This is a genomic window from Streptomyces sp. NPDC101110 (genome assembly GCF_044759525.1).
GTDB lineage: Bacteria > Actinomycetota > Actinomycetes > Streptomycetales > Streptomycetaceae > Streptomyces.
In genome coordinates, this window is sequence record NZ_JBIVZM010000001.1 from 619,316 (window position 1) to 675,593 (window position 56,278).

51 protein-coding genes and 2 pseudogenes (2 of these 53 cut by a window edge) are annotated in these 56,278 nt (G+C 71.9%); 23 read left to right on the plus strand and 30 right to left on the minus strand.

Annotated elements, in window-relative coordinates; genetic code table 11:
• Nucleotides 1–1,689 carry the 3' portion of a transglycosylase domain-containing protein gene (locus tag ACIQU3_RS02915; protein ID WP_403725638.1) on the plus strand. The gene continues 600 nt to the left of window position 1, outside the view, so 1,689 of the gene's 2,289 nt are visible here — the last part of the coding sequence; its start codon lies off the left edge, out of view; the stop codon is at nt 1,687–1,689.
• Nucleotides 1,690–1,755: 66 nt separating this feature from the next.
• Here ACIQU3_RS02915 and ACIQU3_RS02920 read toward each other — a convergent pair whose 3' ends face one another.
• From ACIQU3_RS02920 to ACIQU3_RS02935, 4 genes are all read right to left on the minus strand, one after another.
• Entirely contained in the window at nt 1,756–3,900 is a 2,145-nt protein-coding gene (locus ACIQU3_RS02920) for a SpoIIE family protein phosphatase (protein ID WP_403725189.1), read from the minus strand.
• Nucleotides 3,901–4,222: 322 nt separating this feature from the next.
• Nucleotides 4,223–4,915 carry a DUF402 domain-containing protein gene (locus ACIQU3_RS02925; protein WP_403725192.1) on the minus strand — a complete coding sequence of 231 codons (693 nt, stop codon included), beginning with the start codon at nt 4,913–4,915 and terminating at the stop codon, nt 4,223–4,225.
• Nucleotides 4,916–4,998: 83 nt separating this feature from the next.
• Nucleotides 4,999–6,402 carry a class II fumarate hydratase gene (locus ACIQU3_RS02930; protein ID WP_403725195.1) on the minus strand — a complete coding sequence of 468 codons (1,404 nt, stop codon included), beginning with the start codon at nt 6,400–6,402 and terminating at the stop codon, nt 4,999–5,001.
• A 77-nt stretch (nt 6,403–6,479) separates the two neighbouring features.
• Entirely contained in the window at nt 6,480–8,150 is a 1,671-nt protein-coding gene (locus tag ACIQU3_RS02935; RefSeq protein ID WP_403725198.1) for a fumarate hydratase, read from the minus strand.
• 165 nt (nt 8,151–8,315) lie between these two features.
• Here ACIQU3_RS02935 and ACIQU3_RS02940 point away from each other — a divergent pair, with 165 nt between their 5' ends.
• Both ACIQU3_RS02940 and ACIQU3_RS02945 read left to right on the plus strand, forming a co-directional pair.
• Nucleotides 8,316–9,032 carry a DUF1707 domain-containing protein gene (locus tag ACIQU3_RS02940; protein ID WP_403923148.1) on the plus strand — a complete coding sequence of 239 codons (717 nt, stop codon included), beginning with the start codon at nt 8,316–8,318 and terminating at the stop codon, nt 9,030–9,032.
• A 114-nt stretch (nt 9,033–9,146) separates the two neighbouring features.
• Entirely contained in the window at nt 9,147–9,524 is a 378-nt protein-coding gene (locus ACIQU3_RS02945; RefSeq protein WP_403725205.1) for a WhiB family transcriptional regulator, read from the plus strand.
• Between the two features lie 145 nt (nt 9,525–9,669).
• On the opposite strand, the gene glpX is transcribed toward ACIQU3_RS02945, so the two are convergent.
• Entirely contained in the window at nt 9,670–10,704 is a 1,035-nt protein-coding gene (glpX, locus tag ACIQU3_RS02950) for a class II fructose-bisphosphatase (RefSeq protein ID WP_403725210.1), read from the minus strand.
• Between the two features lie 127 nt (nt 10,705–10,831).
• Here glpX and ACIQU3_RS02955 point away from each other — a divergent pair, with 127 nt between their 5' ends.
• Nucleotides 10,832–11,356 (plus strand): DUF4245 domain-containing protein, encoded by a 525-nt coding sequence (locus ACIQU3_RS02955; protein ID WP_403725213.1) that lies wholly within the window; start codon nt 10,832–10,834, stop codon nt 11,354–11,356.
• A 60-nt stretch (nt 11,357–11,416) separates the two neighbouring features.
• Here ACIQU3_RS02955 and ACIQU3_RS02960 read toward each other — a convergent pair whose 3' ends face one another.
• From ACIQU3_RS02960 to xseA, 3 genes are all read right to left on the minus strand, one after another.
• Nucleotides 11,417–12,007: a malonic semialdehyde reductase gene (locus tag ACIQU3_RS02960; protein ID WP_184559850.1), complete on the minus strand. Its 591-nt coding sequence runs from the start codon at nt 12,005–12,007 to the stop codon at nt 11,417–11,419.
• Nucleotides 12,008–12,128: 121 nt separating this feature from the next.
• On the minus strand, nt 12,129–12,374 hold the full coding sequence (locus tag ACIQU3_RS02965; RefSeq protein ID WP_403725217.1) for an exodeoxyribonuclease VII small subunit: 246 nt from the start codon (nt 12,372–12,374) through the stop codon (nt 12,129–12,131).
• A gap of 9 nt (nt 12,375–12,383) precedes the next feature.
• Nucleotides 12,384–13,592 carry an exodeoxyribonuclease VII large subunit gene (gene xseA, locus ACIQU3_RS02970; protein ID WP_403725220.1) on the minus strand — a complete coding sequence of 403 codons (1,209 nt, stop codon included), beginning with the start codon at nt 13,590–13,592 and terminating at the stop codon, nt 12,384–12,386.
• A 121-nt stretch (nt 13,593–13,713) separates the two neighbouring features.
• On the opposite strand from xseA, the gene ACIQU3_RS02975 reads away from it, so the two are divergent.
• Nucleotides 13,714–14,739: a 4-hydroxy-3-methylbut-2-enyl diphosphate reductase gene (locus ACIQU3_RS02975; protein ID WP_403725223.1), complete on the plus strand. Its 1,026-nt coding sequence runs from the start codon at nt 13,714–13,716 to the stop codon at nt 14,737–14,739.
• Nucleotides 14,740–14,807: 68 nt separating this feature from the next.
• Complete coding sequence (gene ppgK / locus ACIQU3_RS02980) at nt 14,808–15,554, plus strand: polyphosphate--glucose phosphotransferase (protein ID WP_403725226.1); 747 nt, start codon at nt 14,808–14,810, stop codon at nt 15,552–15,554.
• Between the two features lie 214 nt (nt 15,555–15,768).
• Here the strand turns inward: ppgK and ACIQU3_RS02985 are convergent, their stop codons facing one another.
• Nucleotides 15,769–16,365 carry a DUF6542 domain-containing protein gene (locus tag ACIQU3_RS02985; RefSeq protein ID WP_403725229.1) on the minus strand — a complete coding sequence of 199 codons (597 nt, stop codon included), beginning with the start codon at nt 16,363–16,365 and terminating at the stop codon, nt 15,769–15,771.
• Between the two features lie 218 nt (nt 16,366–16,583).
• Between ACIQU3_RS02985 and ychF the strand changes: the two genes are divergently transcribed.
• Both ychF and ACIQU3_RS02995 read left to right on the plus strand, forming a co-directional pair.
• Nucleotides 16,584–17,672 (plus strand): redox-regulated ATPase YchF, encoded by a 1,089-nt coding sequence (gene ychF / locus ACIQU3_RS02990; protein WP_366712060.1) that lies wholly within the window; start codon nt 16,584–16,586, stop codon nt 17,670–17,672.
• 274 nt (nt 17,673–17,946) lie between these two features.
• A complete protein-coding gene (locus ACIQU3_RS02995; protein ID WP_403923150.1) occupies nt 17,947–18,822 on the plus strand; it encodes an Abi family protein in 876 nt (291 codons plus the stop codon).
• 262 nt (nt 18,823–19,084) lie between these two features.
• Here ACIQU3_RS02995 and ACIQU3_RS03000 read toward each other — a convergent pair whose 3' ends face one another.
• From ACIQU3_RS03000 to ACIQU3_RS03025, 6 genes and pseudogenes are all read right to left on the minus strand, one after another.
• Nucleotides 19,085–20,167: a tyrosine-type recombinase/integrase gene (locus tag ACIQU3_RS03000; protein WP_403923152.1), complete on the minus strand. Its 1,083-nt coding sequence runs from the start codon at nt 20,165–20,167 to the stop codon at nt 19,085–19,087.
• 61 nt (nt 20,168–20,228) lie between these two features.
• Nucleotides 20,229–20,560, minus strand: a pseudogene (locus ACIQU3_RS03005) (XRE family transcriptional regulator); the annotation flags it as partial.
• 287 nt (nt 20,561–20,847) lie between these two features.
• A complete protein-coding gene (locus tag ACIQU3_RS03010) occupies nt 20,848–21,393 on the minus strand; it encodes an HAD domain-containing protein (protein ID WP_403923154.1) in 546 nt (181 codons plus the stop codon).
• 34 nt (nt 21,394–21,427) lie between these two features.
• Complete coding sequence (locus tag ACIQU3_RS03015) at nt 21,428–22,120, minus strand: class I SAM-dependent methyltransferase (protein WP_403923156.1); 693 nt, start codon at nt 22,118–22,120, stop codon at nt 21,428–21,430.
• A gap of 1 nt (nt 22,121) precedes the next feature.
• Nucleotides 22,122–23,033 (minus strand): aminoglycoside phosphotransferase family protein, encoded by a 912-nt coding sequence (locus tag ACIQU3_RS03020; RefSeq protein ID WP_403923158.1) that lies wholly within the window; start codon nt 23,031–23,033, stop codon nt 22,122–22,124.
• Between the two features lie 79 nt (nt 23,034–23,112).
• Nucleotides 23,113–23,862, minus strand: a complete 750-nt coding sequence (locus tag ACIQU3_RS03025; protein ID WP_403923160.1) for a hypothetical protein — start codon at nt 23,860–23,862, stop codon at nt 23,113–23,115.
• Between the two features lie 223 nt (nt 23,863–24,085).
• Between ACIQU3_RS03025 and ACIQU3_RS03030 the strand changes: the two genes are divergently transcribed.
• Nucleotides 24,086–25,441: a tetratricopeptide repeat protein gene (locus ACIQU3_RS03030; RefSeq protein WP_403923161.1), complete on the plus strand. Its 1,356-nt coding sequence runs from the start codon at nt 24,086–24,088 to the stop codon at nt 25,439–25,441.
• Nucleotide 25,442: 1 nt separating this feature from the next.
• Nucleotides 25,443–25,973 carry an NUDIX domain-containing protein gene (locus ACIQU3_RS03035; RefSeq protein WP_403923163.1) on the plus strand — a complete coding sequence of 177 codons (531 nt, stop codon included), beginning with the start codon at nt 25,443–25,445 and terminating at the stop codon, nt 25,971–25,973.
• 68 nt (nt 25,974–26,041) lie between these two features.
• Here ACIQU3_RS03035 and ACIQU3_RS03040 read toward each other — a convergent pair whose 3' ends face one another.
• Together ACIQU3_RS03040 and ACIQU3_RS03045 are read right to left on the minus strand one after the other, a co-directional pair.
• Complete coding sequence (locus tag ACIQU3_RS03040) at nt 26,042–26,980, minus strand: restriction endonuclease (RefSeq protein ID WP_403923165.1); 939 nt, start codon at nt 26,978–26,980, stop codon at nt 26,042–26,044.
• Between the two features lie 163 nt (nt 26,981–27,143).
• A complete protein-coding gene (locus ACIQU3_RS03045; protein ID WP_403923167.1) occupies nt 27,144–27,383 on the minus strand; it encodes a hypothetical protein in 240 nt (79 codons plus the stop codon).
• Between the two features lie 395 nt (nt 27,384–27,778).
• On the opposite strand from ACIQU3_RS03045, the gene ACIQU3_RS03050 reads away from it, so the two are divergent.
• Entirely contained in the window at nt 27,779–29,941 is a 2,163-nt protein-coding gene (locus ACIQU3_RS03050; RefSeq protein WP_403923169.1) for a hypothetical protein, read from the plus strand.
• A gap of 323 nt (nt 29,942–30,264) precedes the next feature.
• Here ACIQU3_RS03050 and ACIQU3_RS03055 read toward each other — a convergent pair whose 3' ends face one another.
• The 5 genes from ACIQU3_RS03055 to ACIQU3_RS03075 all read right to left on the minus strand — a co-directional run bounded on the left by ACIQU3_RS03055 (nt 30,265) and on the right by ACIQU3_RS03075 (nt 33,360).
• Nucleotides 30,265–30,477, minus strand: coding sequence for a CPCC family cysteine-rich protein (locus ACIQU3_RS03055; RefSeq protein ID WP_403923171.1), 213 nt, complete (start codon nt 30,475–30,477; stop codon nt 30,265–30,267).
• A gap of 438 nt (nt 30,478–30,915) precedes the next feature.
• The gene (locus ACIQU3_RS03060) at nt 30,916–31,206 is read right to left on the minus strand and encodes a hypothetical protein (protein ID WP_403725242.1); all 291 of its coding nucleotides are present in this window, start codon (nt 31,204–31,206) and stop codon (nt 30,916–30,918) included.
• Nucleotides 31,194–31,838 (minus strand): class F sortase, encoded by a 645-nt coding sequence (locus tag ACIQU3_RS03065; RefSeq protein WP_403923172.1) that lies wholly within the window; start codon nt 31,836–31,838, stop codon nt 31,194–31,196. The genes ACIQU3_RS03060 and ACIQU3_RS03065 overlap by 13 nt, the downstream gene beginning before the upstream one ends.
• Nucleotides 31,831–32,658: a DUF4397 domain-containing protein gene (locus tag ACIQU3_RS03070; RefSeq protein ID WP_403923174.1), complete on the minus strand. Its 828-nt coding sequence runs from the start codon at nt 32,656–32,658 to the stop codon at nt 31,831–31,833. The genes ACIQU3_RS03065 and ACIQU3_RS03070 overlap by 8 nt, the downstream gene beginning before the upstream one ends.
• Before the next feature lie 96 nt (nt 32,659–32,754).
• Nucleotides 32,755–33,360, minus strand: coding sequence for an RNA polymerase sigma factor (locus ACIQU3_RS03075; RefSeq protein ID WP_403725251.1), 606 nt, complete (start codon nt 33,358–33,360; stop codon nt 32,755–32,757).
• 161 nt (nt 33,361–33,521) lie between these two features.
• Between ACIQU3_RS03075 and ACIQU3_RS03080 the strand changes: the two genes are divergently transcribed.
• From ACIQU3_RS03080 to ACIQU3_RS03095, 4 genes are all read left to right on the plus strand, one after another.
• Nucleotides 33,522–34,862: a MerR family transcriptional regulator gene (locus ACIQU3_RS03080; RefSeq protein ID WP_403923175.1), complete on the plus strand. Its 1,341-nt coding sequence runs from the start codon at nt 33,522–33,524 to the stop codon at nt 34,860–34,862.
• A gap of 132 nt (nt 34,863–34,994) precedes the next feature.
• On the plus strand, nt 34,995–36,221 hold the full coding sequence (locus ACIQU3_RS03085) for a lycopene cyclase family protein (RefSeq protein ID WP_403923177.1): 1,227 nt from the start codon (nt 34,995–34,997) through the stop codon (nt 36,219–36,221).
• Nucleotides 36,218–36,934 (plus strand): class I SAM-dependent methyltransferase, encoded by a 717-nt coding sequence (locus ACIQU3_RS03090; RefSeq protein ID WP_403725260.1) that lies wholly within the window; start codon nt 36,218–36,220, stop codon nt 36,932–36,934. The genes ACIQU3_RS03085 and ACIQU3_RS03090 overlap by 4 nt, the downstream gene beginning before the upstream one ends.
• A gap of 8 nt (nt 36,935–36,942) precedes the next feature.
• Nucleotides 36,943–38,514 (plus strand): FAD-dependent oxidoreductase, encoded by a 1,572-nt coding sequence (locus tag ACIQU3_RS03095; protein ID WP_403725263.1) that lies wholly within the window; start codon nt 36,943–36,945, stop codon nt 38,512–38,514.
• 55 nt (nt 38,515–38,569) lie between these two features.
• On the opposite strand, the gene ACIQU3_RS03100 is transcribed toward ACIQU3_RS03095, so the two are convergent.
• The 7 genes from ACIQU3_RS03100 to ACIQU3_RS03130 form a co-directional block, all read right to left on the minus strand.
• Nucleotides 38,570–39,586 carry a DUF5914 domain-containing protein gene (locus ACIQU3_RS03100; protein ID WP_403725265.1) on the minus strand — a complete coding sequence of 339 codons (1,017 nt, stop codon included), beginning with the start codon at nt 39,584–39,586 and terminating at the stop codon, nt 38,570–38,572.
• Complete coding sequence (locus ACIQU3_RS03105) at nt 39,579–40,562, minus strand: phytoene/squalene synthase family protein (RefSeq protein ID WP_403725267.1); 984 nt, start codon at nt 40,560–40,562, stop codon at nt 39,579–39,581. Before ACIQU3_RS03105 ends, ACIQU3_RS03100 begins: the two co-directional genes overlap by 8 nt.
• Nucleotides 40,549–42,111, minus strand: a complete 1,563-nt coding sequence (crtI, locus tag ACIQU3_RS03110) for a phytoene desaturase family protein (RefSeq protein ID WP_403923179.1) — start codon at nt 42,109–42,111, stop codon at nt 40,549–40,551. Before crtI ends, ACIQU3_RS03105 begins: the two co-directional genes overlap by 14 nt.
• Nucleotides 42,108–43,250: a polyprenyl synthetase family protein gene (locus ACIQU3_RS03115; RefSeq protein WP_403725272.1), complete on the minus strand. Its 1,143-nt coding sequence runs from the start codon at nt 43,248–43,250 to the stop codon at nt 42,108–42,110. Before ACIQU3_RS03115 ends, crtI begins: the two co-directional genes overlap by 4 nt.
• 84 nt (nt 43,251–43,334) lie before the next feature.
• On the minus strand, nt 43,335–44,708 hold the full coding sequence (locus ACIQU3_RS03120; protein ID WP_403725275.1) for a cryptochrome/photolyase family protein: 1,374 nt from the start codon (nt 44,706–44,708) through the stop codon (nt 43,335–43,337).
• Nucleotides 44,709–44,711: 3 nt separating this feature from the next.
• The gene (locus ACIQU3_RS03125) at nt 44,712–46,289 is read right to left on the minus strand and encodes an SDR family oxidoreductase (RefSeq protein ID WP_403725278.1); all 1,578 of its coding nucleotides are present in this window, start codon (nt 46,287–46,289) and stop codon (nt 44,712–44,714) included.
• A gap of 216 nt (nt 46,290–46,505) precedes the next feature.
• A complete protein-coding gene (locus ACIQU3_RS03130) occupies nt 46,506–48,626 on the minus strand; it encodes an MMPL family transporter (protein ID WP_403725281.1) in 2,121 nt (706 codons plus the stop codon).
• A gap of 89 nt (nt 48,627–48,715) precedes the next feature.
• Between ACIQU3_RS03130 and ACIQU3_RS03135 the strand changes: the two genes are divergently transcribed.
• The 5 genes and pseudogenes from ACIQU3_RS03135 (at nt 48,716) to tgmB (ending at nt 52,351) form a co-directional block, all read left to right on the plus strand.
• On the plus strand, nt 48,716–49,225 hold the full coding sequence (locus ACIQU3_RS03135) for a MarR family winged helix-turn-helix transcriptional regulator (RefSeq protein ID WP_403725283.1): 510 nt from the start codon (nt 48,716–48,718) through the stop codon (nt 49,223–49,225).
• Between the two features lie 277 nt (nt 49,226–49,502).
• Nucleotides 49,503–50,069, plus strand: a pseudogene (locus ACIQU3_RS03140) (RNA polymerase sigma factor); the annotation flags it as partial.
• 155 nt (nt 50,070–50,224) lie between these two features.
• The gene (locus ACIQU3_RS03145; RefSeq protein WP_403923180.1) at nt 50,225–51,040 is read left to right on the plus strand and encodes a hypothetical protein; all 816 of its coding nucleotides are present in this window, start codon (nt 50,225–50,227) and stop codon (nt 51,038–51,040) included.
• Nucleotides 51,041–51,213: 173 nt separating this feature from the next.
• Nucleotides 51,214–51,405 (plus strand): putative ATP-grasp-modified RiPP, encoded by a 192-nt coding sequence (tgmA, locus tag ACIQU3_RS03150; protein WP_403725289.1) that lies wholly within the window; start codon nt 51,214–51,216, stop codon nt 51,403–51,405.
• A gap of 13 nt (nt 51,406–51,418) precedes the next feature.
• Nucleotides 51,419–52,351, plus strand: a complete 933-nt coding sequence (tgmB, locus tag ACIQU3_RS03155; protein ID WP_403923182.1) for an ATP-grasp ribosomal peptide maturase — start codon at nt 51,419–51,421, stop codon at nt 52,349–52,351.
• Nucleotides 52,352–52,525: 174 nt separating this feature from the next.
• Here the strand turns inward: tgmB and ACIQU3_RS03160 are convergent, their stop codons facing one another.
• Nucleotides 52,526–53,356, minus strand: coding sequence for an SDR family NAD(P)-dependent oxidoreductase (locus tag ACIQU3_RS03160; protein ID WP_403923184.1), 831 nt, complete (start codon nt 53,354–53,356; stop codon nt 52,526–52,528).
• 82 nt (nt 53,357–53,438) lie between these two features.
• Here ACIQU3_RS03160 and ACIQU3_RS03165 point away from each other — a divergent pair, with 82 nt between their 5' ends.
• The 3 genes from ACIQU3_RS03165 to ACIQU3_RS03175 form a co-directional block, all read left to right on the plus strand.
• The gene (locus ACIQU3_RS03165) at nt 53,439–54,356 is read left to right on the plus strand and encodes a LysR family transcriptional regulator (protein WP_403923186.1); all 918 of its coding nucleotides are present in this window, start codon (nt 53,439–53,441) and stop codon (nt 54,354–54,356) included.
• Nucleotides 54,357–54,441: 85 nt separating this feature from the next.
• Nucleotides 54,442–55,650 (plus strand): DUF4190 domain-containing protein, encoded by a 1,209-nt coding sequence (locus ACIQU3_RS03170; protein WP_403923188.1) that lies wholly within the window; start codon nt 54,442–54,444, stop codon nt 55,648–55,650.
• 147 nt (nt 55,651–55,797) lie between these two features.
• Nucleotides 55,798–56,278, plus strand: partial view of a GntR family transcriptional regulator gene (locus tag ACIQU3_RS03175; RefSeq protein ID WP_403725311.1) — the 5' portion only. Its footprint extends 272 nt past the window's final position; 481 of the gene's 753 nt are visible here — the first part of the coding sequence; the start codon lies at nt 55,798–55,800; its stop codon lies off the right edge, out of view.

Below are 56,278 nucleotides of genomic sequence, written 5' to 3' on the forward strand. Positions count from 1 at the left end.
AACGCCTACGGCATCCAGGCCGCCGCGCAGGCCTACTACGGCATCGACGCCGAGAAGCTCGACGTCGCACAGGGCGCCTACCTCGCCGCGCTCCTCCAGGCCCCCAGCCAGTACGACTGGGCCGTCGCCTCGAAGGACGGCAAGAAGCTGGTGAAGGCGCGCTGGAACTACGTCCTCGACAACATGGTCGACGAGGGCTGGCTGAGCGCCTCCGAGCGGGCCGGGATGCAGTTCCCGATACCCGAGGAGCCCAAGCCCGCCCCCGGCATGGAGGGCCAGAAGGGCTACCTGGTCAACGCGGCCAACGCGGCACTCGAGAGGCAACTCGTCGCCGAGGGCACCGCCGACAGCACCAAGGAAGCCGAGGCGCTGGTCAACGCCGGCGGCTGGACCCTCACGCTCAACATCGACAAGAAGAAGCAGGCGGCGCTGGAGAAGTCCGTCCGGCAGCAGCTGACCGGCAAACTCGACCCCGACAAGCGCAAGGTGGACGGAGACGTCCAGGCCGGTGCCGCGTCGGTGAACCCGAAGACCGGCGCCGTGGTCGCGATGTACGGCGGCGAGGACTACTTCAAGCACTACACCAACAACGCCACCCGCGCTGACTACCAGCCCGCCTCCACCTTCAAGCCGGTCATCCTGGCCGCGGCCCTGGAGGAACAGGCGAAGACGCAGGACGGCAAGCCGATCACCGCGAACACGGTCTACGACGGCACGAGCAAGCGCCAGGTCGTGGAGGACGGCACCAAGGTCGGCTTCGCCCCCGAGAACGAGGACGACCGGAACTACGGCCCGATCTCCGTCCAGACGGCCATGAACAAGTCCGTCAACTCGGTGTTCGCGCAGATGGGCGTCGACGTCGGCATGCCGGAGGTGGTGAAGGTCGCCGGGAAGCTCGGCATGGACACCGACGACATGGCGGCCGTGCCCGCGCAGACCCTGGGCAGCATGGGCGCCAGCCCCCTGCAGATGGCCGGTGTGTACGCGACCCTCGACAACCACGGCAGGAAGGTCACCCCGGCCGTCCTGAAGTCGGCGGAGCACCTCAACCACAACGTCACCATGCCCGACGCGGTCGGCGACCAGGTCATCAGCCGGGAGGCCGCCGACTCGGTCACCTCGGTGCTGACCGGCGTGGTCGACGACGGCACCGCCCAGGCGTCCGTGCGCAACAACCCGCTGCGCGAAGGCCAGCAGGTCGCGGGCAAGACCGGTACGTCCGACAACAACAAGTCGGCCTGGTTCACCGGCTACACCCCGAAGCTGGTCACCTCGGTCGGCCTGTTCGGCGAGGACGCCAAGACGCACGCCCAGGTCGCGATGTACAAGGCGGCCGGCAAACCCCGGCTCGACGGCGGTGACTTCCCGGCGCGGATCTGGGCGGCGTACACCTTCGGCGTGATGGGCGACGTCTCCGAGTTCGACCTGGAGACCAGGCAGGGCGCGGCCGTCCAGCCGACCTGGACGCCGACGCCGTCGAAGTCGCCGACCGAGGAGCCGTCGCAGGAGCCGACGACCGAGGAGCCGTCGTCGTCCCCGCCGCCCACGACGGAGAAGCCCTCTTCCTCCCCGCCGCCGTCCCCGTCGACGACACCGCCCACGCTCACCCCGCCGACGTCCCCGCAGACGACGCCGCCGGATGACGGAGGCGACCCGTTCGAGCCGGTCAGGCCGGGCGGCGACGAGTAGCCGAACAGGAGACGCGCAAGGGCGCTCGGTGCACACCGGGCGCCCTTCGCCTGTCCCTGCGGCCCTTCAGCCGCGGTTGAGTTCGAACCAGACCACCTTGCCCGTGCTGAGCCGGGTCGCGCCCCACCGCCGGGCCATCCGGTTCACCAGGTACAGCCCGCGCCCGCCCTCGTCGGTGGCGCGAGCCTGCCGCAGCCGCGGCAGCTGCGGCACGTCGTCGCCGACCTCGCAGCGCAGGACGTCCGTGCGCAGCAACCGCAGCGTCACCGGCCGCGAGGCGTACCGGACGGCGTTGGTGACGACCTCGCTGACGAGCAGCTCCACGGAGTCGCTGAGCTCCTCCAGGCCCCAGCGTGACAGAGCGCGCCGGGCCAGCCGGCGGGCCCGGCCGGGCGCCGCGTCCTCCGGCTCCAGGAACCAGTACGCCACGTCGCTGGGGGCGATCCCGTCGAAGCGGGCGGCGAGCAGCGCGATGTCGTCGTCCCGGTCGCCCGGCCCGAGCATGTCGAGCACCTCGTCGCACAGGGCTTCCAGGGGCGGCGGATGGTCCGGCCCGGTGAGCTGCGCGACCGCGGCGAGCTTCTCCCGCAGCTGCTCGATGCCGGTCCACACGTCGCGCAGCCGGGACTCGACCAGGCCGTCGGTGTAGAGGAGCAGGGTCGCACCGGCGGGCGCGTCCAGCTCCACCGCCTCGAAGTCCACGCCGCCCACCCCGATCGGGGCACCGGCCGGCACGCGCAGCACCTCCGCGCGCCCGCCCAGGTGCAGCAGGACGGGCGGCGGATGACCGGCGTTGGCGATGGTGATGCGGTGCGATACCGGGTCGTACACGGCGTAGAGGCAGGTCGCCATGCGGTCCACGCCGAGGCGCTGGGCCTGTTCGTCGAGGTGGTGCAGGACCTCCTGCGGCGGCAGGTCGAGACCCGCGAGGGTCTGGGCGGTGGTGCGCAGCTGGCCCATGATGGCGGCCGACGTCATGGAGTGGCCCATGACGTCACCGACGACCAGTGCGACCCGGCTGCCGGGCAGCGGGATCGCGTCGTACCAGTCGCCGCCCACCCGGGCGGTCTCCGCGGCCGGCAGGTAGCGCGAGGCCAGCCGCACCCCCGTGGGGCGGGGCAGCGTCTCGGGCAGCATGGTGCGCTGCAGCTCGTCCGCGATGTACGCCTCACGGCCGTACAGCACGGCCTTGTCGATGCCGAGGGCGCTGTGCGTGGCGAGCTGGGCGGCCACCAGCAGGTCGTCCGGGTCGAACGCGATGCGCTCGGGGCGGCGCAGGAACAGGGCGGCACCGATCACCCGGCGGCGGCCGCGCAGCGGGGCGAGGATCGCGCGCTGTCCGTCCGGCACGGCGAACTCGCCGTCCTCGCCGAGCAGCTCCGGCAGCGCGGCGCGGGCCGCGGGAGCGTCGGTGAACACCGGGCGCACCCCGCGCAGCACCTCGGCGAGGGCGCTGCCGGGCCGTACCTCGCACAGCTCGGCGCCTACCGCGTCCAGGTCGCTGGGCTCGGGCTGCGCGGCCGGCAGGAAGCCGTTCTCGGTGTCGCGCTCCGCCGGTATCCGGTCGGTGCGGCGCAGCCGCAGCACCAGCGGACCGGTGGGCCGCTCGTCGCCGACGGGCAGCGGGTCGCGCAGATAGACCAGGATCGCGTCGGAGAAGGTGGGCACGGTGGCCCGGCACAGCCCCATGACGATCTCGTCGAGGTCGATGCCACGGGCGATCCGCCGGGTGGCGGCCCCCACGAACCTGAGCCGGTCGCCGTCCCGCCGCATCGGCGTGGGGCGGCCCGGCGGCAGGCTCTGGCCGCTGCGGCGCTCCTGCCCGTCGGTGTCCACCACGGGCCGGTCCTGTTCGTCGGCCGGCTGGACGGGAATGCCCTCGGGAGCGGGGCGCGGCCGAGGCGTCTCGCGCTCGGCGGTCTGCTCTGCACCCGGCTGGGAGTGCTCGGAGGCGGGGTCGCTCACGGTGTCCTTGCCCTTGCCGAACGGCGTGGAGGTGCCCGGCTCCGACGTGCCCGGCGTGCTGTGTGCCGTCGTGACCGGAACGCTGACGTCGCCGCCTGGGCGGCCCTGTACCGGTAAGGTGCCGGCGCCGGGCGCGCGCGCCGGGGCCGGGGTATGCCCGAAGGCCCCGCGGGGGTCCGCGGGGTCGACGCCCGCCTGGGGGCGTTCGAAGGAGGTCGGCTGCTCCGTCACGCGTGTCGAATCCATCCGTCCGGGGCTGCGCGCCGCGCGCGCAGTTGGTCCCGCCGAAACTCCGATACCCGGATTACGTGCCCCAGGAACGGAATTCCCGCGTGGTCAGAGGTTGTTCCTGTGCCACCCGCGGGCCGTCTGCGGCCCCCGGGGGCCTGCTGACGGCCGCAGGGGCCTGCGGCGCAGGCCCCGCCGGTGTTGCCCTCGTACCCCTCGCTCACGTCCTGCCGCCCCTCGGTGACGATCGGTCAAGCCCAGCGCGTGCTCCGGTAGTTGCCGCCGCGCGCCCTTGCGGAGGACGATCCTACGTTTCTTGCCCGGGGGCGCATCAAGGGTCTCATGAGGACACATGCGCGGGCGTTCGGTCCCAGTCCTCCGGCAGTGACGGTACCGTCCAGGACGGATCCGGGCGCCAGTGCTGCCAGCCTTCGGAGAAGGGCGGGCCCCAGGCGCGGATCACCTCCACGGCGTCCCGTCCCGCCGCCTGTACCTTTTCCGCCTGTTGGTCGTCCATCAGCCCGTCCCGGCGGGCCTGGGCGAACTCGTCCTCGTCGCGCCAGTGCCAGCTGCGGTCGGGATGGACGGAGATGTCCAGGAAATGGTCGACGGAGTCGACGCCACCGGTCCAACGGGCCAGCGGTTCCTCCAGGTTCACGTACCAGTTCTTGAACTGCCAGCCCGGCTCCCAGAACAGCCACACCGACCAGGGCTCGCCGGGGCGGGCCAGCTTCAGCACGCCGGTGCCGAACCACCGGTCCCGCTGGACGGTCCGCGGCTTGGTGTACCGCGACTCCAGCGGTTCCAGGTGCACGGGCGTGCCGTCGGCGAGAACGGGCTTCACGCACTCCGTGCCGGGCGCCAGCCACACGGCGAGCACGTCCGCGTCGTCCCGGACGACGGTGACGGGACGCGCGATGTGCACCTGCGTGCCGCCGTTCTCCCGGTACCGCCACAGAATCCGGCTCCCGGGCGCCCAGAAGCCTGCCGCACCACCCGTTTCCATGCGTCTCATCGCTTCACCGTCTGCCATGAACAGATATTAGGTGCCGTAGGCATACGACGCTGCGGCGCGTGTCACGGTTCACGCGCCGGGCACACGAACGCGCCCTCGCGTCACGGGTGCGTCATCCGCAGGACGTCGAGCGCCTCGTCGAGCTGCTCCGCGGTCAGGTCCCCGCGCTCCACGTAGCCGCCGTCCAGCACGACCTGACGGATCGTCTTCCGCTCGGCCAGCGCCTTCTTGGCGACCTTCGCGGCCTCCTCGTAGCCGATGTACTTGTTGAGCGGGGTGACGACGGAGGGGGAGGACTCGGCGTACTCCCGCGCCCGTTCGCGGTTCGCGGTGATGCCGTCGACGGTCCGGTCGGCCAGCAGCCGCGTCGCGTTCGTGAGGAGCCGGACCGACTCCAGCACGTTCTTGGCGATGACGGGCAGCATCACGTTGAGCTCGAAGTTCCCGGCGGCGCCGGCGGTCGCGACGGTGGCGTCGTTGCCCACGACCTGGGCGGCGACCATCAACACGGCCTCCGGGACGACCGGATTCACCTTGCCCGGCATGATCGACGAGCCGGGCTGGAGGTCGGGCAGGGCGATCTCGGCGAGGCCGGTGCGCGGCCCGGAGGACATCCAGCGCAGATCGTTGGCGATCTTCGTCAGCCCCACCGCGACGGTCCGCAGCTGCCCGCTGGTCTCGACGATGCCGTCCCGGGCGCCCTGGGCCTCGAAGTGGTTGCGTGCCTCGGTGAGGGGCAGCCCCGTCGTACGGGCCACTTCCTCGATCACGGCGGCGGCGAAGCCGGGCGGGGTGTTGATGCCGGTGCCCACGGCCGTACCGCCGAGGGGCAGTTCGGCGAGCCGGGGCAGGGAGGCCTCGAGACGCTCGACGCCGTACCGCACCTGGGCCGCGTACCCGCCGAACTCCTGGCCCAGCGTCACGGGCGTGGCGTCCATCAGGTGGGTCCGCCCCGACTTCACGACGTCGGCGAACTCCTCGGCCTTGCGCTCCAGGGACGCGGCGAGGTGCTCCAGCGCGGGGATCAGATCGCGCGTCACGGCGGCGGTGGCGGCGATGTGGATCGAGGAGGGGAAGACGTCGTTGGACGACTGGGAGGCGTTGACGTGGTCGTTGGGGTGCACGCCGCGGCCGAGCCGCTCGCTCGCCAGCGTGGCGATGACCTCGTTGGTGTTCATGTTGGACGAGGTGCCGGACCCGGTCTGGAACACGTCGACCGGGAAGTGCTCGTCCCACGTCCCCTCGGCGACCTCCCCGGCCGCCTCCTGGATCGCCTGGGCGATGTCCTTGTCCAGGACGCCCAGCTCGGCGTTGACCTTGGCCGCGGCGCCCTTGATCCGGGCCAGCGCCTCGATGTGCGCGCGCTCGATGCGCTGCCCGGAGACGGGGAAGTTCTCCACGGCCCGCTGGGTCTGGGCCCGCCACTTGGCGTGCGCCGGCACCCGCACCTCGCCCATCGAGTCGTGCTCGGTGCGGTACTCGGTCCTGTCCTGCTCGTCGGTCATCGACGATCACCTCCACGTGTCACAGCGTCCGCGCCGCGACCACTGTTCCCCGTGGAGGCGAATCATCACCGCCGTCGTCAGGCGAGTCCGGGGCCCCGTACCGGAATGGACGTGAAGGTCGGCGCGGGCGCCGGGTCCTGGAAGAAGTCGTTGCCCTTGTCGTCGACGACGATGAAGGCCGGGAAGTCCTCCACCTCGATCTTCCAGACGGCCTCCATGCCGAGCTCCTCGTACTCGACGACCTCGACCTTCTTGATGCAGTCCTGGGCCAGGCGCGCGGCCGGGCCGCCGATGGAGCCGAGGTAGAAGCCGCCGTGGGCGTCGCAGGCGTCGGTGACCTGCTTGCTGCGGTTGCCCTTGGCCAGCATCACCTTGGAGCCGCCCGCCGCCTGGAACTGCTCCACGTAGGAGTCCATCCGGCCGGCCGTGGTCGGGCCGAAGGAGCCCGACGCGTAACCTTCGGGGGTCTTCGCGGGACCGGCGTAGTACACCGGGTGGTCCTTCAGGTACTGCGGCATCTCCTCGCCCGCGTCCAGCCGCTCCTTGATCTTGGCGTGCGCGATGTCACGCGCCACGACCAGCGGGCCGGTCAGGGACAGGCGGGTCTTCACCGGGTACTTGGTGAGTTCCGCGAGGATCGTCTCCATCGGCTGGTTCAGGTCGATCTTCACGACGTCGCCGCTCTCGTCGAGCTGCTCGTCGGTCGTCTCCGGCAGGAACCGCGCCGGGTCCGTCTCCAGCTGCTCCAGGAAGACGCCCTCGGCGGTGATCTTCGCGACGGCCTGGCGGTCGGCGGAGCAGGAGACCGCGATGGCCACCGGGCAGGACGCGCCGTGCCGGGGCAGGCGTACCACGCGCACGTCGTGGCAGAAGTACTTGCCGCCGAACTGAGCGCCGATGCCGATCTTCTGCGTCAGCTCGAAGACCTTCTGCTCCAGCTCCTTGTCCCGGAAGCCGTGACCCAGCTCCGAGCCCTCGGCGGGGATCTCGTCCAGGTAGTGCGCGGAGGCGTACTTGGCGGTCTTCAGCGCGTACTCGGCGGACGTGCCGCCGACCACGATCGCCAGGTGGTACGGCGGGCAGGCCGCCGTGCCCAGCGAGCGGATCTTCTCCTCCAGGAACTTCATCATGGAGGACTCGTTCAGGACGGCCTTCGTCTCCTGGTACAGGAAGGACTTGTTGGCCGAGCCGCCGCCCTTGGCCATGAACAGGAACTTGTAGGCGCCGCCGTCGGCCGCGTACAGCTCGATCTGCGCGGGGAGGTTGGAGCCGGTGTTCTTCTCGTCCCACATGGTGAGCGGGGCCATCTGCGAGTAGCGCAGGTTGAGGTTCTGGTAGGCGTCGTAGATGCCGCGGCTCAGGGCCTCCTCGTCACGGCCCTGCGTGAGCACGTTCTGCCCGCGCTTGCCCATCACGATCGCCGTGCCGGTGTCCTGGCACATGGGCAGCACACCCGCCGCCGCGATGTTCGCGTTCTTCAGCAGGTCCAGCGCCACGAACTTGTCGTTGCCGGAGGCCTCGGGGTCGTCGATGATCCGGCGCAGCTGCGCGAGGTGGGCCGGGCGCAGGTAGTGCTGGATGTCGTGGATGGCCTCCTCGGCGAGCTTGCGCAGCGCCTCCGGCTCCACCTTCAGGAAGGTCCGCCCGTCCGGCCCCTCGACCGTGGAGACACCCTCGGAGGTCACCAGGCGGTACGGGGTGGTGTCCTCTCCCTGGGGGAGCAGATCGGTGTACGCGAACTCAGGCATCTCGCCCATTCCTCACTCGACAGACGGCGGCCCGCCTCCGTTGGCGAGCGCCAACCAGCGTAGGACCTGCCGCCGACGGCGAGCTTGTGAGGTAAGGCTCAGTTCGTCACGCTCGGCCGCGATCCAGGGGTGTCGCGATCTATCGTGTTTCGGTACGCTGCTGCCGTGGACCTTCAGAAGCAGGAACTCCAGAAGCCGGATCCCCGGCAGCCGGGCAGCCCAGCCGCCTCCGAGCTGCGCGCCTCCGACGCCGAGCGCGACCGCATCGCCGACCTCCTGCACGACGCCCTGGCCGAGGGCCGCCTCACCGCGGACGAGCACGCCGAGCGCGTCGAGGGGGTGCTGCGCGCCAAGACCGTCGGCGAGCTGGAGGTCTTCGTACGGGACCTGCCCGCGGCCCACCGCCAGGGCGCCGGCCCCGTCCACCCGGCGGCCCCCCGGCGCCCCAGTGCCGGCGCCATCCCGATCGACCCGGACGACAACGTGGTCGCGGTGTTCAGCAGCGCCGTCCGCAAGGGCCGCTGGCGCGCGGGCCGCCGTATCCACGCGTACGCGATCTTCGGCAGTGTCGAGATAGACCTCAGCGAGGCCCTCTTCGATCACCAGCAGGTCGTCGTCAAGTCGTTCGCGATCTTCGGCAGCGTCGACATCCGCGTCCCGGAGAACGTGTCGCTGCGCGGCATGGGCGGCGGCGTCCTCGGCAGCTTCGAGGTGGCCACGCTCGACTCGGGCGAACCGGAGGCCCCCATCGTCTACGTGGACGGCTGGGCCGTGCTGGGCAGCGTCGAAGCCCGGCCGAGGCGCGGCAAGGTCGTCGCGGACATCCTGGACCGGGTGCAGCGCAAGGCCGACCGGAGTTTGCGCAAACACCTGGGGCATTGACAGTCGCGAATCCCCCGAATCCGGCCGTTCGGAACTCAGTGCATAGGCGCGCGCACAGCGGGTAGGCCTTGCTGCATCGTCTCTCGCTCGCGAAGCCGTCGTCAGGAGTAGACCGTGCTGCAACCGCCGCATTCGTCCGTGCAGGTAGCTGCCGTTCCGGCCCCGCGGGTGCCAGCGCGAGACAGGGACCAGGACGCCCCGTGGCACACCGAGGCGGTGTGCCGGCGTGACGAGGCCGGCCTGTTCTTCGCCCCCTCCAAGGAGCCGACCGCCGCGAGGCTGTCCCGGGAGGAAGCGGCGAAGCGGGTCTGCGCCCGCTGTCCCGTGATGGTCGAATGCCGGGAGCACGCCCTGCTCCAGCCGGAGCCCTACGGCGTCTGGGGCGGGCTCACCGCCGCGGAGCGCCGCGTGGTCCTGGCCCGGCGCCGTCGCCGCGAGATGGAGCTGAAGAAGACGGCCCGCCCGGCGGACTCGATAGCCGCGGCCGGCTGACGGCGAGCAGTACGAAAGGGCGTCCCCACCGCACCGGGGACGCCCTTTCGTTCAGCCGGCCTGTCTTCGGGGGCGCGGGGAACTGCGCGACAAGCCACGCATGTGCCGCGGCCGCGCCAGACCCGCACCCCCGGGCCGAGAAGCCCTACTTGCCCTTGTCGAAGTCGATCGCGCTGTACGCCCGCAGCTTGCTCAGGCGGTGCTCCGAATCGATCCTGCGCACCGTGCCCGACCGCGACCGCATCACGATCGAGTCGGTCGTCGCGGTCTCCGCCCGGTAGCGAACCCCCCGCAGCAGCTCGCCGTCCGTGATGCCGGTCGCCACGAAGAACACGTTCTCGCCGGTGACGAGGTCCTCCGTCGTCAGCACGCGGTCGAGGTCGTGCCCCGCGTCGATCGCCCGCTGCCGCTCCTCGTCGTCCTTGGGCCACAGCTTGCCCTGGATCGTGCCGCCCAGGCACTTCACCGCGCACGCCGAGATGATGCCCTCGGGCGTGCCGCCGACGCCGAGCAGCAGATCGACCCCGGTGCCCTCCCGCAGCGCCAGGATCGAGCCGGCCACGTCGCCGTCGGAGATCAGCTTGATGCGCGCACCGGTGTCCCGGATCTCCTTGATGATGCCCTCGTGCCGCGGCCGGTCCAGGATCACCACCGTCACGTCCTCCGGCGCGGACCGCTTCGCCTTGGCGACCCGGCGGATGTTCACCGCCACCGGGGCGTTGATGTCGACGAAGTCGGCAGCCTCCGGTCCGGTGACGAGCTTGTCCATGTAGAAGACGGCGGACGGGTCGAACATGGACCCGCGCTCGGCGGCGGCCAGCACCGCGATCGCGTTCGTCATGCCCTTCGCGGTCAGCGTGGTGCCGTCGATCGGGTCGACGGCGATGTCGCACTCGGGCCCGGTCCCGTCTCCCACGCGCTCCCCGTTGAACAGCATCGGGGCTTCGTCCTTCTCGCCCTCGCCGATGACGACGACGCCGTTCATCGAGACGGTGGAGACGAGGGTCCGCATGGCACGCACCGCGGCACCGTCGGCGCCGTTCTTGTCACCCCGCCCGACCCAACGGCCCGCGGCCATGGCCGCCGCCTCGGTGACCCGGACGAGCTCCAGGGCGAGGTTGCGGTCGGGGGCCTCGGAGGGCACATCGAGTTCGGACGGCAAATGATGATGCTCGGTCATCGGAGCGCACCTTTCTGTACGGCGACGGCCGGATGAGGGTGTTGTCGCCCGACTCTATCCCCGAGTCGCCAAATTGAGCAGGGGCCCCCACGGATGAGCGCCGCAGGGACCTGCGACGATAGGGGGCGTGGCACGCGAGAACGGCAAGCAGAAGACGGCGCGGGACATGATCCTCTCGATGGGGATCATCATCCTGGTGGCGGGCTTCGTGTACCTCTTCATCCCGCACGACGACAGCCCTCCCGACGTCAAGGCCGTCGACTACCGGGTCGAGCTGCTCACAGCGCGCCGCGCCGCCTCCTACCCGGTGGCCGCGCCCCAGGGGCTGCCCGACGCGTGGAAGGCCACCTCCGTCCGTTTCCGGGGCGACGAGTTCGACGCCTGGCACCTCGGCTTCCACGACCCCGAGGGGGAGTACGTGGCGGTCGAGCAGTCCACTCAGCGGCGCCCCGTCTTCCTGGACGAGGCGACCCAGGGCGCTCACGAGACCGGCAGGACCCAGGAGATCGACGGGAAGACCTGGACCCGTTACGAGGGCGGCCGCTACGACGCCCTGGTCCTGGAGGGTGCCAAGGGCTCGACGACGGTCGTGACGGGCACCGCGTCGTTCGCGCAGCTGACGAAGATGGCCGAGGCGCTGGAAACGAAGTGAGCGCATGAGGAGGGCCCCCGGCGCTGTCGCCGGGGGCCCTCCTCATGGGGTCGCGGTGGCTCAGACGGTCGTGACGACCTGGTCGAAGTCCAGGCGCGGGGAGCGCGGGTGCCAGGCGTCCGGGCCCGGGCGGCCGATGTTGACGACCATCAGCGGGGTGTGGTCGTCGTCCAGGAACTCCTTGCGGACACCCTCGAAGTCGAAGCCGGTCATCGGGCCGGCGGCGAGACCGGCGGCACGTACACCGACGATGAAGTAGGCGGCCTGGAGGGCGGCGTTCAGCGCGGCGGCGTTCTCGCGGACCGGGCGCTCGGTGAAGAAGACGTCCTTGATCTGCGGCGCGGCCGGGAACAGGTGCGGCAGCTCCTCGTGGAACTCGTTGTCCGCGGAGAGGATCGCCACCAGCGGGGCGCTCGCGGTCTTGGGCCGGTTGCCCTCGGCCATGTGCGCCACCAGGCGCTCGCGGGCCTCGGGGGAGCGGACCAGAGTGATGCGCAGCGGGGTCTGGTTGAAGGCGGTCGGACCGTACTTGACCAGGTCGTAGATCGCCTGCACCTGCTCGTCGGTCACCGGCTCGTCGGTGAAGGTGTTGGCGCTGCGGGCCTCACGGAACAGAAGGTCCTGGGCTGCGGGGTCAAGAACGAGGGACATGGATGCACTTTCTCGCGACTGTCGATCCGGATGACCGGCTGACGTCCTCGACCGTACGCCCATGAAGTTCAACGTTCAACCAACGTGAGGGTGTCCTGCATCACGAACCGAACGCCCCAGCTCACTCCGTGTCCGCGTCCTCCCCGGCCTCCTCCGCCAGCGCCGCGTCCAGCCGCGCCCGGGCCCCGTCCAGCCAGCGCCGGCACACCTTGGCCAGCTCCTCGCCCCGCTCCCACAGCGCGAGGGACTCCTCCAGCGTCGTACCGCCCGCCTCCAGGCGCCGGACGACCTCGATCAGTTCGTCCCGCGCCTGCTCGTACCCGAGCGCCTCGCTCGTGCCCGGTGTCTCGTCAACCTCGCTGGTCATCCACTCACCCTATGTGTCCACTCGTACGGAGAACTCACCCTCGGAGACCCGTGCCCGCAGGGTCTCGCCGGACGTCACCTCGCCCGGGTCGCGGACCGCGTGCCCGTCCGCCCTCTGCAGCACGGCGTACCCGCGCTTCAGGGTCGCGGCGGGGGAGAGGGCCACCACGCGCGCGTGCGTGTGGGCCAGCTCCGAGTCCGCCCGGTCGAGCTGGTGCCGCAGGCACCGCCGGCCCCGGTCGAGCAGGTCCGCCACCTGGTCGGCCCGCACGTCGATCATCCGGTGCGGGTCCTCTATCGACGGCCGCGCCAGCGCGTGCGCCAGCCCGCGCTCCTCGCGCTCGACCAGCGCCGCGACGCACCGCCGCGCCCGGTCCCGCAGCAGCCGCACCCGCTCCAGCTCCTCGCCGACGTCCGGCACGACCTTCTTGGCCGCGTCGGTCGGCGTGGACGCGCGCAGGTCGGCGACCTGGTCCAGCAGCGGGTTGTCCGGCTCGTGCCCGATGGCGGACACCACCGGCGTACGGCACTGCGCGACCGTACGGATCAGCTGCTCGTCGGAGAACGGCAGCAGGTCCTCCACGCTGCCGCCGCCCCGCGCGACGATGATCACGTCCACGTCGTCGATCGCGTCGAGCTCCTTGACCGCCTGCACGACCTGCGGCACGGCGTGCACGCCCTGCACGGCCACGTTGCGCACCTCGAAGCGCACGGCGGGCCAGCGGTGCCGGGCGTTCTCCAGCACGTCCCGCTCGGCGGCCGAGGCCCGCCCGCAGACCAGTCCGATCAGCTGCGGCAGGAACGGCAGCGGCTTCTTGCGCTCCGGCGCGAACAGGCCCTCGCGCGCCAGGGCCTTCTTCAGCTGCTCCAGCCGCGCGAGCAGCTCACCGACCCCGACGGGCCGTATCTCGGCGGCCCGCAGCGACAGCTGGCCCCGCGGGGCGTACCACTCGGGCTTCGCGAGGACGACGACCCGGGCACCCTCGCTCACCACGTCCGCGACGGCGTCGAACACCTGCCGGTAGCAGGTGACGCTGACGGAGATGTCGTACGAGGGGTCCCGCAGCGTCAGGAACACCACACCGGCGCCCGGGCGCCGCGACAACTGCGTGATCTGCCCCTCGACCCACACCGCGCCGAGCCGGTCGATCCAGCCCCCGATGAGCCGCGACACCTCACCGACGGGCAGCGGTGCTTCCGGAGTCGTGTTCACAGCCATGCCCGCGAGGGTAGTGGGCACCGCCGACAACACCGCTCACGTCCCTCGTGCGGGGGCCGTGCGGGTCTTCGCCGGAGCGTCACACGGACGGGATCTTCGACCCGCCGAACGCGGCCTTACGATGGGACGCATGTCTGCTTCGCCTGGCCGCCGTGTCCTGCTCGCCGCCCCCCGTGGCTACTGCGCGGGTGTGGACCGCGCCGTGATCGCCGTCGAGAAAGCCCTGGAGCAGTACGGCGCTCCGGTGTACGTCCGGCACGAGATCGTCCACAACAAGTACGTCGTGCAGACCCTGGAGAAGAAGGGCGCCATCTTCGTCGAGCAGACGGAGGAAGTGCCTCCGGGGAACATCGTCATGTTCTCCGCGCACGGCGTGGCCCCCGTCGTCCACGAGGAGGCCGAGCGCGGCAGGCTCGCCACCATCGACGCCACCTGCCCCCTGGTCACCAAGGTCCACAAGGAAGCCGTCCGTTTCGCGAACGAGGACTACGACATCCTCCTGATCGGCCACGAGGGCCACGAGGAGGTCATCGGCACCTCCGGCGAGGCCCCCGACCACATCCAGCTCGTCGACGGGCCGGGCGATGTGGCGAAGGTCGAGGTCCGTGACCCCTCCAAGGTCGTCTGGCTCTCCCAGACCACGCTGTCCGTCGACGAGACCATGGAGACCGTCGACGCCCTGAAGGACAAGTTCCCGCAGCTCATCTCCCCGCCCAGCGACGACATCTGCTACGCCACGCAGAACCGCCAGCTGGCCGTGAAGCAGATGGGCGCCGAGTCGGACCTCGTCATCGTGGTCGGCTCGCGCAACTCCTCCAACTCCAAGCGGCTCGTCGAGGTCGCCAAGATCGCGGGCGCCCGTGAGGCGTACCTGGTGGACTTCGCCGACGAGATCGACGAGGCCTGGCTGGAGGGCGTGAGCACGGTCGGTGTCACCTCCGGAGCCTCCGTCCCGGAGATCCTGGTCGAGCAGGTCCTGGAGTACCTCTCCCAGCGTGGATTCGAGGACGTCGAGATCGTCAAGGCGGCCGAGGAGTCCATCACGTTCTCCCTGCCCAAGGAGCTGCGGCGCGACCTGCGCGAGGAGGCCGCCGCCCTGGCCGCCGGGCGCGGCGGCGCCGGGACCGGTGAAAGTTCCGGGGAGTGATCGGGGACGGGCCGGGCAGCATCGCCGTCGGGCCTGTGACTGTCAGTCGTTCGTCGTAACGTAGGGCCATGCAGATCTTCGGAGTGGACATCGGCGGATCCGGGATCAAGGGTGCGCCGGTGGACCTGGACAAGGGCGACCTGGCGCAGGAGCGCCACAAGGTCCTCACCCCCCACCCGGCCACGCCCGACGCGGTGGCCGACGGCGTCAAGCAGGTCGTCGACCACTTCGGCTGGACGGGCCCGGTCGGAGTGACCTTCCCGGGTGTGGTCACCGACGGAGCCACGATCCGCACGGCGGCCAACGTCGACGACAGCTGGATCGACACCGACGCCCGCGCCCTGCTCGGCGAGCGGCTGGGCGGGCTGCCGGTGACGGTGGTCAACGACGCGGACGCGGCGGGCGTCGCCGAGATGCACTTCGGCGCCGGCCGCGACCGCCGGGGCACGGTGATCCTGCTGACCCTCGGCACCGGCATCGGCAGCGCGGTCTTCGTCGACGGCGTCCTCGTGGCCAACACCGAGCTGGGCCACCTGGAGCTCGACGGGCACGACGCGGAGAAGCGGGCCTCCAGCAAGGCGCGCGAGGACCACGACATGACGTGGGAGCACTGGGCCGTGCACCGCGTGACCAAGTACCTCGCCCATGTCGAGATGCTGTTCTCGCCGGAGCTGTTCATCCTCGGCGGCGGGGTCAGCCGCAAGTCCCACAAGTTCCTGCCCTACATCGAGGGCATCAGAGCCGAGATCGTCCCGGCGCAGCTGCAGAACAACGCGGGGATCGTCGGAGCGGCGATGCGGGCGGCGGAGCACTAGGTCGTGTCCGCACAGTCCCGTCGTCCGCCCGGAGGGCGTGCCAGGCGTCGCGCGGCAGGCGGGACTTTGCGGACACGACCTCAGGGCCTGTCGTTTGGATCATGCCGGCGTCGCGGGGCGTGGCACGCGCATCGGCAGGCCCTGGGCCCGGCCGCCTCGAACCGAGCGGGGTGAGACCGGCGGCCGGGCGCGGTCGTCCGTCGCCTGGGCAGGGTCAGAGGGGCGGCCGGGCACCGGCCGTACGGCGCCGCCGGCGCACCAAGCTGATCCGGCGGACAATCACGATCAGCCCGGTGATCAGCGTCCCTCCGTACAGCCAGCCCGCCTGCGTGGCGAGCGCCGTCACCAGGCCCATCAGGGTGCCGCCGGTCCCTCCCTCCTCGTCGGCCACCGGGAGCAGCCCCGCGGCGAACGCGATGGGCACCACCACGGGAGCCGTCATCAGGTCCCCCCGGCGCACCCAGAGGGCGGTCAGCGCGCACACCGGCAGGAACAGCACGCCGTAGGCCGTCAGGGACGCCCCGAACAGCGCGGCGCACAGCGCGCCCAGCAGGAACATCACCGCCGTGCAGAACAGCCCGCTGCCCAGCCCGGTCAGCCGGGGGTTCGGCAGCCCCGCGACGGCGGGTGACGGTACGGCCGCGGGCCGCCGTACCGGTGCCGGGCGGCGCCGCGGCCCGGGCGGCCGTGCGGCACGCACGGGCTCACCCCCCGCTCCCCGCCCCGCCTGGGACGGCACGGGTTGGCGGGGCGGCCTGGGCCGGTCCCGTCGCGGTCCGTACTCGGGAGATCGCGTCCTGTATTTCTCCACCGCACCAACTTAGGTCGTTCAATATGCCGAATAGGCCGACTGACACGCCGTCGGCCGATGCTTGGCCAAGCGTTCGATACATCGCCGGGACGGTTCCGGACACGCCGTAGACTGGTGGATCGGCCGGTCCCCCGGCCCTCCACTCACGGGAACCCGGCCCCTGGCCCTCCACTCACGGGAACCCGGCCCCTGGCCCTCCACTCACGGGAAGTCGCAACGTGTCGCTCACGATCGGAATCGTCGGTCTGCCGAATGTCGGCAAGTCGACCCTGTTCAACGCCCTGACCAAGAACGACGTGCTGGCGGCCAACTACCCGTTCGCCACCATCGAGCCGAACGTCGGCGTGGTCGGCGTCCCCGACCCGCGCCTCACCAAGCTGGCCGAGATCTTCTCCTCGCAGCGGGTGCTTCCGGCCACGGTCGACTTCGTCGACATCGCCGGCATCGTGCGCGGCGCGTCCGAGGGCGAGGGCCTCGGCAACAAGTTCCTCGCCAACATCCGCGAGTCCGACGCGATCTGCCAGGTCATCCGGGCCTTCAAGGACGAGAACGTCGTGCACGTGGACGGCAAGGTCTCGCCCAAGGACGACATCGAGACGATCAACACCGAGCTGATCCTCGCGGACCTGCAGACCATCGAGAAGGTCCTGCCGCGCCTCCAGAAGGAGTCGCGCATCAAGAAGGACATCGCGCCGAAGGTGAAGGCCGTCGAGGAGGCGAAGGAGATCCTGGAGAAGGGCGACACGCTGTTCTCCGCGGGCATCGTCCAGGGCTCCGGCAACGAGGAGCTCCTGCACGACCTGCACCTGCTCACCACCAAGCCGTTCCTCTACGTCTTCAACGTCGACGAGGACGAGCTGACCGACGACGACTTCAAGAACGAGCAGCGGGCCCTGGTCGCCCCGGCCGAAGCGATCTTCCTCAACGCCAAGCTGGAGGCGGACCTCGCCGAGCTGGACGAGGAGGAGGCGCTGGAGCTCCTCCAGTCCGTCGGCCAGGAGGAACCGGGCCTCGCGACCCTGGCCCACGTGGGCTTCCGCACGCTGGGGCTCCAGACGTACCTGACCGCAGGCCCCAAGGAATCCCGCGCCTGGACGATCAAGAAGGGCGCCACGGCCCCCGAGGCGGCCGGCGTCATCCACACCGACTTCCAGAAGGGCTTCATCAAGGCGGAGGTCATCTCCTTCGACGACCTGGTGGAGACGGGCTCGGTGGCCGAGGCCCGCGCGAAGGGCAAGGCGCGCATGGAGGGCAAGGAGTACGTCATGCAGGACGGGGACGTGGTGGAGTTCCGCTTCAACGTCTAATACGTTCGGCGAAAGGCCGTCTGACCTGCGACGGAGCGGGTTGGGCGGCCTTTGCGGTCCGCACAGAGTCCGCAACGTGCTGTATGAGTCCGCCCCGCGGGAACCGGCGGGACGGTCGGGAAGAAGTAGCCGGTCGACCCGAAGGCGGCGGCTGGTGCGAGGCTCGGCGCATCGCCTATAATGGTGGCAATCGACCCCCTCCCAAGCCTCTCCACGATGCTCAAATGGGAGGGGCCTCTTTCTTTCCGGGGTGCGAGTGAAGCCGAGCCTGTCCGTGGAGAAGCAAGTCGCGCTCCTGGCCAGCCGTGGCCTCGTTATCCCCGACGAGGACGTCTGTGCGGCGTTCTTTGGCTCGAACAACTACTACCGATTCTCCGGCTACGCTCGCTACTTCCAGCGAGCCCCCCACATGGGCGACGATGCGTTTACGCCCGGCACGACGTTCGCTGAGATCCGCCGCATCTACGAAGCCGATGAGGCGCTACGCACCGCGCTCAGCCAACCCCTTGCACGGGTCGAACTCCTGCTGCGCACGCATGTCGCCCGAGTGATCGCCGACGTGCACGGTCCGTACGGCAGCTTCCTCGAGGAAAGCTTCTACACCGACGTCGGCAACGTTGAGCCGACCGTCGAGGCGTGCCTGCGCGACATCGACCGGAGCAAGGACCGCCACATCCTTCGGTACAGGGGCACCGAAGGTGACCGCGTCGACTACAGCAAGCTGCCCGTGTGGTCCGCCGTTGAAGCGTGGTCGTTCGGGACGCTGTCCAAGGCCATCGAGCGCGGAGCTGGCGGCGCTCTTTCCGATGCCGTGGCGACCAGCGTCGGGGTCGCGAAGGCAGGGTTCGCCTACCGCGTGCGGTCGTTGGTCTACCTGCGCAACCGGTGCGCCCACCACGGCCGGCTGTGGCATCACTCGGTTCTCGACGCCGGTCCTACGCCAAACAATGTGCGTAGCAAGGCGAAGCGGATGGCGGGACAGTTCGAGCCGCGTTCGGTTCTCGATGTCATCGCCTCGCTCGACGACGTGGCCACACGCGGCAAGGTCGCTGATCCGGTGCTCCCGCAGGTTGCCAAGCAGCACCCCCGTGACTGCTTGTTCTGGGAGGGACTGGCACGGCCTCAGAGCCCGCGCGATCACAGGGCGTGAATCGGTCCTGAGTAGGGACGATCCCCAAGTAGGGCGGTGCGGTGCGAAAGACACGCGCCTACGCGAGCACGTGGAAGGCGTAGTCGGCCTGGTGCGAGCAGCACGGCCGCTACCTGCTGTCAGCGGACCCGTTGCAGGTCGCTTCAGTGCCCAATACGTCCGGTGAAAGGCCGCCTGACCTGCGGCGGAGTGGGTCGGACGGCCTTTGCGGTCCGCGTAGAGTCCGCAGCTTACTGGATGAGCCCGGCACGCGGGGGAGCGGCTACGCCGCTTCGCCGGCCTGTTGCTGGGCATTGGGGGACTGGTCCGCGTACGCGTTGTCGACCGCCGCCCGGGTCCGCTCCTCGGAGTCGGGCCACAGGTGGGTGTAGATGTTCAGCGTCATGGCCGCGTTGGTGTGGCCGAGGCGCTCGGAGACCGTCTTCACGGACTCGCCGTGTTTGATCAGCAGGCTGGCGTAGTGGTGCCGGAGGGCGTGGGGTCCGGTGCCCTTCGGTATGCCGGCCTTCGCGCAGCCGGGCCGCCAGGACCCGTCCATGAAGTGCGTGTAGACCACGGGTCCGCCTTGCGGCGCCGTGAAGATCCAGCTCTCGGGCCCATCGGCGGGAAAGTCCCGCAGGTGGGCCTTCATCGCATCCACCGCTATGCGGGGGAGGGGGACCGTGCGGTGCGAGCGAGCGGTCTTGGGCGGGCAGACATACACGCCGTGCTTGGCGGTCTGCTGGATCTGCTGCTCGACCGAGACGGTCGCGTGCAGCAGGTCCACGTGCCGGAGCTGGAGGCCGAAGAGCTCGCCGGGGCGGAGCCCGGTGGCCGCGCCGAGCAGCACGAGGCCCTTGTATCGGGCGGGCATCTCCTCGGACAGCGTCCGTATCTGCTCGACGGCCAGCGGCACAATCTTCTTCCGGGGTACCGAAGGCAGTTTCGCCTCGGCGCACGGGTTGTGAGGGATCATCCGGTCACGGACGGCCGCCCGGAAGATGGCGTTGACCGTGTTGAAGACCGTCCGTGAGGTGCTGGCGGCCAGCCCGTGCGTGGTGGTCAGGCTGGTGACCCAGCTCTGTACGTCGCCGGGCTTGATGGCGCCGAGTGCCCGCTTTTCCCAGGCAGGGTAGACGTAGCAGCGCAGGTGCTGGGCCACGGCCTTGGCCGTGGAAGGTCGGTGGGGCTGGATGGCCCGCCATTCCTCCGCGTACTCCTTGAAGGGGCGTCTTCGCCGACCGCGGATCGACGTACTGACCGGTGACCAGGCTGGCCGTGACCTCGTCGATCCACCGTTGGGCGTCGATCTTGCGGTCGAAGTGGCGGGCGTGCTCCTTGCCGTCGAGGTCGCGGTAGCGAGCACGCCATTTGCCGTTGGGGCGCTTCTGGATGTTGGCCAAGTGGCCTCTCCTTCGTGTCGGTTGTCAGTAGTGGCCGCCGTCCTCGATGTCGCCGCTGAGGGTGCGAGCGTCCCGCTCGTCGCCCATGAGGCGGAGGCACCGCTCGTGGATCGCCCGCGAGCTGTCGGGATGGGCCTTGATGTGGTCGGCGATGGCGACCACGGCGTGATGGAGACGGTCGCGTGCGTCGCGGGTCTCGTAGAACGCCTCGACGGCCTCTTGGATGAGCCGCCGGCTGGCGATGTCGAGCCCTTCCAGAGGCGGTGACATGAGCTCTTCGAGAGGGAGCTCGAAGACGCGGGAGAAGGCGAGAGCCTCGTCGAGGTTGATGGTCGGCGGGGGGTGCCGGTTTCGATGTGAAGCCGGGCAGCAGTAGGGGCCGGGTGCCCTTCGGGGAGTAGCTCTGTGAGATATACGGCAATCCCGGTCAAGATCGGGTGACAGAAAGCCGCAGCTCGTCAAGATCACTTGGCGAACGGCCAGACTCAACTGGCAGAGGACATCGTGCGACGTGTTCCCCGAAGGAACAGCGGAGTGCTCCCTCGGGCACTCGACTCGTTCCCTGAGGAAACGATGCCTTCCGATCAGTTTCTGACGGCGATCCTGATGCTCTCGCTGCCTGTGGCAGCGAGAGCATCAGTCGTCAGGCGGCACGGGCTGCGGGCAACCGCGCGACCCACTCCGTCACCTCGGTCAGGTGCTCGGGTTGCAGCCCGAAATGTGGGTCGGGCTGCACGAGGAGGGTCGCCGTTCCGCAGGCGGTGCGTTCCTCCGCCCAGGCGTGGTCGAGGTCGGTGAAGTCGTCGTCGATCCAGATGCCGGGGGCGTCGCCGAGCCAGGCGTTAACGTGGTCGCGCTTCCAGAGATAGCCGTTGGGGTGGCTGGTGGTGATCTGCGGATGCGGGAGATCGATGTACGGCAGGGTCGGAAGGCCGAGGAGGGGCCCGATGAGGGTGGTGGCGTCCTGTCGCCAGCTGGTGCACCAGACGGGGGTGACCAGGTCGGTTCGGATGACGTTCATGAGTAGGCGGCCGTGGTCGGGGTTGAGCCAGACGGTGACCGGGTTGTCGGCGCTGCGGCCGGCGGGGACGACGTCGTGGCGGGCGTGCGTGGCCAGGGTCGAGCCGTGCTCGTCGGGGAAGGGTATGAGGACGCCGTCGATGTCGAGGAGCAGGTAGGGCGGGCGCATCGGTTCCTCCGGGGAATCCGGGGCGAGTGGCTGGTCAGAGCTTGCGGACGTGGATCAGCAGGGTGGTAGGCCAGTGGCCCATGCGGGGGTCGTTGAACTCCCGGGCCGAAGTGAGCCAGAAGCCCGCCCGGTTGAGGTGCCCCTCCCAACGGTCGGTATCGAACTCCCATCGGGCGATGGGGAGCCGCGAGCGGTCGGGGAGGGTGACGAAGTCGCGGCGGGGCCGGTCGTCGCCCGAAGGGCTTCGGCCGCCACGCTGTGGGTGGGGGACGGAGAAGGCGAGCACTCGTCCGGGCGTGAGGCGCTGCGCGATGGCCGGCAACAGGAGTTCGGGGGCGACGAGGCCGACGGCGCCGAAGACGGAGTAGATCGCGTCGAACTGCTCGTCGGAGGCGTGCAGGTAGTGCAGGGCGTGGCCGGCGACGAAGGTGAGGTTGTTCAGCCGTCCGTAGTGGGAGCGGGCGCGGCGGACCTGGAGGCCGACCAGGTCGACGCCGGTGATGCGGGCGCCGTGGCGGGTGGCGAGGTGGGCGGCGTTGTGGCCGGGGCCGCAGCCGAGTTCCAGGAGTCGCTTGCCGCGCAGGTCGCGGCCGAGGACCTCGGCCCCGGGACCTTGGCCGGGTCTCGTGGTCCATTCCATCCGGGCGGGTACGGAGAGGGGTTCGGCGAGTCCGGCGGCGGTGCGCTGGAAGGCGTGGGCGTGCCAGGGGGATGCTTGGACGAGCACGTCAGATCTCCAGGAGGTGGAGGACGTCGGTGAGGTGGCGGCGGACGGCCTTGATGTAGGCGGGGTCGGTGGCCGGGTCGTTGATCCAGCGGATGGACTGTTCCATGAACCACTCGACGGCCCACATGCGGTGCCAGCCCAGGGCCCAGTGTTCGGCGGTGAGCCCGCCGCGCGGGGCGAGGGCGTCGGGGGTGCCGCCGGCGGTGACGTACTGCTCCAGGAAGACGCGCAGGCGCACGGGGTGCGGGGGATCGATGGTTCCGTGCCAGCTGGCGAGGTCGAGCAGGCCGGGGCCGGTGAAGGCGCGGGCGAAGTCGAGCAGCCACCAGCCGCGCTCCCCGATGTGGAGGCTGGTGGGGTGGAACTCGGAGTGCACCCAGCCGAACGGTTCCAGCGTTGCTCCGGCCGAGCGGGCCTCGGCGGCCTGGGCGATACGGTCGAGCGCGTCCTCGACGTCGTCGGCGTCCTGCCACCGATCGGCCTTGCGCAGCCGTTCAAGATGCTCAAGCGCCCTGGCCGGCAGCGTCCGCAGCCGGTTCTGGTCGAGTACGGGCAAGGGCGGAGCCGTACGGGTGCCGTGCAGGATCACGGCCGCGGCGACGCCGTCGAGGTCGTCGGCCTCGCGGACGGACGGTCCGAGGTCCACCATGAGCATGCCGAGCCAGCCGTCCAGGACGGCGGAGGCGTGGACCTGGGGGACGGGAACGCCGAGGGTGCGGGCCAGGCGGAGGGCCTGGTCCTCGCCGTCGAACGGCTTCTTGGCGTACTTGAAGATGGCCGTGGAGCTGTCGGGGAAGGTCACGCGCTCGACGCCGGACATGGACCACACGCGCACCTCCTCCCGTACGGCGGTGGTCTGGCCGGTCGCGGTGAGCAGGTTGTCGAGGAGTTCGGCGCTGGGGTTCGTGGTCACGTGGGGGCTCCGGGGCGGACTGGTGGCGTCCGGGGCGGGCGAGGGATGCCGGCCCGCCCCGGAGCCTGATCGGGTGGGGTTACGCGGCGGGGTTCACGCGGTGGGCGTAGACCTGCTCGATCCAACCCGCCTTGAACGCGGCGAGGTCGTCACGGAAGTTCGCCATCGAGGCACCGTAGGGCGCGACCACGCCGCCGGACTGGTCCGGCACGGACTGGCAGCCGTGCACGAGCCGGCCGCCGAGCGCGGCGTGGGCCTTGATGGACTCGATCCGGCGGTGCTCGTTGAACCAGCCGCCGTGGTAGACCTCGTCGAGCATCCCGCCCGTCTCGTCGTCCAGGTCGAAGACGACGGAGGTGGCGGCGGGGAAGAACCAGCAGGGGCCGACGTTGGAGATGTGCCCGTCCAGCTCGACCTTGTTGAGCGCCATGAGCGTGGCGGCCTCGCGCAGCATCCGCAGGTGGTCGGCGGTGATCTGTGGCAGGCCGAGGCCGGCCAGGTGCTCGTCGCGGAAGAGGTACGCGTACACCTCGTCCGCGGTGGCCACGACGCGGGCCGCGTCGGACGTGGACTCACTGTGCTGCTTGATGAAGTCGAGCGCGAGCTGCTCGACCGTGCTCTCGGTCGTCTCGTCCGCCTCCAGGAGCTGGGACTTGACCAGCTCCCAGTCGGCGACGAGCCACGTGCTCGACTCGAAGCGGAAGAAGTACTCGGCCGGGTCGATCGTGATGCGCCGGCCGTCGACCTGGATGCCGGGCAGGCGGCTCCAGCGCGGGTCGAACGCCTCGGGCAGCTCGACCGTGATGGCCGTGGTGTCGATGGTGGTCACCGTGTCTCCGTCTCTGATCGGCCGGGTTCGGGCATAGGAATGCCCGAACCCGGTGTGGGTGTAAGGAACTTCGGGGTGCCGCCCGGACCAAGGGGGAGCCTGGATCACGATTGCGCCGTTCCGGGCGGCTGCTGATAAGTGAACCGGTGGTCACGCTCAGTGGGTACGGTGGACGGCAGTTGAAGCGGTATACGCGGTTTACAGCTCCGGAGTGGAGGCGATCGTGGCGGCGCCGAGAGAACCCAACTCCCGTCTGTGCGACGTCATCGCGGCGGTCGACTGCACCTACGAGGCACTCGCCCGAGACGTGCGGCGCATCGCCGCCGAGAACGGCGAGATCCTCCAGACCAACAAGTCGGCTATCTCGCACTGGGTGAACGGCACCCGAGCCCCGTCGGGCCGGGTAGGTCAGTACCTGGCCGAGGCGCTGTCCCGCCGAGCGGGGCGCACGATCACCCAGACTGAGATTGGCCTGCAGGCCGGTGATGACGATGCGCCGGCGGAATCCGACCCCGTCCTCGCGGTCACCGACCTGGGCCGTGCCGACGTCGAGCGCCGCCGCTTCCTCGCCATCGCGGCCTTCACCACCGCCGGCGTCGCCATGCCGCTCGGATACGACCACGAAGCCACCGCCCGCATGCTCCGCGCCCGCACCGGCACGTCCCTCGTCGGCGCGGAGGACGTGGACGTCGTACGGCAGATCACCGCGGCCTTCAGCGCCGCCGACGAGCGCCTCGGCGGCGGGCACGGCCTGACCACCGTCACCGCGTACCTCGCCGACACAGCCGCCCCCATGCTGCACGGACGCTTCCCCAGCGAAGGCTTACGCCGGGCCGCCTTCGGCGCCGTCGCCGAACTCGCCTACCTCGCAGGCTGGAAACACCACGACCTCGGCCAGGAAGGCGCTGCCCAGCGTTACTACCAGGTCGGCTACAAGCTCGCCTGCGAAGCCGACCCCCACGGCCACGCCGCCTGGATGATGCGCGCGCTTGCCCACCAGGCCCTCAGCCTCAAACAGCCCCACCACTGCGTCGACCTCGTCGAAGGCGCCCTGCGACGCGGCCTCGGCCACGTCGACGGCCAGACCGAGGCCCTCCTCCACATCACCCACGCCCGCGCCTACGCCGCCACCGACGAGAACTCCCTGGCCGCGCGCGCCCTGCTCTCTGCCGAAGACGCCCTCCTCCGTGACGACGGCCCCCAGCCCAGCTACTCCCGCGTCAGCGGCCCCGCCGCCGGCACCGTGGCCAGCCACACTGCCCGCACCCTGACCGACCTCGCCGACCACATCGGCACCGAACAGCAGCACCGCGACGCCCTCACCCGCTGGAACCTCGCAAAGTACAAGCGCGTCCACGCCCTCACCCACGCCGACCTCGGCGACAGCCTCGCCGCCCAGGCCCGCGCCGACGAAGCCGTCGCCGCCTGGACCCAGGCCCTGGTCCTCATGGAAGGCATGACCTCCGACCGCACCCGCAAGGCGATCACCTCGATCCGCTCCACGCTCACGGTCTACCAGCACCGCCGCGTTCCCGGCGCCGCCGATCTCGCCCGCCGCGCACGCGAGGGCCTCGCCTAACATGCCCAACAACCCGCCCGACGAAGGGAACACCGTGGCCCAGCAGACCGACGACCGCTCCCAAGCCCTCAAGCCGGCGCTCGAATCAATGACCCTGCTGGTCGCGGCCGTCATCGTCCACGACAAGGCCACCAACCGCGTCGTCCTCCTCCAGCGCAGCGAGAACGCCAAGTTCGCCCAGGGAATGTGGGACCTCCCCGTCGGCAAGAGCGAGCCCGGCGAGCCCATCACCGAGACCGCGGTCCGCGAGCTCTACGAGGAGACCGGCCTCACCGTGAAGCCCGAGTCCCTCAAGGTCGCCCACGTCATCCACGGCGCCTGGGGCGTCGAAGCCCCTAACGGCTTCCTCACCGTCGTCTTCGCCGCCCACGAATGGACCGGCGAACCCGAAAACCGCGAACCTCGCAAGCACTCCCAGGTCCGCTGGGTCGATGCCAACGCCATCCCCGACGCCTTTGTCGACACAACTGCCAGTGCTCTCCATCAGTACCTGCACGGCAGTTCTCAGGTGTCACTTGACGGGTGGCGTTAGTTGCGCACCCTGAGTTTGGGCGCAGGGCCTTCCGTCGACTCCGGCTTGACGGTTACGGGCTGTTTCGGCTATTCGCCCGGGAACATCGTGGCTGGAAAGTAGCAGCTTCCGGTCTCATTTGCGTGACGCTTCTTGCGTCGCAAAAGTTCGTCGAGGGTGAGGCGCCCGTCGAGAACGTAGAAGAAATCGAGCCCCTCCATCGTCAGGAACGGCGTACTCTCCCTGTACGCTTCTCGGGCTCCGCTAGTGAATCCATTTACGCTGATAAAGATTCCAAGCGAATTTTTTCCCTTCCGCCTCACTTTTTCATTGAAGCTATAGAGGTGGTGGGGCTGGATCGCCTCCTGCCACCACTTGGCTTCAACGATGTAGTCGTCCGTGCCGAAGGTTAGCGAGCCGTCGATTTGTTCGTACTCCAAGCTGTACGACAGACGCGGTTCCATGTCGAACAGTCTGAAAACGTCATTCAGGAATGGCTCGAAGAGCCTGCCTGCCTTCTGGCGATTATCCATGCGCTCCAGTTCGAGGAAGCGTTCTTTAAGAGCGGAAAGCTTGGCTTCAAAGCCATGCTGGGCCTCCACTACAGCGCGGTACGTGAGAAGCTCATTATCGAACTGCGCCTGTTGCTCGTGGGCAACACGCTGGCGGTCCACCAGCCCCTTGAGATGGTCGACTGCTTCCCTTGCTTCGGCGATCAGTGATTCGGCGCTCTCGTGCCGTTTCAGTGCGGGGAAGCTTGTCAGTTGAGAAACCTCCGCCATCATCCGAAGCGAAAGGTCGCGATATTCGCGCTCATTTGCCATCAACCGGTCCACAAACTCATCTGCGGTGGCCCATTTGTAGCCGCTGAAGTCCATGTGGGCCAGCAGTGAAGGGTGGTCCGTGGCCCACAAGCGGATGAATCGTTCGAGATCACGCTTGTACCAGAAGATCGACTTAAGCGCGCCGGCCAGGGCTCCGTAGGCGGCTGGGCTGATCGGCTGCGCTGGTTTCGGCGTGCTCGTCATCCCTTGTCCGACCTCCCAGTCTCTGTGCGGAGCTGCTAACGCCTGGTCAGGTGATGCTACAGAGGGGAGTCGGGTGCTTACCTGTCTTCGCGTTGTATTGCCTGTCGTGCGCGGCGCTGCAGGTCAGGGTTGGTGCAGGCCGGTCGGCTGTGAACGCCTCGTTCTACTGGCGGCGCCGCAGCTGCTGGATGGTCGGCACGATGGCTAGACAGAGCAGAGCGGTCCCGCCGAAGGCGGCGCCGCCTGCGAGCAGGGCGTCCACCGGCGTGCTCCCACCGAGGCGCTTGAGGAAGCCGGTGCAGGCCGCGACCAGTAGCGAGAACAGCAGCATGACCAGCAGCCAGGGGAACCACGTGCCGCCTGTGATGTCGGTGGATCGGGGCGGGCTCGGAGGGGGAGTCACGGCGGATTTCCTTGTCGGATCGAGTACTTGACGCGTTGAAATCGCGTTGGGATTTCTAAGTTCTAGCGCAAGAGTTCAGGGTTACGCATCCAAGTCCACATATGTCATTGAAGGTGGACGGATTCTCGCGCTAGATGCTCAACATCCGACGGCAATCGGTCACTTTCGTTCATTTCATGGCAGCGGCTTCGTATTTCCAATGTAACGCGTAAGCATGGATTCGGCGGACTGACCTGGTGAGATGGATCGGCTTGGAAAATAGAAGCCTCAAGGGTGTGGTCAATCTGGTCCGGCAGTGGTCCTCAGTGAACTCGATGATGTGATGGGGAGAAACGGTGGTTGAGAACGCTCAGGCGGGGCCATTTCCTCGCCCTGCGTCTTTGAAAATGCAGCGCATGTGGGTGGAAGCGGGTCTGAACACACCAGGGGTGAACGTTCCGCGCGAGGCGCTGCTCAATTTCGCACCGTTCGTGGTCGATCCGGAGTCCATGCTGACCGAACAAGATCAGGTCGGGACACGAATGTGGCGACCGGATGCCCTGCGGCAGCTCCACACCGATGCAGGGGACATGCTGATCGCGACGGTGCGGATGCATGGCGCTGGGGGAAGTGTCTGGGAACACAACGAGCGGATCAGCTCGTTGTGGCACTCGCCCGCCAACCCGGCACCGGTGCGGGAGGACGAGAGTTCGCTGTCCGCAGTGCGCCCCTACGTCCAGCAGGTGGCTGGCGGCTCGACTCAGGAGTTTGCGGCCGTGGAGAGCGTGGCCGAGAACCGCGAGTCACTGGTCGCGAATCTGGAGAAGGCCGCGTCGGGGCTGCGCGAACGGGAAGGCCACCGTTCCTACGATCTCAGGCAGGACCTGATCCTTAACGGGCAACTGGAGCCGGGTCTCTACGTTGCGCAGCACATCCTCATCAAGGAAGCACCGCTACAGGCTCGGGACGGACGTCCGCTGCATCCGGCCGAACACTGGCAGTGGATGGCGGTCCGGGGCAACAACCGGACGCAGCGGCGCCACGACATTTTCCGGATCTCGTCCGCCGATGTGGTCACGGGTGTCCCGGTCAAGAAGATCGGAGGGAGCGGGGAAGGCGTCGTCTTTGATCCGAACGACTGGCTCACGCGCCTCTCCGACCTGCTGAACGAGGAGTACGCATCGCTCTCCGCCGCCACGAGCCCTGCCGATCCTGACGACGACTCCCGTGCCGTGCAGGCTGCCAGGCTCGCGGTGGTGGAGTCTCACCTGGTCGTGGGCACCTCGACACCACGCAGGCTCTACCGCATCGCACAGATGAGCAATCGGCGTGACCACGTTCATATGCCGCTGGAGTTCACCCCGAACGACCGAGGGCGGGCGCTCGGTCGCAGCGTGCTCGGAATGTACGCAGCGGAGGGAGTGCTCGACGAACGAGTCGCGGAGGTTTTGTCAGGAGGCGTGCCTATTACGGGTTTGCCAGGACTGCCGGCGGACGCGGCGGTATCGGAGCTGCGGGACATCCGTTCGATGATGCTTATCCGGGAGCTGTTTCCGGTGGAGCGGCGCAAGCGGTTGCTGATCCGACGGGCACTCAGCGAGGCGCCGCCTTCCCAACTGAGCGCTCCGGAGGCCAACCGGCGGGCGCGGGTCTGGTCGGCTATGACCTCGGAGAGCTTTCCAAGCCCGTGGAACCCGCGGATCGCAGAGGTCTTCCAGCTCGGCGATGTCCGGAACGGCCTCAATCCCTCGGACCGGCGGTTGCCGGAGCTGCTTGCCAAGGCGGACACTGATGATGAGGCATTCGAGGAACTCATTTCCTTCCGGGCGGCACATTGGCTCGCGGCCTTCGACCTCATCGACGCGGACCGGGGATCGCTGACAGGGCAGAAGACCGACGACGACGGAGCCAAGGCGGACCGCGTCCGACGGACAGTCAAGAACAACCTGATGGCCATGCGGAACAACCGCCGTAAGGCGGTGGGCGTCCTGCGGGAACTGGCGGCCGCGATGGACGAGGGGGACCGTCGCCCGCGGAAGGTCTCGGCGACTGGCGAACCCTTGCTGGAACCAATGAACCGGGCTTGGTTCAACCGGGAGTTCCCCAAAGAGGCGGGAATTCGTGGGCGTGGGGTGCCGAAACCACGGGGCAACTCCGCTGCGCCGCGGTCAACCGCACAGTCCGTTCGGCTGGCGGTCGGCAACGGTGCTACGGCGGTGCCCGGCGAGGAGCGGGCGGCACCTGCAGCGAAGAGCGGGCCTCTTCAGTCTCCGAAAGTCGTACCGACCCGTCCGGCGCCGGATGAGGTTCAGCCGCCGAGCCTAGAAAGTGCCCCTGCGACCGACCCGGCGCCCGATTTGGCGGTGAACCTGGAGCAGCAGGTGGGGGCGCTTGTCCAAGACGTCGGGAGATGTCAAGAGCTTGCCGCGTCTCTGGCCGTGCTTGCGAAGCCTGGAGGCCGCCCACTGACTCGGGACCAGGCGGACAGCATGACACTGGGCTTGATGACGGCTGAGGTGGAGATCCGCCGGTTGCGGGCGAAGCTGGAAGGACTTGCCGAGCCGCTCGCAGGTCCGTGAGACGCTACTGGGTTCGTTCGGGCCGTGCGTGCAGCTGCGGCCGAGAGGCGAGAGGCGGCTTATTCCTCGGAGGCGGGGGCTAGTCCGAGGGCTGCAGGAGGTGGTCGCGCTCGGTGTTGAAGGGCCATCGCCGCCCATCCCCGGCGGCATGCAAGGCGTCGTTATCGCCGTCGAGCTGTTGGACGAGGGCCTCGATGGGGGACGTCATGATGCAGCCGAGTGGCCGCGACGCCAGAAGGTGGGCAGCCACCAGCAGAGCACCGAGCGGTCGTCGGGCCACGGGGCCCGGTCCTTGGAGTCCCAGTGCTCGAAGGAGTCGTGCGTCAGGTCGATGGGGCGCCAGGCGGGGTCGAGCGGCTCGTGTAGTTCCTCTGGGCCTCGATCAGGGAGACCTTGTTCGCCCCGCCGGCCATGGTCGGCCAGCGGAACTGGACCCCGTCGTCCTCCCAGAAGCAGACGGGGCAGATCTCGTACGAGCCGGGCATCGCGTCCAGCACGCGGTGCCCGCGGCAGGGACAGGGGTAGGAGTCGCTCACCCGCGCAGTCTCGTTGCAGGTCCCGCCGGTGTGCCATGGATTTCTCTGCCTCGACGTACCCAGCCAGTCCGCGGCCAGTCCGCAGGACACCCGTAACCGGCCGTCGGGAGCCAACGCATGCCAACGAGGAAATCCTAGGTCAGGGCCCTGGGTGGGGCTCCGTCGCAGGTCAGGATCGGCTGGCAGACATTCCGCTTCAACGTGTGACGGCCGAAGGCTTCAGGCGGTGCGGGCCGGAAGGGGCCGGGCTGAAGAGCCGGCCCCTTCCGCGTATCCGGGATCGAGTTCACGCCCGACAGCCGCAGGGATTCGTCACCGGCGGTGTGGAGTATCTCGAACGTCGTTGTCCGGCGCCGGGCCGGAATTCGGCGATGACCTCACTGCGGGAACCGGCGGACATCTGACCGCGAGGTGGCGAGGTGCGGGTGTGTGCCGGTGTCACCCTTCCGGAGTGGCGGGGGAGCCGGGCCCCTCGTCGTCCCCCGGGCGTGGGGCGGGTTCCCGGGAGACCTCGCGGATGATGTGGTGCCAGACGTGGTCCGGGGGCGGGGTGGGCAGGTCCAGGGCCTTCGCGGTGCGGGCCGCGGTCACCAGGCGGTTCAGCACGCGGAGCTCGTCCCGGCAGCGCTCGCACCGCTCGACGTGACGCAGGGCCTCGGCGTCGGCCTCGGTCGGGGTGGCGTTGCGCAGCGCCAGTTCCACCAGGTGCGCGGGCTCTACGTGGGCCACTGCGCCCTCCCGGACTCGAGGGGCTCCGCCGTGACGACGAGGTTGGACAGGTAGCCGCCGCGCTCGGGGACGAACGGGGGCGCGCACGTGATGAGCGTGAGGACCGGGGAGCCCGTGCGGCGGAATGCCGAGGGCGGCAGCTCGTCCTTGGGCACCGTGACGCGTGCGAGGACGCGGTACCGCACCGGTTCCGCCCCGGCCCTCCGCACCTCCACGCGGTCCCCGCGCCGTACGTCGTACAGCCCGGCGAGTTCGCCGATGGCCCCGGTGTCGCTGTCCACGTGGCCGACGAGCACCGCCGAACCCGAAGCGCTGCCGGGCGCCGGGCCGTAGCGGTACCAGCCGGCCACGGACGGGTCGCCGGGGACGGTCATGTCCCCCCGGTCCGTCACGCCGACCGGCGTCACCCGGGCGTCGACGCCCACGTCGGGCAGCAGGACGCGCCGGGGCGGCGGGGCCTGCCTCGGGGGCGGATCCTCCGCCGCCGCGTTGGCCGTCCGCCCGGAGGGCGCCGTCGTGAAGTCGGGCCGAGGCACGGCCGGCTGCGACGGCCGGTCCGGAAAACCGAGGACGGCTGCCAGAGCGGCAGCCGCCAGCATCGGTCCCGTCAGCCGTCGCGTGCCCTCAGCCACGTCGGCGGACGACCCGGCGGGCCACCAGCACGCCCGCCACCGCGACCGCTCCGGCCCCGGCGGCCCAGGCCGGGCCCAGGTCGGAGGAGTTCGTCGCGACCGCGGCTCCACTGCCGCCCGCGGGAACGCCGCGCGGCGACGACGCCATGCCGCTGAAGGTCTGCGTCGCCAGGGCCAGGTTCTTGTCGTCGGCGCTGCCCCAGGCGTAGACGACGTTGCTCGTGCCTTCGCCGAGCTTCAGGTCGGCCGGGCCGATGGCCACGGTGTCCGTCCCGGCGAGCACCACGTCGGTGTTCAGGGTGCCCGCGTCGAGCTCGGCGGTGTCCTCCTTCGGGTTGGTCAGATCGGTGAAGACGGGCTGTCCGCCGGCCCGGACGTCGACGGCCGGTGCTGCCGCGACATGGCGGACCGTCAGACGGGACTTGCCCGCCTCCACCTGGGAGACGTCGTTGGTGAAGGCCGTCAGCTCCGGTTTGCCGTCGGCGGAGAGATGGGCGGCGACCGTGGCGTTCGCGCCCTCGGGCACCTCGATCTTCTTCTCCAGGGCCGGAGTTCCGTCCGGGCCCTGGCCCGCTTCGAAGATCTGGATGTCGTAGGTGCCGGCGTCGAGGGACTTCGGGTCGGTCACCGTGCCGGGCTTGAAGTCGCCGACCAGTTCGTCGCCGTTGGCGTACACGTCCACGGTCATGCCGGGGATGCCGTGGAAGACGGACACCATGGCCTGGTCCTGCTTTTCGGCCAGGGCGGGAGCGGAAACGCCGAGGGCCAGGGCGCAGGCTCCGGCCGAGGCGGCGATGACGAGGCGGGTGCGGTGGGTCATGGGAATCATCCCTTCGAACGGAGCCTCCGTACGGTGCGGAGTCTCGGTCCTGTTTCGGGTACCGGGGCCGCCGCGGATGCGCGTACGGCGGCCTCGCTACAGGTCCGTGTCGGGAACCGGGGGCTGTTCGATCACCGTGCGCAGCCGGTGCAGGCCGCGGCGGGCGTGGCTCTTGACGGTCCCCAGGGGCATGCCGGTCCGCTCCGCGATCTGCGCCTGGGTCAGGTCCTCGTAGAACGCCATGCACAGCACCTCCCGCTGGTGGCGCGGCAGCCGTGCCAGGGCGTCGACCAGCAGGACCCGGTCCAGGACACGGTCCGGTGCCGCCTCGTCGGGCCCGGTGGTGTCCGCGGCGCGGGCGGCCGAGTCGATGAGGGTGAGGCGCCGGGTGCGGGCCGCCAGCGCGTCGACGATCTTGCGGCGCGTGATGCCGACCAGCCAGGCGCCGAGCGGGCCCCTCTCGGGGCGGAAGCCGGCCCTGCCGTTCCAGGCGCCGAGGAAGACCTGCTGCGTCACGTCCTCCGCCTCGTAGGTGTCGCCGAGCAGTCGGGTGGCCATGGTGTGGACGAGTGCGCCCCAGCGCCGGTAGATCGCGGCGAACGCCTCCTCGTCGGCGGCGACGAGGCCCCGGGCCAGTTCCTCCTCGTACCGCGTCTCCTCCGTGGGTGCGGCGGGGGCGGTGAGTCGCGTGTTCGTGATCATGGCCTGGTTCCTCCTGCAGTGCGTCGCGCGGGGACGGAAGGCCGTCTGCCGAACCGCACCGGTCGCGCTGCACGAGCCGCGACCATGCGCTCCCGGCCAGTGTTCGGTGCACAAACGACGCGCCTCAACATGCGTCGTTTGTGCGTCGTACAGTCGGAGGTATGGGTGCACACGAACGGGACAGCGAACGCCGCGGACGCGAAGGCCGGCCGCTCGGTGACGGGCCGCCCGGCGACGGGCCGCCCGGGGGTGGCCTGACCACCGGCGAGGTCGCCAGGAGGCTGGGGGTGGCGCCCACCACGGTCCGTACCTGGGACCGCCGCTACGGCCTGGGACCGGACGCCCACACCGGTGGCCGGCACCGGCGGTGGACCCCGTCGGACGTGGCGCGGCTGGAGCGGATGTGCGCCCTGACGGCGACCGGGATACCGCCCGCCGAGGCGGCCCGCGCGGTGCTCGCCGAAACGACGCAGCAGGCGGGCCCGGCAGGTGGGGCCGCGCGGGCGGCGCCGCAGGCGGACACGGTTGGGGGAGCGACCCGGGCGGCGCGGCCGTCGGGCCCGGCCGGCCGGGCCGCCCAAGCCTCACCCGAGGCGCTTCCGGGCACGGCCCCGGGGGCGGTCTCGGCCGCGGCCCCCGATGCGGCGCGGGGCCGGCCGGAGGCCGACCCGGAGCCGCCGAGACCGGCGCTCCCCGGCCGGCCGCCCGCCGACGTGGCAGCGCGACCGCGACCGCGGCCGTCCGCCCCCACCCGCAGCCGGGCCGGCAGCGGGCTGCGCCTCGGTGACGTCCGCCAGGAATGCAAAGGCATCGCCCGTGCCGCTCTGCGCCTGGACGCCGCCGCGCTGGACGGCCTGCTGGAGACCGCGATAGCCGAGCACGGCCTGGTCACCGCCTGGACCGAGGTGATCATGCCGACCCTCCAGGCGGTCGGCCGCAAGTGGGAGAGCTCCGGGGAGAAGTACGTCGAGGTCGAGCACTTCCTGTCCTGGCACGTCTCCGGTGCGCTGCGGCGAGGTGCCCCTCCCGCGGCCGCCGACCGCCCGGGCGCGACCGTCGTGCTCGCCTGTGTGCCGGGGGAGAGCCACACACTGCCCCTGGAGGTGCTGTCGGCGGCGCTGGCCGAACGCGGCCTGCCGGTGCGCATGTTCGGCGGCGCTCTGCCCGTGGAGTCCCTCGTCACGGCCGTTCGCAGAACGGGGCCCGCGGCGGTGGGGCTGTGGGCGCAGTCCCGGACGACCGCCAGCCGGCCGCTGGCCCAGCACGTGGCCGCGATGGAGTGGGGGGTGCGGGGCGCCCGCCGCAAGCCGGTCGTGCTGACGATAGGGCCCGGCTGGAGCGGCCGGACCGTCCCCGGGCTGCCCCGTCCGACGGGGCTGGCCGAGGCCGTCGCGGTTCTGGAGTCGGTCGTGTCGCGACAGCCCCGGCCGACTGCATCCGCACACCGCCTCCGGCGAGAAGCGGTGAGCGGACGGACCGAGTCGGACGAGACGACAGACTGAGCGGACTCACCGAACGAAAACACCGAACGAGAACACCGAACGAGAACACCGAACGAAAACACCGAACGAACAGTCCCGGTGGACCAGGCGGACGGAGCGGGGTGCGGAGATGAGCGGCGCGTGGTGGGCCCGGTGAGCGAAGGGCCCGTCGACACGTCCGACGTGGTGATCCTCGGGGGCGGTGCCGCCGGCCTCAGCCTCGCGTTCCGGCTGCTCGAGACCGATGTCGCGACCGTCACCGTGGTGGAGCCGCCCGACGGCCCCGCACGCCCGGCGGAACGCACCTGGTGCTGGTGGGACGACGCCGACGGCGAGGGCGATGCCGGGTTCGGCGAAGCGGTCACCGCCACCTGGCCCCTGCTGCGGGTGCACGGCCCCGACGGGAGCCCGCTCACCGTCGATCCGGCGCCCTTCCGCTACCGCATGGTCCGGTCCACCGCGTTCGAACGGCTGGTGCACGCGCGACTGGAGCAGTCGCCCGGCGGGCGGCTGCTGCGCGCGACCGCGGGCACGGTGCGCGACGTGCCCGCAGGCGCCGAGGTCCGCTGCACGGCACCCGGCGGACGGACCCTGACCCTGCGCTCCCGCCGCGTGTTCGACTCGCGGCCGCTGCGCACCCTGCCACCGGCCCGTACGCAACTGCTGCAGCACTTCCGCGGCTGGTTCGTGCGCACCGGCACCGGCCGGTTCGACCCGGCGGTCGCCGACCTCATGGACTTCCGGGTGCCCCAGCCGCGCCACGGCCTCGCCTTCGGCTACGTCCTGCCACTGGCACCGGACCGGGCGCTCGTCGAGTACACCGAGTTCTCCCGTCGCCCCCTGACGACGGCGGCGTACGAGGCGGCGCTCGGCCACTACGCCCGCGAGGTGCTGCGCCTGGGCGAGTTCGCGGTGGAGTCGGCCGAGCAGGGCGTCATCCCCATGACCGACGCCCGCTTCCCCCGGCGCACCGGCACGGCCGTCTTCCGTATCGGCACGGCGGGCGGCGCCACCCGCCCCGCCACCGGCTACACCTTCGCGGCCGTGCAGCGGCACAGCCGGGCCGTCGCCGCGGCCCTGCGGGACGGCCGCGCCACCGTGCCCGCGCCGCACGGCCGGCGGGCGCTCGCCATGGACGCGGTGCTGCTGCGGGCCCTCGACACCGGGCGGATCGACGGCCCCGCCTTCTTCACCGGCCTCTTCCGCCGCACCCCCGCGCACCGCCTGCTGCGCTTCCTCGACGGCGCCACCTCCCTCCGGGAGGAGTGGGGCATCGGACTGCGCACGCCCGTGGCCCCGATGCTGCGCACCGCGCTCGAAGTGCCCTTCCTGCCCCGCCGTACCCACCCCGCCCCAGGAACCGGAGAGAGCCCCCGATGACCCTGCTGCGCGACCGCGACCTGGCACGCGCCTTCGACCACGCGTCCCGCACCTACGACCGCCTCACCGGCCTCAACCCGGGCTACCGCGCCGACCTGCTGCGCTCGGCCCGCCGGCTCCGGCTGCCGCAGGACGGGGCGGGTCTGCACCTGCTCGACCTGGGCTGCGGCACCGGCGCCTCCACCCGGGCCCTGCTGCGGGCCGCGCCCCGGGCCCGCGTCACCGCGGTGGACGCCTCCGCGGGCATGCTGCGGCAGGCGCTGGCCAAGCCGTGGCCCGGCACCGTGCGCTTCCTGCACCTGAGCGCCGAGGAACTCGCGGCGGCCGGCGAGGGGCCCTTCGACGCGGTCTTCGCCGCCTACCTGTTCCGCAACGTCTCCGACCCCGACGGCGTCCTCGGCACGGTGCGCGCACTGCTGCGGCCGGGCGGGAGGCTGGCCGTCCACGAGTACAGCCTCGGTGGCTCGCCCATGCACCGGGCGCTGTGGACGGCCGTGTGCCAGGGCGTGGTCATCCCCGCGGGCACCCTCACCGGCGACCGCGCCCTGTACCGGCACCTGTGGCACAGCGTCCTCGACTTCGACACCGCCTCCGCCTTCACCGGACGGCTGACCCGGGCCGGGTTCACCGGTGCGCGCGCCCTCCCCCTGGCCGGATGGCAGACCGGCATCACGCACACGTTCGTCGCCGCGGCGGGGGAGGCCGGCCGATGAGCCGCCCGATGAGCCGCCCGACGAGCCCCCGCCCCGCCCGCCGCGGCCGGGACCGCAAGGCCGAGGTCCTCATGCCCGCGCCGGGCCGGAACCGGTTCGCGCCCGGGGACGCGCCGTCCGTCGCCGTGGTCGGCGGCGGCATCGCCGGACTGGCCGCGGCCACCGGTCTGGCCGAACGCGGCGCCCGGGTCACCCTCTACGAACGCGAGGACGCCCTCGGCGGCCGCCTCGCCGGGCACCCCACCCGGCTGGCCGACGGCTCCGAAGTGACCATGAGCCGCGGCTTCCACGCCTTCTTCCGCCAGTACTACAACCTGCGCGGCCTGCTGCGGCGTACCGACCCCGCCCTCGCCCGCCTCACCCCGCTGCCCGACTACCCCCTGCGGCACAGCGGCGGACTCACCGACAGCTTCGCCCGCGTCCCGCGCACCCCGCCCCTGAGCGCCCTCGGCTTCGTCGCCCTCAGCCCCACCTTCGGCTGGCGCGACCTCACCGCCCTGGACGCGCGGGCGGCGCTGCCGCTGACCGACGTACGCGTGCCCGACGTGTACACACGCTTCGACGGGATGAGCGCGACCGCCTTCCTCGAACGCGTCCGCTTCCCCGAGGCCGCGCACCACCTGGCCTTCGAGGTGTTCTCGCGCAGCTTCTTCGCCGACCCGCGTGAACTCTCCGCCGCCGAACTGATGCTGATGTTCCACATCTACTTCCTCGGCTCCTCGGAGGGGCTGCTCTTCGACGTGCCCGACGAGCCCTTCCCACAGGCCCTGTGGGAGCCGCTCGCCGACTACCTCCGGCGCCTCGGCGCGACCCTGCGCACCGGTACCCCCGTACACCGCGTGCAGCCCACCGGCGCCGGCGGAGCCGAGGTGCGCACCGGCACCGGCACCGACCGGCACGACGCCGTGGTGCTCGCGCTCGACACCGCCGGGCTGCGGCAGGTCGTCGCCGCCTCACCCGGCCTCGGCACCGCCCCCTGGCGCGACGGCATCGCCGCCCTGCGCACCGCCCCGCCGTTCCTCGTCTCACGGCTCTGGCTCGACCGGCCGGTGCGCGCCGACCGCCCCGGCTTCCTCGGCACCAGCGGCTACGACGGCCTGGACAACATCAGCGTCCTGGAACGCTACGAGGGCGAAGCCGCCCGCTGGGCCGCGAAGCACGACGGTTCCGTGGTGGAACTGCACGCCTACGCCGTCACCCCCGGGGCGGACCGGGAGAGCGTGCAGGACGCGCTCCTCGGGCAGTTGCGGCGGGTGTACCCGGAGACCGGCCGGGCGCGTGTCGTCGACGCCCGGCACGAGTGGCGCTCGGACTGCCCGCTCTTCCCGGCCGGCACCCACCACCGGCGCCCCACCGTGCGCACCCCGCACCCGTGGCTGACGCTGGCCGGCGACGGGCTGCGCTGCGACCTGCCCGTGGCCCTGATGGAACGCGCCGCCACCACCGGCTTCCTGGCGTCCAACGCGCTGCTCGCCGGGTGGGGCGTCCGCGGCCAGGTGCTGTGGACCGTGCCACGGTCGGGCCGCTCCCGGCTGCTGCGGGCACTCGGGACGCTCGCGGAACGTCCGGTGCGCCGGTGAGGGGCCGCCGGACGGGCCCGGGCCGCTCCGCGCAGGCCCGTCCGGCGGGGTCGTGTCAGCCGGGGAAGCGTCCGGTGCTGCGCAACTCCCAGCGCCTCTCGGCGTAGGCCAGGTCGTCGCGCCACAACCGTCCGGCCGTGTGCCGCATCAGGGGGCGCAGCACGGGGGCCGCGGCCCGGGCCAGGGCGAAACCGCGCCGGTCCGAGGCGGCGACGACCGCTTCGACGACGGCGGTCCGCGGCTGCTGCGCGTCCGCGGCGGTCAGCGGCGTGGCATGGGTCTCCACCACGGACGTCGCCCCCTCGCCGTCGGTGATGCGCATCAGCACGGTGCGCGGCTCCGGCGCGGTGAACTCGGCCCGCACGGGCACCACCAGACGGCCCGCCACCCGGAAGGAGACGTCGACGACGAAGGCGTCGTCCTCGTCGCCCCCCTGGTCGCCCCGCGGTTCCCTCACGACCGTCAGATCGACGAAGGAGTACGGGTGGAACCAGGACCCGTGCCACGGGTCGAGCCGGTTGGCCACCACGTCCTGCGGTTCGCACCGCCCGATCGCCGTGAACACCGCGTCCACCCCGCTGCCCGGTGCGGGCCGGGCCGGGACCGCGGGCCGCTCCGACGGCTCCTCGCCGCCGACCGCGTCCAGCCGTACCCACACCAGCACCCCGTCGTCGTGGGCGGGGTACGGCGGCCAGCCGGCGAACGCGGAGCCGTCCAGGGCCAGTCCGTGCCAGTGGCACACGAGCGTGCCGCACACCACCCTGCTGTCGCGCAGCGGAGCACCGAGGTGCGGGCAGGCGCCGGGACCCGCCCGGAGCTCACCCGCCGGCGAGCGCCACAGCACCACCTCGACGCCGCCGACGGTCCTGCCGCAGGGGCGGCCGGGGCGCACGTCCCGGGAGGCACCCACCACGAACCAGTTGCCCGACGGCCGCGCGCAGGCCCGTTTGAGGGCGTCGGCGATCAGCGCCGGGCGGGCGTCGCGCCAGGTCGGCGTCTGCTCCGCCCAGCCGGGGCCGCGGCGCCGCCGCAGCGGTGAGGTCCAGCGTGCCTTGCCGGCTCGGTCAGCCACGACCCGGTCCCTTCCGTTCCAGGGCGCCGCGGTCCGCCGCGGGCGCCGCATGCCGCCGTGCGAGGGCCACCTTGAGGACACCGGCCGCGGCGGTGGCGGCCCGCTGCCGGCGGGGTACCACGGCACGGCGGTGCAGCACGGTGTAGTCCTGCCGCGCGATCGCGTCGAGGATGCCGCCGTACAGCGTGAACGCGGTTCTGATGCAGGGCCGCACCCGCGGGTCGAGCATCGCGATGCCCGGTTCCGCCTCCCGGTACACGTCCCTGGTCAGGGCCTCGGCCGCGACCAGTGCGGCCCGGATGCGAGGGTCGCGCCGGCCGCTGCGCCTGCTCCACTCCAGCAGCGGCCGGTCCACCCCGTGGGCGGCGAGCAGGTCCGCGGGCAGGTAGACGCGCCCCCGGTCCAGGTCCTCGCCCACGTCCCGCAGGAAGTTGGTCAGCTGGAACGCCACCCCGAGGGCCGCCGCGCGCGGTGCCGCCTCCTCGCGCGGGACGACCGTGCCGAGCACGGGCAGCATCTGCAGGCCGATCACCGCGGCCGAGCCGTGCATGTAGGCCCGCAGATCGGCGTAGGTCGGGTAGTCCGTGACGGTCAGGTCGGCGCGCATCGAGGCGAGGAAGTCGGCGAACAGGTCCACGTCGATGCCGTAGCGGTCGGCGGTGTCGGCCACGGCGCGGACCACCGGTTCGTCCCCGCCGCCGGTGCGCAGCGCCTGGGTGAGGTCCTCCTCCAGCCGCTTCAGCAGGAGGTCCCGCTCGTCGGGCGTCAGCCGCCGGTCCAGCTCGTCGACGATGTCGTCGGCCCAGCGGGCGAAGCCGTACAGCGCGTGCACGGCCGTACGGCGTTCCGGCGGCAGCAGGCGCGTGGCCAGGAAGTAGGTGCGGCCATGGCGGGCGTTGAGCCGTCGGCACCGGCTGTAGGCGGCGCGCAGGGCGGGGTCGGTGATCCCGGCGGCGTCCAGTTCACGACGGGTCATGGGCACCTGCTCCGGTCGGGGCGGACGGGCGGCGGTACGCGGACCGGCCCGCCCGGGGCACGGGGGCGGGGCCTCCGGTGACGCGGGCGGCGGCGAGTTTCCCGCTGATGAGCACGGTCGGTACGCCGACACCGGGTGTGGTCCCGCAGCCGGCCAGCACCACGTTGTCCAGCCCTCGGACGAGGTTGCGCGGCCGGAAGGGCCCGGTCTGGGCGAAGGTGTGGGAGACGGAGAAGGGACTGCCCGCCGCGTGGCCCTGGGCCGTCCAGTCCAGCGGGGTCACCAGCAGTTCCTCCTCCACGCTGTCCGCGAAGCCGTCCAGGCCGCGGCGCTCCAGCTCGGCGACCAGCCGGTCGCGGTAGCGGGGGCCCAGGTCCCGCCAGGCGGCGGCGGAGGGGCCCACGTCGGTGTTGGGGCAGGGCGCCAGGACGTAGTGGAGGTGACGGCCCGGCGGCGCCAGCGAGGCGTCGTGCGTGGTCGGGCGGGTGATCAGCAGGGACGGGTCGCTCATCAGCGTCCCCGTCCGGGTCAGTTCGTCGAAGGTGCGCTCCCACGCGGCGCCGAAGGACAGCGTGTGGTGGGCGAGGTGCGGCCAGGTGCGGTCGGTGCCCGCGTGCAGGATCACCGCGGACGGCGAGTGCCGCAGCGGCACCGGACGCCGGGGCGCCCTGCCCAGCAGCCGGTGCGCGGCGGGCAGTTCACAGGTCAGCACCACCGCGTCGCACGGGATGCGCTCGCCCGAGGCGAGGCGGACGGCCCGCACCCGGCCCGCGGCGCGTTCCAGCGTGCTCACCTCGGCCGACCAGCGCAGCTCGGCACCGGCGGCGGCCGCCACGTCGGCCATCGCGCGGGGCAGCGCGTGCATGCCGCCCTTGGGGAACCAGACCCCCGCCACGGTGTCCATGTAGGCGATCACCGCGTACGCCGCGAGCGCCCGGGCCGGGGCCACACCGGCGTACAGGGCCTGGAAGGAGAAGACGCGGCGCAGCCGGGCGTCGGAGAGGAAACGGCCGATCCGGGCGTCCAGCCGGCCGAACCCGCCGAGCGCCGCGAGACGGGCCAGGTCCGGGTGCGCCAGCTGGAACGGCGAGTCGAAGTTGGTGTCGATGAACCGGCGCATCTGCGCCCGGTACAGCCGCTCCAGCCACCCGCGCAGTCTGCGGTAGCCCGCCGCCTCCACCGGCCCGGCGAAGCGCCGCACCTCCGCCTCCATGGCGTCGCCGTCGGTGTGCACGTCGAGCGAGGACCCGTCCGCGAAACCGGCACGGTAGGCGGGGTGCAGGGCCACCAGCTCGACGTGCCCGCGCAGGCTCTCGCCGACGGCCGCGAACGCCTCGTCGGCCAGGTGCGGCATGGTCAGCACGGTCGGCCCGGTGTCCACCAGGTAGCCGCCGAGCCCGGCCCGGCCCGCCCTCCCGCCCGGGCCGGCGTCCCGTTCGACGAGCGTGACCCGGCGGCCGGCGCCCAGCAGGTGCAGGGCGCACGCCAGCCCGGACAGGCCGGCGCCCACCACGACGACATGGTCCGTCGGACCCGTCACGGTCCTCATACGAGCTCCTGCGCGTGCTGCGGGACGACGCCCGAAGCCCGCCGGACGAGATCGGCGAACTCCCGCCGTACGGCGGGCGCGGCACCGGCCGCCTCGAAGTGCCGCAGGCCGGCGGCGGCCAGGTCCGCGATCCTGGACTCCACCTCGGCCCGTGCGCCCGTCCGCTCCAGCGCCGCCCGCATCCGCTCGACGGTGTGCCCCGGCCGGGCGTCAGCGTCCGGGGCGAGCACGGCGGCGGCGTCCTCGTCGCCACCGGCTTCCGCGAGCCGGACGGCGACGGCGAGGAGCGGGGTGAGCTTGCGGAAGCGCAGGTCCTCGTCGGCCGGTTTGCCCGTCAGCGCCGGGTCCCCGAACGCGCCGAGCAGATCGTCGCGCAGCTGGAAGGCGAGCCCCGCGCACCGGCCCGCCGCCCGCAGCGCGCCGAGGGTCCGCGCGTCGGCGCCGGCCAGCGACGCACCCAGCGTCAGCGGCCGTACGACCGTGTACCGGGCGCTCTTCAGAACGGCGATGGTCAGTGCCTCCTCCGCGCCGGACGAGCCGCTCGCCTGCGCCCGCAGGTCGCGGTACTGCCCGGCGACCATCTCGGTGCGCATGGCCCGCCACTCCTCGTTCAGCCGCGCCCCGTACGGGGAGGCGAGCGCCGTCTCCGTCAGCAGGTCGTCCGCCCACGCCAGCGCCAGATCGCCCGCGAGCACGGCCGCCGACGTCCCGAACGCCTCGGCGGAGCCGCCGGCCCGTCCGGGCCGGTGCCCACGGGCGAAGTCCACGTGCATCGCGGGCCCGCCCCGGCGCAGCGGTGATCCGTCCATCACGTCGTCGTGGATGAGCGCGCAGGCCTGGAGCAGTTCGAGGGCGGCCCCGGTGCGCAGGACCGCACCCGTGTCGCCCGAGCCGCCCGCGGCCCGCCAGCCGCACCACACGAACGCGGTCCGCAGCCGCTTGCCGCCCCGCCGGACGAACGCGGCGACGCGCTCGGCCATGTCGTGGGTGAACACCGCATCCGTGTCGTGTGCTTGCCGCAGCCGCGCGTCGAGCACCCGCTCGAGGACGGCCTCCATGGCGCGCGTGGCTCCGGGAGCCGTGAGCGGGGCGTCGTTCGGCTCCGCCGGTCCGGCCACCGTCGGCCGCGGTCCAAGCATGCGCAACCCCTTCTCGCTTCCGGTCATCCGCACATCAGTGCTTCCGCTGGGAGCGGTGATTCGGATGCGCCGGGTTCCGGGCTCTCAGTCACGGCCCCGGGCCTGCCGGAACCGGGCCAGGCCCTCGCCGAGGTCGAGGAGCGGTTCCGGATAGCGCAGCCCGGCCCGCCGGTCCTCGGGCAGCCGCCACGGCTCGTGCACCGCGGCGCCGCCGACGTCCGCCAGCTCGGGCACCCAGCGGCGGACGTAACCGCCGTCCGGGTCGTAGCGCTTGCCCTGGAGGACGGGGTTGAGGACGCGGTGCGGGCGGGTGTCGGTGCCGGTGCCGGCGACCCACTGCCAGTTCAGCTGGTTGTTGACGAGGTCGCCGTCCACCAGGAACCGCAGGAAGTGCCGGGCGCCGATCCGCCAGTCCACGTACAGCGTCTTGGTCAGGAAGCTCGCCACGACCAGCCGTGCCCGGTTGTGCATCCAGCCCTCGTGGCGCAGCTGGCGCATGCCCGCGTCGACCACCGGGTAGCCGGTACGGCCCTCCCGCCACGCGGCGATGTCCTCGGCGGCGTCCTCCTCGCCGCGCCACCGGTCGTCCCGGGAGCGGTAGTCCCGGGCGGACACCTCGGGCCGGGCCGCGAGGACCTGGTGGTGGAAGTCGCGCCAGCACAACTGGCGGACGAACGCCTCCGCCCCGGCCCCGCCCTTCTCGCGGGCCCGCCGGACGACCTCCACCGGTGAGAGCGCCCCGAAGTGCAGGTAGGGCGACAGGCGTGAGGTCGCGTCGCCCGCCAGGTCGTCGTGCCGCTCCTCGTAACGGGACAGGTCCGCGTCCGCCCAGCGCGCGAACCGGTCGCGTCCGGCCGACTCCCCGCCGGGCGGGAGGGCCGGGGACAGGTCCGTCCCCGCCGGGCGCGACGGCGGGTCCTCGCCGCGGGCCGCTTCGGGGACCCGCACCGCTCGCGGCGCGGGCAGGGGGTCGCGCAGCCGCTCCTTGGACCAGCGGCGCATGTACGGGGTGAACACGGCGAAGTGGTCCGAGCCGGTCGGTGTCACGGCCCCGGGTGCGAGAGCGGTGACCACGCCGTCGTGCACCCGCAGCCGGACACCGTCGGCGTCGAGTTCCTTGCGCAGCCGCTCCTCACGGCGGTGGGCGAAGCCGGTGACCCCCGCCGCCATATGCACCTCCGTGGCGCCGCACGCGGCGGCCACCGCGCGGACCTCGCGGGCGACCGGCCCGCTGCGTACGACCAGCCGTCCCCCGAGGCGGCGCAGCGACGAGTCGAGGTCGGCCAGGCAGTCGGCGAGGAACGCGGCGCGGTTCGGCACGTCGAAACCGGCGGCGTGCACGGCGGGGTCGCGCACGAACAGGGGCACCACCTCGTCCGCCGTGTGCAGCGCGGCGTGCAGGGGCGGATGGTCGTGCAGACGCAGGTCCGAGGTGAACAGGACGACCGCGACGGTCATGTGTCACTCCTGGTGCGGTGGTGCGGATGCCGTTCGTTCCGGGACACTTCGACGCCGTCGGGCCCGCCGGATGCGCGAGCCGCCACGCCGTCCGCCGGTGCCCTCGGACGCGGCCCGGGCGATGTTGCGCGCCATGCCGCCGAACACGGCGGAGTGGAAGGGGGCGACGCTCCACCAGTAGGCGTGGCCCAGCAGGCCGCGCGGATGGAACAGGGCGCGCTGCCGGTAACGGGTACGGCCCGCCTCGTCGGTCTCGGCGTACATCTCCAGCCAGGCGAGGCCGGGTAGCCGCATCTCGGCGCGCAGCCGCAGCAGATGACCCGGTTCCAGTTCCTCGACCCGCCAGAAGTCCAGGGAGTCACCGACCCTCAGGCGCTCGGTGTCCCGCCGTCCGCGGCGCAGCCCGACCCCGCCCGAGAACCGGTCCAGCCACCCCCGGACCGCCCAGGCCAGCGGGGAGGAGTACCAGCCGTTGTCGCCGCCGATGCCCTCGACGACCTTCCACAGCTCCGCCCGGGAGGCGTCGACGGGCCGCTGCCGTTCGTCCTGGTAGAGGCTGCCGCCCGCCCAGTCCGGGTCGGTGGGCAGCGGGTCGCTGGGCGCTCCGGGCACCGATGCCGAGGACCAGCGCGTGGCGACCTGCGCCTCGCGCACCTTGCGCAACGCCAGGGTCAGCGCCTCCTCGAACGGCAGCGGCCGGCCGGGGAGGTCCGGAACGTACCGGGCGATGTCGTGTTCGCGGCAGACGACCTCGTGCCGCAGCGACTCGGTCAGCGGCCGGGCGAGGCCGGCGGGCACCGGGGTGACCAGGCCGACCCAGTGACTGGACAGCCGCGGGGTGAGCACCGGGACCGGCACGATGAACCGCCTCGGCAGCCCGGCCACGGCGGCGTAGCGCAGCATCATGTCGCGGTAGGTGAGGACGTCCGGCCCGCCGATGTCGAAGGCCCGGTCGACGTCGTCCGGCATGGTGGCCGATCCGACGAGGTAGCGCAGCACGTCACGCACCCCGATGGGCTGGGTGCGGGTGTGCACCCAGCTCGGGGTGACCATGACCGGCAGGCGTTCGGTGAGGTAGCGCAGCATCTCGAACGACGCCGAACCGGAGCCGATGACGACGGCGGCCCGCAGCACCGTCGCGGGCACGGGGCAGTCGAGGAAGATCTCCCCGACCTCGGCACGGGACCGCAGGTGCGGGGAGAGCGACTCCTCCGGAACACCGTGCGGTGTGAGCCCGCCGAGGTAGACGATCCGCCGTACGCCCGCGGCCCGGGCCTGCTCGGCGAAGACCCGGGCGGCGGCGCGGTCGGTGTCCTCGAAGCGGGAGCCGGAGCCGAGGGCGTGCACCAGGTAGTAGGCGACGTCGACACCGCGCATCGCGGCGGCGACCGACTCCGGGTCCGTGACGTCGCCCCGGACCGTCTCGGCGTGCGCCGCCCAGGGGTGGTCACGGAGTTTGCCGGGGGAGCGGGCCAGGCACCGGACGCGGTGGCCCTCCTGGAGCAGTTCAGGCACCAGGCGGCCGCCGATGTACCCGGACGCCCCGGTGACCAGACAGTGCAACCGCCCGTCCGTCGCCATTCCCGTGCCTCCCGGCGCCGTACCGCTGCCGTGCCGCCGGATCGCGACCGGCCCTGACGGGACCACTTCCGGCCCGGCGCCCTCGGCGGATGCACCCGACGAGGCCCCAAGTGCATTGAGCCCGTCCCGCCGGGGCCCGCCAGGCCGTTTGAGCCGTCCGGGTGGGTCGGCGCGGGGGGCGTCAGGCTGTCCCCGCTGGTCGGCGCGGCGGGCGTTTCAGCCGTCCAGGCGGGCCGGCACGGCGGGTTTCCCGGCCGCCTCGTCCCGGCGGGCCGGCGTGCTCGGCCACCACGCCCGCGGCCCGATGTCGATCACCAGTGCCGGCACCAGCAGGGAGCGCACGACGAGCGTGTCGAGCAGCACCCCGAAGGCGACGATGAACGCGATCTGCACCAGGAACGCCAGGGGGATCACCATCAGCGCCGCGAACGTGGCGGCCAGCACCACACCCGCCGAGGTGATCACGCCGCCGGTGGTGGTCAGCCCGCGCAGCACCCCCTGCCGGTTGCCGTGTGCCAGCGACTCCTCCCGGACCCGGGACATCAGGAAGATGTTGTAGTCGACGCCGAGGGCCACCAGGAACACGAAGCCGTACAGCGGTACCGAGGCGTCCGTGCCGCCGAAGCCCAGGAGGTGCTGGAAGACCAGGGCCGACACCCCCAGCGTCGCCAGGAAGTTGAGCCCCACGGTCGCCACCAGCAGCACCGGCACGAGCAGGGAGCGCAGCAGCAGCATCAGGATCAGCAGGATGACGGCCAGCACGATCGGCACGATGACCGTCCGGTCCCGGGCGGCGGTCCGCTGGGTGTCAAACTGCTGCGCCGTGTACCCGCCGACCAGGGCGTCGGCCCCGGGCACCGCGTGCACCCTCGCGCGCAGTCGCTCGACCGTCTCCTTTGCCGCGTCGCTGTCCGCCGCAGCCTTCAGGGTGACGTCGACGCGCACCCGCCCGTCGACGACGAGCGGTTCGCCCGCCCCGGGCCGTCCGGAGGCGGAGACGGCGCCGGCGGAGGCCACGCCCTCGGTGCCGCGCGCGGCGGCCGTCACCGCGGCGGTGCGGTCCGCGTCGGCGATGACGACGGCGGGGTTGCCGGACCCCCCGGGGAAGTGCTCGCCGAGCGTCGCCTGGGCGGTCACCGACGGAGCGTCGTTCACGAAGATCTCGTCGAGCGGCACGCCCTTGGAGGACAGGGACGGCGCGAAGGCCGCGCAGACGGCCAGGACGAGAGCCGTGACCACCCAGGTCCGCCGGGGCCGGCCGTCCACCGTCCGGGCGACCCGCCGCCACACGCCGCTGCCCTCGGCTGACTCCTCGGGGGCCTTGGGCCGCGACGGCCAGTAGGCGGTGCGGCCCAGCAGGGCCAGCACGGCCGGCAGGAAGGTGAGGGTGACCAGTACGGCGCAGCCGATGCCGATGGCGCCGACCGGCCCGAGCGCGCGGTTGTTGGTGAGGTCGCTCGCGAGCAGCGCCAGCAGCCCGAGCGCCACAGTGGCGGCACTGGCGGTGATCGCCCCGAACGACCGGCGCACGGCGGCCACCGCGGCTGCGAAACGGTCCTCGCGCAGGGCGAGTTCCTCCCGGAAGCGCGCGGCCAGCAGCAGGGCGTAGTCGGTGGCGGCGCCGATCACCAGGATCGACAGGATGCCCTGCACCTGGCCGTCGACCCGGACCACGTCCCGGTCGGCCAGCGCGTAGACCACGGCGCAGGCGAGACCCAGCGCGAAGACCGACCCCAGGATGATCAGGAGCGGCAGCAGGACGCTCCGGTACACCAGCAGCAGGATCAGCAGCACGGCCCCGAGGGCCACGCCCAGCAGCAGCCCGTCGATGCCCGCGAACGCGTCCGACAGATCGGCCTGACTGGCGGCCGGCCCGGCGATGTGCACGGTGGTGCCGGGCACGCCCCGGGCCGCCTCGCGCACCGTGTCGAGGGCGGTGGGCAGTTCGTCGCCGAGGTCGGGCTTCAGCGGGACGACGGCCTGTATCGCCTCGCGGTCCTCGGAGAGCAGGGCGGGGGAGGGGCGGCCCGCGACGCCGGGCTTCCCGGCGAGCGCGGCGACGGCTCGGCCGGCCTCGGCCTGCCGCTCCGCGGTGAACTGCTCCCCGTCCGCCGTCCAGACCACGATGGCCGGCACGGTCTCGGCCCGGTCGAAGGCGGCGCGGGCCTGGAGGACCCGGGTGGACTCGGCGCTCCGGGGCAGGAAGGCGGCCTGGTCGTTGGTGGCCACCTCGCCGAGCTTGCCGGCGTAGGGACCGAGCGTCCCGCCCACCCCCAGCCAGACGAGCAGCAGAACGAGCGGTACGAGCCGCCGGGCCCATCGCGGTGCGGTACTCATGCGCATCCCAAGCCGTAGAGGAAGTGACCGTGGAGGAAGTAACTCACTCATAAAGTATCTCAACCATTGAGAGATACTAGGGTGGGGGGATGAGCGGCTCCGGTGCACCCACGGCATCTCTTCCGGCGGAGGACCCCACCGGGTTGCAGTCCTTCGCCGTTCTTCTGCGCCGGATGAACAGCGAGTTCAACCGCATCGCCCAGGAGTTCGCCCAGGAGCAGGGCCTGCACCTCACCGACATGCAGGCGCTGATCGCGATCCTCGACGCCGACTCCGACCCGGACGCGGCGGGCGAGCCCATGACGCCGGGCCGTCTGCGGGGACAGCTCAACCTCACGTCCGGCGCCGTGACCGCGTGCCTCGACCGGCTGGAGCGGGCCGGGCACATCCGCCGGGTCCGCGACGCCGGCGACCGCCGCGTGGTGCACCTGCACTACGCCGACGCGGCCCGCGGCCTGGCCCGCGACTACTTCCGGCCCCTGGCCCGCGGCACCGACGCGGCCCGAAGCCGTTTCAGCCCCGAGGAACTGCACGTGGTCGTCCGCTTCCTGGCCGAGCTGAACGCCGAACTCGCCCTGCTGCGCAAGGGTTCCGGCTGAGCGGCGGGCGCGGCGGCTCTTCACCGGGCTGCGAGACGACCGGCCGGTGCCCGGCGGCTCTTCACCGGGCTGCGTGACTACCCGCCGGTGCCCGTCGGCTCCTCGCCGGGCTGCGTGACGACCGGCCGGTGCCCGGCGGCGTGTGATGTGAGGGACGTCCGGGGCGCTGTGACACTTCCGTGCGCACGCGCGCTTGACTCCATGAGGGTGCCGCAGCGAGCGGGGCGCGACGGCCGGCACGGACTCATCACGAACCCCGGTGCGAACGAGGACGGTCTTGGGTCAGGAACGGCAGTCGCGCTACCCGCAGGCCCACGACGACGAACTGGGCGAGGCCGTGGCGCGGGCCCAGCAGGGCGACGAGGCGGCCTTCACGGTCGCCTACCGGCTCGTGCAGCCGGGCCTGCTCGGCTATCTGCGCGGGCTCGTGGGCGACGACGCGGAGGACGTGGCGTCCGACGCCTGGCTGCAGATCGCCCGGGACCTCGGACGCTTCACGGGAGACGGGGGCGGCTTCCGCGGCTGGACGGCCACCATCGCCCGGCACCGGGCGCTGGACCATGTGCGCCGCCAGCGCTCCCGCCCCCGGCCGGGCGTGATCGAACAGGACGTCCTCGACCTGCCCGGCCCGCACAGCACCCAGGAGCAGGCCCTGGAGACCATCTCGACCGAGCGTGCCCTGGAACTGGTCCGCGGGCTGCCGCGCGACCAGGCCGAGGCCGTGCTCCTGCGTGTCGTCGTCGGCCTGGACGGCCCCGCCGCCGCACGCGTCCTCGGCAAGCGCCCCGGCGCGGTGCGCACCGCGACGCACCGGGGCCTCAAGCGCCTCGCCCGTCAGTTGGGTCTCGGCCCGGAGGGCGGCGAGGGCGTGAAGGACGGCACATCCCCGGCGCCGGAAGGCCGGCCTCCGTCGCAGCGACGCCGACGGCCGGACAGGCCGGTGTCGCGGGCCGCCATCGCGGACCCGTCGAACAGCACAGGCAGGAACGGACAACGGGCATGGGTGACCGGCTGAGCCGCGACCGGGCGGCGGACCGTCGGCGCGTGCACCCCCGCGGTGCCGCGCCCGGGCCGTGGGACCCGTGTGACGCCACCGCGCTGCGGCACCCCGGCGGTGCCGCGCCCGGGCCGTGGGACCCGCGTGACGCCACCGCGCTGCACGCGGTCCTGGCCGCCGCCCTGCGCGCGGACGACCCCGGGCCCGAGGCCGAGCGCCGGGCCGTGGCCGCGTTCCGGACCGCACGCGACACGGGAGCGCACGAGGCGCGTACCCGGCACCGGGACGACTGGCGACTGCCCGCGCGGGGGTGTGCGGGCCGCCGCCGGGCGAAGACCACGATCGCCGCCGTGTTCACCGGCATCGCCCTGGGGGGAGTCGCAGTCGCGGCCATGGGTTCCGTCGGCTCACCCGCGAACGGCACCGGCGGGACGACGCGCTCCTCGCCTCCCGCACCCGCCCGCTCGGGCGGTCACGTGTCACCGGCCCCCTCGGACGGCCCGGGGCGGGACCGCGGCCGGTCCTCCGCGCAGGACGCCGAGGCCCAGTGCCACGCCCACGAACGGGTCGACGGCCGGGGAGCGGCGCTCGACGCGGCAGCCTGGCAGCGGCTCGTGGAGGCGGCGGGCGGCGAGGACGAGGTCGACGCGTACTGCGCAGGGAGGCCGGTCCGGTCCACGCCCGCACCCGCACGGCCCGGCGACCCCGGCAGGCCGGGAGACGCCGCCGCGAACCCCGGCACGGGGGACGGCAGCAGGGGCGTGACGGGGAAGGGAAACCCAAAGGGCCGCCGCCCGGGTGGCGGCGGGGGCGAGTGACCCCGTCGTGCGGCCTCCGGCGTGCCACTGTGACGATTCCGGCGCCACTTCCGGTGTGTAAGCAGTGAAGGAATTGGATGCTGTGATGCCGGTGATGTGGATGATGCGTGATGAGCGACTCCTCGTGGACGCGCGCGGCACCGCACGCAGGCAGTGCGACCCGGAGGCTTCGAGTGCGACCGTTCACCCTCAACTACGCGCGGCCCACGTCACCTCCGACGGCGGTGCCGCCCTACCGCTTCGACGACTCGCTCCAGCTCAACGTGCTCCCCGACGGGCGCCCGGCGGTCAGCGACCCGGACCTCCTCCTGACGGTGGGGACGACGGCGTCCACCGCCGGCTCCAAGACCCACTTCGACGACTGACCCCAGTGAGCGCATGACCGTACTGATCCTCACGTCCAGGGACGACGTCACCGCCGACCTGGTAGTGACGAAACTGCACGACGCGGCAGTGCCGGTCATGCGCCTGGACCCCGCAGACCTGCCGGTCAACACCCTGCTGTCCGCCCGCTTCGCGCACGGTGACTTCGAAGGGCTGCTGTCGGCGAACGGGCACGTGGTCAGCATGGGGGGCCTGCGCTCCGTGTGGGTGCGCAGGCCCGGCGAGCCCGCCGCGCACGCGGACGAACCCTCCGCGTGGCTGACCGCCGAGACCCGCCAGGCCCTCTTCGGCATGCTCTACTCGGCCTCCGCGCGCTGGATGAACCACCCGCGCGAAGCCGAGCGGGCCCGGCTGAAACCGTGGCAGCTGAGAACGGCCCACCTCAGCGGGTTCGCCGTGCCGCCGACGGTCGTCACCACCGTCCCGCGCCTGGCACGGCAGTTCGCCGAGGAGTACGGGGACGTGGTGGTGAAGTCCGCCTCGGGGCCGCCGCCCGGCGAGCCCGCGATGGCCCTGCCCACCACCCTGATCGGGCCCGACGCGGACTTCTCGGGCGTCGCCGCCGGCCCCGCGCTGCTCCAGCGGTACGTCCCCAAGCACGCTGACGTCCGCCTGACCTGCGTCGGAAGCCGGCTGTTCGCGGCGCGGAAGAAGACCGAGCCGGACCAGGTGGACGGCCGCTACGGCGACACCGTGCACACCTGGGAGCCGGTGCCGGTGCCCGACCGCATCCGCAAGTCGGTGCACGACTACGTCGACCTGGCGGGACTGGCCTACGCCGCCTTCGACTTCGCCGAGGACGAGGACGGCTTCTGGTGGTTCCTCGAGTGCAACCAGGGCGGCCAGTTCGGCTTCGTGGAACTGGAGACCGGGCAGCCGATCTCCGAAGCCGTCGCCCAGTGGCTGGCCCGGCCCGGACGGGGCTGACCCGCGGCAGCAGAAGACACCCAGACGGCCCGTCAGCCGTCGGCCCCGGTGTTCCACTTCAGCGGCAGACGGCCCGTCACCCGTTGGACCCGGTGTTCCACTTCAGCGGCAGACGGCCCGTCAGCCGTCGTACCCCGTACTACCCCGTGTCCCGCGTCCGCGGCAGACGGCCCGTCAGCTTTCGTACCCGGTGTCCCGCGTCCGCTTCTCCCACGCCAGGACCTCGTCCCGCACCTGGTCGAGATGGCCGAGCACCGCGCTGACACCGTCGTCGCCCAGGGGCAGACGCAGGGGGGTGTGCTCGGCGTCCAGGGCGGCCAGGATGAGGGCGGCGGCCTTCGCCGGGTCGCCGGGCTGGGTGCCGTCACCGCCGGCGACGGCATCACGCGTCGCACTCACCTTGCCGTAGACCCCGCTGTCCGCGCTCGCCCCGGCCCGCCCGGTCTCGAACAGGCCGGTGCGGAAGGCGCCCGGCTCGACGATCAGCACCTTGACCCCGAACTCGGAGACCTCGTCCGCGAGCCCTTCGGACATCCCCTCCAGGGCGAACTTCGTCGCGCTGTACGCCGAGAAGCCCGCGAACGACATCTGCCCGCCCATGCTGCTCATCTGCACGATCGCGCCCGAACGCCGCTCGCGCAGGTGCGGCAGCACGGCCCGGATGAGGGCGGCCGGGCCTAAGACGTGCACGTCGAACAGGGCCCGCAGCTCCTCCTCGGTGGTCTCCTCGAGCGCCCCGACATGTGTCCGGCCCGCGTTGTTGACCAGCACGTCGATCCGCCCGTGCCGGGCGACGACATCCCGTACGGCGGACTCGGCGGCGCCGGTGTCGGAGACGTCCAGGCGCAGCGCCTCCACCCGGTCGGGGTGGGCGACGACCAGGTCGTCCAGGGCCTCGGGGCGCCGGGCCGCGCCCACCACCACGTCGCCCGCCGCGAGGGCGGCCTCGGCGATCGCCCGCCCGAAGCCGCTGCTCGCGCCCGTGATCAGCCACACCTTGTTCATGACAGCTCCCCGTCTCGTGTCGATACGTCAGCCACTCTCTCGCCCGGGGTGATGGCCCGTCCAAGTCATTTGGTGATAACCGATGGGCATGACCATGGACGTTCATCTGAGGGACCTCCGCTACTTCGTGGCAGTGGCCGAGGAACTGCACTTCACCCGCGCCGCCGAGCGCCTCTACGTCTCCCAGCCCGCGCTCAGCAAGCAGGTCCGGGCGCTGGAACGGCAGTTGGGGGCCGAACTCTTCCGGCGCGACCGGCACGGCGTGGAGCTCACCGATGCCGGTACGGCCCTGCTGCCGCACGCACGCAGACTGCTGGACGCGTGGCGGGAGGGCGCCGCCGCGTTGGACGCCGTCCGGGAGGCACGCCGCGGCACCCTGGTCGTCGGCATGAGCACCAGCCCGGTCCGCGGCGGCCTGCTGCCCGCGATCCGCTCCCGCTTCACGGCGGCGCACCCGGAGGCCGCCGTCCGGCTCCGGCAGGTGAACTGGGAGGACCCCACGGCGGGCCTCGCCGACGGCACCGCCGACGTCGCCTTCGTCTGGCTGCCCCTGCCCGGCCGGGAGCGCTACGACTGGACGGTCGTCGCCGAGGAGCCGCGCATGGTCGCCCTCCCGGACACGCACCCGCTCGCCGACCGCACCGCGATCGACTTCGCCGACCTGCTCGACGAGCCGTTCCTCGCCCTGCCCGAGAGCGCGGGACCGCTGCGCGACCACTGGCTCGCCCTCGACGCGCGCGGTGGCCGCCCGCTCCGCATCGGTGCCGAGATCGCCGGCACGGAGGAGACGTACGAGGCACTGACCGCAGGCCTCGGCGTCTGCCTCGTGGCGGAGGGCAACGTCCCCCTGCTCACCCTGGGCGGCGTCACGGCCCGCCCGGTCAACGGCCTCGCCCCCAGCCGCTACGTCCTGGCCTGGCGCCGCGCAGACGAACGACGCCCGCTGGTACGGGCCTACGCGCAGGCCTGCCGGCGGGTGACGGACGGCCGGGACGGCTGAGGTGCGGGCCGCTTACGATGCGCCCAGCCGTACGTCGGTTCGCACGGCCGCTTCCTCGACCGCCTCAGCCAGGAGCACCATAGCCGTGTCGACACCCCCGCCCCCCGGGGACCGGCAGCCCCGGGACCCCTACGGCCCGCCTCCGGCCACCCGCCCCCAGGGAGCCCCGGGCCCTGGCCCGTACGCCCGAGGCGCCCCCGGTCCCGGCCCGTACGCCCAAGGAGCCCCCGGTCCCGGTCCCTGCGGCCCCGTTGGCCGCCCCTACGGCGCCCCGGTCTCCGTCAACGCGCTCGCCGTGGCCGCACTGGTCCTCGGCGTGCTCTGCTTCCTGCCCGCCGCTGGGCTCGTGCCGGGGCTCATCGCGCTGCGGCAGATCCGGCGGTCCGGGCAGAGCGGCCGGGGCATGGCGACCGCCGGGGTGGTGCTGTCGGCCGCCGGGATCGCGCTGTGGGCGGTGGCGCTGTCCACGGGGGCCGCCTCCACCGCGTGGGAGGGGCTCAAGGACGGCGCCCGGGGCAACGAGAGCCTGTCACTGCACAAGGGCGACTGCTTCGACGCGCCCGGCGGACTGGAGGGCGACACGTACGACGTCGACCGGGTGCCCTGCGGGGGCCGGCACGACGGCGAGGTCTTCGCGGTCGTCACGCTGCCCGGCGGCGCCTTCCCGGGCGACACGAGGATCACCGACGTCGCCGACGAGAAGTGCTACGCCCTCAAGGACCAGTACGCGATGGACACCTGGGCGATGCCGGCCGACGTCGGCGTGTACTACCTGATGCCGTCCCGCGAGAGCTGGCGCTACGGCGACCGCGCGATCACCTGCCTCTTCGGCAACACCGAGGAAGGGGCCGGGCTGACCGGCTCCCTGCGCGGCGACCCCACCACGCTCGACCCCGACCAGATGGCCTTCCTGTCGGCGGCCGGCGCCCTGGACACGGCGCTTGCGGACGAGCCCGGGAAGACCCCCGAGGACGACCTCGCCGCCCATCGGGTCTGGGCCACCGAGGTCCACGACGTGCTCGGCGAGCAGATCGAGGCCCTGCGCGGGCACTCCTGGCCGGCCGGCGCCCGCACCCCCGTCGCCGACCTGGTCGCGAACCTGGAGGACGCCCGGGCGGAATGGCGGAAGGCCGGCACCGCGGGTGACGCGGAGACGTACCACGCGCACTACGACAAGGCGTACGGGTCGGTGGACGGACCGGCGACCGTCACGGCGCGCAAGGCCCTCGGCCTGGCGACGACCCCGCCGGTCCTCGGGCGGGAGGGGAAGAAAGACTCCGCGGCGCAGGTGTGACGGCGGCCATAGCGGGGAGAAAGTGCCTGCGTAAAGCCCTCAGGGCCCCCATGTCATCACATCGAGTGATTCCCTGGCCTTTGCTTGCACCGCAGAACCTACGGTTGCCACGCTGTTGCTGTCTGTACAACCTGATGGGAGCGGCCAGTGACATTCGGTGAGCAGCCGGCGTACCTGCGTGTCGCGGGTGATCTCCGCAAGAAGATCGTCGACGGTCGGCTGCCCCCGCACACCCGCCTCCCCTCCCAGGCCAGAATCCGCCAGGAGTACGGCGTCTCGGACACGGTCGCGCTGGAGGCCCGCAAGGTGCTCATGGCGGAGGGCCTGGTGGAGGGCCGTTCCGGCTCGGGCACCTACGTGCGCGAGCGCCCCGTGCCGCGGCGCATCTCCCGCTCCGGCTACCGCCCGGCCGGCGGGGCCACCCCCTTCCGTCAGGAGCAGGCCGACGGCGAGGGGCACGGCACGTGGGAGTCCAGCAGCGCGCAGTCCGAGGCGAGCGTCGCGGTCGCCGGCAGGCTGGGCATCGAGCCGGGCGAGCGGGTCATGCGCACGAAGTACCTCTACCGGGAGGGCGGCGAGGCGATGATGCTCTCCACGTCCTGGGAGCCCCTCGCCGTGACGGGACGCA

Bases quoted from the DNA above. Each gene is read 5' to 3' on its own strand.
- ACIQU3_RS03080 (WP_403923175.1), top strand. From the start codon at position 33,522: ATGGGTGCACACGAACGGGACAGCGAACGCCGCGGACGCGAAGGCCGG.
- ACIQU3_RS03120 (WP_403725275.1), bottom strand. From the start codon at position 44,708: ATGACCGTCGCGGTCGTCCTGTTCACCTCGGACCTGCGTCTGCACGAC.
- ACIQU3_RS03010 (WP_403923154.1), bottom strand. From the start codon at position 21,393: ATGCGCCCGCCCTACCTGCTCCTCGACATCGACGGCGTCCTCATACCC.
- ACIQU3_RS03035 (WP_403923163.1), top strand. From the start codon at position 25,443: ATGCCCAACAACCCGCCCGACGAAGGGAACACCGTGGCCCAGCAGACC.
- ACIQU3_RS03075 (WP_403725251.1), bottom strand. From the start codon at position 33,360: ATGATCACGAACACGCGACTCACCGCCCCCGCCGCACCCACGGAGGAG.
- ACIQU3_RS02975 (WP_403725223.1), top strand. From the start codon at position 13,714: ATGGGACGCATGTCTGCTTCGCCTGGCCGCCGTGTCCTGCTCGCCGCC.
- ACIQU3_RS03070 (WP_403923174.1), bottom strand. From the start codon at position 32,658: ATGACCCACCGCACCCGCCTCGTCATCGCCGCCTCGGCCGGAGCCTGC.
- ACIQU3_RS03160 (WP_403923184.1), bottom strand. From the start codon at position 53,356: ATGAACAAGGTGTGGCTGATCACGGGCGCGAGCAGCGGCTTCGGGCGG.
- ACIQU3_RS02935 (WP_403725198.1), bottom strand. From the start codon at position 8,150: ATGCCTGAGTTCGCGTACACCGATCTGCTCCCCCAGGGAGAGGACACC.
- ACIQU3_RS02920 (WP_403725189.1), bottom strand. From the start codon at position 3,900: ATGGATTCGACACGCGTGACGGAGCAGCCGACCTCCTTCGAACGCCCC.
- tgmB (WP_403923182.1), top strand. From the start codon at position 51,419: ATGACCGTACTGATCCTCACGTCCAGGGACGACGTCACCGCCGACCTG.
- ACIQU3_RS03095 (WP_403725263.1), top strand. From the start codon at position 36,943: ATGAGCCGCCCGACGAGCCCCCGCCCCGCCCGCCGCGGCCGGGACCGC.
- ACIQU3_RS02930 (WP_403725195.1), bottom strand. From the start codon at position 6,402: ATGACCGACGAGCAGGACAGGACCGAGTACCGCACCGAGCACGACTCG.
- ACIQU3_RS03115 (WP_403725272.1), bottom strand. From the start codon at position 43,250: ATGCTTGGACCGCGGCCGACGGTGGCCGGACCGGCGGAGCCGAACGAC.
- ppgK (WP_403725226.1), top strand. From the start codon at position 14,808: ATGCAGATCTTCGGAGTGGACATCGGCGGATCCGGGATCAAGGGTGCG.
- ACIQU3_RS02925 (WP_403725192.1), bottom strand. From the start codon at position 4,915: ATGGCAGACGGTGAAGCGATGAGACGCATGGAAACGGGTGGTGCGGCA.
- ACIQU3_RS03040 (WP_403923165.1), bottom strand. From the start codon at position 26,980: ATGACGAGCACGCCGAAACCAGCGCAGCCGATCAGCCCAGCCGCCTAC.
- ACIQU3_RS02965 (WP_403725217.1), bottom strand. From the start codon at position 12,374: ATGACCAGCGAGGTTGACGAGACACCGGGCACGAGCGAGGCGCTCGGG.
- ACIQU3_RS03130 (WP_403725281.1), bottom strand. From the start codon at position 48,626: ATGAGTACCGCACCGCGATGGGCCCGGCGGCTCGTACCGCTCGTTCTG.
- crtI (WP_403923179.1), bottom strand. From the start codon at position 42,111: ATGAGGACCGTGACGGGTCCGACGGACCATGTCGTCGTGGTGGGCGCC.
- ACIQU3_RS02960 (WP_184559850.1), bottom strand. From the start codon at position 12,007: ATGTCCCTCGTTCTTGACCCCGCAGCCCAGGACCTTCTGTTCCGTGAG.
- ACIQU3_RS03135 (WP_403725283.1), top strand. From the start codon at position 48,716: ATGAGCGGCTCCGGTGCACCCACGGCATCTCTTCCGGCGGAGGACCCC.
- ACIQU3_RS03050 (WP_403923169.1), top strand. From the start codon at position 27,779: ATGTGGGTGGAAGCGGGTCTGAACACACCAGGGGTGAACGTTCCGCGC.
- ACIQU3_RS03165 (WP_403923186.1), top strand. From the start codon at position 53,439: ATGGGCATGACCATGGACGTTCATCTGAGGGACCTCCGCTACTTCGTG.
- ACIQU3_RS03145 (WP_403923180.1), top strand. From the start codon at position 50,225: ATGGGTGACCGGCTGAGCCGCGACCGGGCGGCGGACCGTCGGCGCGTG.
- ACIQU3_RS03090 (WP_403725260.1), top strand. From the start codon at position 36,218: ATGACCCTGCTGCGCGACCGCGACCTGGCACGCGCCTTCGACCACGCG.
- ACIQU3_RS03105 (WP_403725267.1), bottom strand. From the start codon at position 40,562: ATGACCCGTCGTGAACTGGACGCCGCCGGGATCACCGACCCCGCCCTG.
- glpX (WP_403725210.1), bottom strand. From the start codon at position 10,704: ATGACCGAGCATCATCATTTGCCGTCCGAACTCGATGTGCCCTCCGAG.
- ACIQU3_RS03125 (WP_403725278.1), bottom strand. From the start codon at position 46,289: ATGGCGACGGACGGGCGGTTGCACTGTCTGGTCACCGGGGCGTCCGGG.
- xseA (WP_403725220.1), bottom strand. From the start codon at position 13,592: ATGGCTGTGAACACGACTCCGGAAGCACCGCTGCCCGTCGGTGAGGTG.